The organism is Thioalkalivibrio thiocyanoxidans ARh2 (assembly GCF_000385215.1).
In the GTDB taxonomy this organism is placed as follows: Bacteria; Pseudomonadota; Gammaproteobacteria; order Ectothiorhodospirales; family Ectothiorhodospiraceae; genus Thioalkalivibrio; species Thioalkalivibrio thiocyanoxidans.
The window spans coordinates 1-55828 of sequence record NZ_ARQK01000054.1 but is presented as its reverse complement, the minus strand read 5'-3'; the positions used below and the strand labels follow the sequence as shown (position 1 = coordinate 55828).

Sequence of the window (55828 nt, the reverse complement as noted above, 5' to 3'; positions counted from 1 at the left end):
ACCAGCTCCTGGCCGTTGACGAAGTAGTTGCCGTCGGCATCCACCACGATATCCAGCCAGGCCCGCTCGACCGCCTCCGCCTCACGGTCGGCCGAGGGCAGGGTCAGTTCGATGTCCGCGTGCTGATCGAAGGTGGTCGAGACCATGAAGAAGATCAGCAGCAGGAAGACGACATCGATCAGCGGCGTCAGATTGACGCCGGGCTCTTCCTGGCGGGTCTTCCTGCGGAAGTTCACGCCGTGGCCTCGATTTCGGTGCTGCCCGTTCCGCGCTCGCCGTGGATCACCTCGACCAGCTTGGTCGCTTCCTGCTCCATCTCCAGCACCAGTTCGTCGATACGGCCCCGGAAATAGCGGTGGAAGGCCAGCGCCGGGATCGCCACGCCGATGCCGGTGGCGGTGGTGATCAGGGCCTGGGAAATGCCCCCGGCCAGATCGCGCGGGCTGCCGACACCGATCTCGGTGATTACGGTGAAGACCTCGATCATCCCGACCACGGTCCCCAGCAGGCCCAGCAGCGGAGTGATCATCGCGATGGTGCCCAGTGTATTCATGTAGCGCTCGAGTTCGTGCGCCACCCGGCGGCCGGCCTCCTCGATGCTCTCCTGGGTGATCTGGCGCGCGCGGTCATGGGTCGCCAGGCCGGCAGCCAGCACGGCGCCCAGAGGCGAGCCCCCCCGGATGCGCTGGATGTCCTCCAGAGTCAGCCCCTGCATGCGCATCTGCTCCCAGATCGTGCCGAGCAGGCGCGGCGGGACCACGCGCGAGCGCCGCAGCGTCCACAGGCGTTCCAGCACAATGGCCACTGCGAGTACGGAACACAGCAGGATCGGCAGCATCAGCCAGCCGCCCGCCTGTACGATCTCCAGCATTCGGTCTCTCCCTCTTGGCTCGTCGGGCCGGCGCGTCAGTCGCGCCGGAACACGGCCATGGATTCCACATGGGCGGTATGCGGGAACATGTCCATGATCCCGGCCCGCTCCAGGCGATAGCCATGATGATGCACCAGGCGCTCGGCGTCACGGGCGAGCGTGGCCGGGTTGCAGGAAACATAGACCATGCGCTCGATGCGCTGCGGCGCCAGCGCCTCGATCACCGCGGCCGCGCCGGTGCGCGGCGGGTCCAGCAGCACGCGGTCATGGCGCTCGCCCAGCCAGCCGGCATCTTTAAGCGCGTCCACGTCGTCCAGGTCGGCGCGTTCGTAGCGGGTGTTGGCAATGCCCTGGTCGCGGGCATTGGCGCGCGCCCGTGCCAGCATCGCGTCGTCCACCTCAACGCCCACCACTTCGCCGGCCACCTCGCCGTTCGTCACGCTGCGTGCCAGCGGCAGGGTGAAATTGCCCAGCCCGCAGAACAGATCCAGCACCCGCTGGCCGGGCTGCAGGTCCAGCGCGGCCAGCGCCTGCGGGACCATCTTGCGGTTGATCCCGGCATGCACCTGGATGAAGTCCGTGGGCATGAACGGGACCGACACGCCGTAGTCCGGATGGCGATAGACCAGCGGCTCGATCGGCCCGGCCAGCGGTTCCACCGTCTCCGGGCCGCCAGGCTGCAGATACACCTGAATGCCCTCGGCCTCCGCCCAGTCGGACAGCCGGGCGCTGTCCGCCTCCGACAGCGGATCCAGGTTGCGGAAGATCAGCGCCACACGCTCGTCATCATCCACCGCCACCTCGATCTGCGGCAGGCGGTCGCGCGCCTCGAGGCCACCGATCAGCTCGCGCAGGTCCCGGATGCGCTGCCCCACGGCCGGGTGCAGCACCTCGCAGTGGGTCATCTCGGCCAGATACGGGCTGCCGCGCTCGCGAAAGCCGACCAGTACCCCGCCCTTCTTGGGCACGTACTTCGCCCCCAGCCGCGCGGTGCGCCGGTAGCCGAGGGTGGTGTCGGTCAGCGGCTCGAAACGGGCCTCGGGGGTCACGTGGCCGATGCGCTCGAGGGCATCGAACAGGGCCTGCTCCTTGATCGCGCGCTGGGTCTCGATCGACGCGTGCTGTAGCTTGCAGCCGCCACACAGGCCGAAGAACTCGCAGGGCGGCTCCACCCGACCCGGCGCGGCCTCCAGCACCTCGACCACCTCGGCACTGTCGAAGCGCCGCTTGCGCCCGGTCTGCACGGCCATTACCCGCTCGCCCTTCAGCGCCCCATGGATGAAGCAGGCCTTGCCATCGCGGCGGATCACGCCCTGGCCATCCAGCGTGACCTCCTCGATGGTGGCCTCGAACGGGGTCTTGTCAATGCGTGCCATCAGTCCGTGCGGCCGGCCGACTGCCAGGCGTCGAGGAATTCCCGGTGGTGGGCGGCACCGCTGGCCTCCAGGTATTCGGCCAGCTGCTGCTGGCGGCTGGCCAGGGCTGTGTCGGTCAGGTTGCCGCGCATGTACTCGAAGCGCAGCCAGACCAGATAGGTGTTCAGCACGTCGTGCTCCACATAGTCGTGGATCTCGGCCTGCCGGCCATCACGCCAGGCCGGCCAGACCTGCGAGCCGTCCATGCCCAGCTTGCCGGGGAAGCCGAGCAGGCTCGCCATCATGTCGAGGCTGGTGACCGCGCGCCCCTGGAACCCGGCCAGCACGTCCATCAGGTCCACATGGCGCCAGTGGAAGCGCGACAGGTAGTTGTTGTAGCGAAACTCGCGGTCGTCGTCGCCCTGCTCCCAGTAGCGCGGGGCCTGTACGCCGTTGACCAGTGCGCGGTAGTGCAGCACCGGCAGGTCGAAGCCGCCGCCGTTCCAGCTGACCAGCTGCGGCGTGCGCTTGTCGATCACGTCGAAGAACTGGCGCAGCAGCTCGGCCTCGGTCGGCGCCTGGCCGTCCTCGCCCTCGCGCCCGAAGGCGGAGAGTTTCAGCGCGTCGCCCCCCTGGTAGAGCACGCCGATGGAGACGATGCGGTGCAGCGGGTGCTTCAGGAATTCCGTGCCGGCCTGCGCGCGGCGCAGGGCGAACAGCGCCTCGGCCACCTCGTGATCGCTCAGGCCGTCGAAGTCGTGCAGGCGCCGGGCGCCGTCGATGTCGGGGACGGTCTCGAGATCGAAGATCAGGAGCGGGGCACTCATGCGGGAAACACGCCGGTGGAAATGTAGCGGTCGCCGCGGTCACAGATGATCGCGACGAAGGTGCCGCCCTCGGTCGCAGCCGCCAGCTTCAGGGCCGCGGCCACGGAACCACCGGACGACACCCCGGCGAAGATGCCCTCCTCGGCGGCCAGCCGGCGCATGGTGTCCTCGGCCTCCGTCTGGGTCACGTCCACGGTCTGATCGACCCGCGAGGCCTCGAAGATGGTCGGCAGGTACGCCTCCGGCCAGCGCCGGATGCCGGGGATGGACGATCCCTCGGTGGGCTGCACGCCGACGATCTGCACACTGGGGTCGCGCTCCTTCAGATAGCGCGACACGCCCATGATGGTGCCGGTGGTCCCCATGGCCGAGACGAAGTGGGTTACCGTGCCCTCGGTGTCGCGCCAGATCTCCGGGCCGGTGCCGATGTAGTGGGCGTCCGGGTTGTCCGGGTTGCCGAACTGGTTCAGCACCCGGCCCTTGCCCTCGGCCTCCATGCGGTCGGCCAGATCGCGCGCGCCTTCCATGCTCTCCTCGCGCGAGACCAGCACCAGCTCGGCGCCAAAGGCCTTCATCGAGGCGCGGCGCTCGGCGGACATGTTGTCCGGCATCACCAGGATCATGCGATAGCCCTTCATCGCCGCGACCATCGCCAGCGCGATACCGGTATTGCCGCTGGTCGCCTCGATCAGGGTGTCGCCGGGCTGGATGTCCCCACGGCGCTCGGCCGCCTGGATCATGTTCAGCGCGGGCCGGTCCTTGACCGAACCGGCGGGATTGTTGCCCTCGAGCTTCACCAGCACCGTGGACGGCAGGTCCGCCGCCATGCGCTGCAGGCGCACCAGCGGCGTGTTGCCGACAAAGTGCTCGAGGGTCGGGAAGGATTCCGGGTGCAGACGTTTCTTCATGCGCGCAGAGTATAACGACCGGGCCCCGTCCCTGCCCACGCATGCGACGGTCCGGTGCCGGGGCTTCCCATGGCGATTGCTTCGTCGCGTTGCTCCTCGCAATGACGCGAAGGGGGCATCGTCCTCGCGAGACCCCGCCGGGGGGCCCGGCAACTTCCGTCCGGAACCACCGGAACCGAATTTCGGGCGCCCCGCAAGCTTCAGGCGATTGCTTCGTCGCTTGGCTCCTCGCAATGACACCAAGAGGGCACCGTCATCGCGAGGAGCGGAGCGACGTGGCGATCTCCACGCGGACTCCGGCGTGAGTCCGGGTGAACGCCGGAGTTGCGCCCTGAGATTACTCGCCGCGCTCGGCCTGCGGTCGTTCAACGCGCTTCGCGCTTTTGTGTCGCGACCCCTCCGGGCCTCGCAATGACGTCGGAAAAGAATACTGTCATCGCGAGGCGCGCAGTGCCGTGGCGATCGGTGTGACCAGGCCACCTGCGCAAGCCCGTCTCGCAACCTCCCGGCTTCCGGCCTAAGATCCAGTCATGCTCGTATTGCTGGAATACCTGGTCGTCACCTTCCTGGCGGTGTTCGTGATCGTGAACCCGCTGACGACGGCATTCATCTTCACGGCAATGCTGCCACGCGCCTCGGAGGAGAAGCGCCGGGCGATCGCGATGCGCTCGGTGAAGGTAGCCACCTCCTTGCTGTTCGCGTTTGCCCTGCTGGGCGGGGTGATCTTCCAGCTGTTCGGCATCACCCTGGCCGCGTTTCGCATCGCGGGCGGCATCATCCTGTTCGGCATCGCGATCGGCATGATCCGGCAGAAGGGGGCGACCGAAAAGGAGACCGCCGAGGAGGTCAAGGCCGACAAGGGGCAGGTGACCGAGGACATCTCGGTGATCCCGCTGGCGATCCCGTTCATGAGCGGCCCGGGCGCGATCGCCACGGTAATGATCCTGACCAGCGAGGCCCCGACGGTCTACCACACGGGGCTCGTGTTCCTCGGCGTGCTGGCCTGCATGGTCGCCTGCTACTACGCGATGATCTATTCGCGCTACATCGTCCAGTACCTGGGCGACACCGGGAAGGACATCCTGACCAAGGTCTTCGGCCTGATCCTCGCAGTACTGGCCGTGCAGTTCGTGATCAACGGCATCAGCGATGCCGCGATCGGCTTCATGCTGGACACCGAGTTGCTGGACGAAACCGAGGTGGAGGACCCGCGCATCCCGGCGCGTGACCAAGACTAGTCGGCCACTCGTACCGGCCCACTCAAGCCGTCCGGGTTGCCCGAGCGCGCTGCGGGAGACGCACCGGGATCGAGGCCAGCAGCGCGGCCACGAACAGGAACAGACAGAACAGGATTGCGTTGGCCAGGCCCAGCCAGGCCTGCAGCAGGCCGATCCCGGCGAGGCCAAAGATCGCGGCCGCGCGCGCCGACAGGGCCCAGAACCCGAACCAGCGCCCGGCCTCGCGCACCGGGACCATCATGCCCACCAGCGCGCGCCCGGCCGACTGCGCGGACCCCAGACAAAGACCGGCAAGGATGCCGACCCCGAGAAACACCATCTGCGCCTCCACCGGATGGCCAAGCAGCGCGCTCAACCACTGCGCGATGGTCGTGGTACCGAAGATTGCCAGCACCGCCAGCGCCCACAGCGCCAGGGTGATGCGGTAGATACGCACCGGGCCAACCCGGTCCATCAGGAAGCCAAAACCGATCGCACCGATGATCGCCGTGATCTGAGTGATCACGAACATCGCGATGCGCACGGGCTCGTCCCACTCGATCACCTGCGCGCCGTAAATGAACGTGAAGGAAATGATGATGAAGATCCCGGCCATCATGAAGAAGATGGACACATACAGCGCGCGCAGCTCGCGGCGCTGACCCAGCGTAACCAGCGACTCGCGCACCCGGCGCCAGCCAAGCCCCAGCTGCAGCCGTCGGCGCATGCGCCGGCGTGTGCCGCGCTCCTTCAGGAACAGGAAGGTCGGGATCGCCGAGAGCAGGAAGAAGGCCGCGGCGAACGGCCCCACCCAGCGGATGCGCTCGAAGTTCCCCTCGCTGACCTCGCCCAGGAGCCCCAGGGCGAAGGCGGTGGCGACCAGCCCGCCGAGATACCCCATGCCCCAGCCAAGCCCCGAGATCCAGCCAAGCTTCTCCGGCGGCCCGAGGCTGGGCAGGAAGCTGGCGATAAAGGACTCGCCGATCGCGTAGCCGAAGTTGGAGGCGATGATCAGCGCCATACCGAAGATCACCAGCCCCGGCTCGACGAAGTACAGCAGGCCAGTGGTCACCACGGTCAGCATCCAGGAGGCCATCAGGAAGCGCTTGCGCGAGGCTGTGGCGTCCATCACCGCACCGGCAAACGGTGCGGCGATCACCACCATCGCGTAGCTGGTCGCCAGTGCAAAACTCCACAGGAAATTGCCCAGGCGGTAGTCGGGCCCGTCGCCGACGATAATGCGAGTAAACAGATCGCCGAAGATCACGGTGATGATCAGCAGCGTGTAGGCCTGGTTGGCGAAGTCGAACATCGCCCAGCCGAAGATCTCGCGGCGCGGGGCGGGGGCATCGACGGGGTGACGCCGGATCAGCGGCATAGGGGACCAGAGGTCATGGTTTGGCGCATCCTAACGCGAATCCATTCGACAGTTTTTGAGCTTACGGCCGGATGGTGTAGGCCCCGCCGTCGAACTCGACCTCGAAGGCGTCCAGGAACGCCTGGCCCAGCCGCGACCGCGGCAGGTCGTCGTCCGCAAGGACGATCACCGGCACGTCATCGCGGGCCAGATGCCCCAGCTGCAGGCGATCAACGCGCAATGAGTACCCCGTCACTATCCCGCGTGCGCGTTCGACCCGGACCGACTCCCCACGGTCGGGATCCAGGCCCGAGCGCCGGGCATCGCGCTCGCGCAGCAGTACCGACTCGCCCTCGGGATCGATCACGAACGTCACCGCCTGGCCATTGACCCCGCCGGTAACCGCGTGCTCGCCCGCCGAATCCCGATGTACGGTGACCCCGGCGCCACGCCGATCGGACTGGGGGGCACCGGCGCCGCGGGGGCGCCGTTCTACCTGCAGTTCGCGGCGATCGCCGTCGCGCTCGACCACCGCCCCACTGCCGGAGATGCGCAGCACCCGCACCCCGCCCGGCCCGATCTCCCCCTCGCCGACCAGGGCGCGCTCGCCGTCGATCGACAGCACGACCTGATTGCCGAACACGGCATGCAGCTGCCAGTCCTCCGCCGCGACCGGCGCGGCGAGCAGACAAAGCACAATGATGACGGCGATGTGTGGCATGCCCCGGTTATACCCTGACCGCCTGAATCGCACCAGAACGGCTTCTTCCTGCATCACGCGATGCCGACGCTTGCTACCATCGGGAGACATTCTTTGCGGAGCCCCGCATGTCCGCCACTGTCCCCACCGCCACGGCGCCCACCCGGGCGCCGGCCACCGCCGCCCGCCAGCTGTTCACGCTGGTGCTCCTGCTGATCGGCCTGTGGCTTTTGCACCTGAACCTGCGCGTGGCGCCCGAGGCGGTGATCCTGGCCCTGTGGATCGGGGCGACCCTGCTGATCGGCTACGGCGGCTTTCGCCGCCACCGGCTGCGCCGAGCCGCCTTTCTGCGCGGCTACCTGGATGCGGGCAGCCCGTGGAGCGAACGCCTGCGCGGGGGCCCGTTGATGGCGCTGCGTCACCTGCTTGTGGGTGCCCTGCTGGGCGGGCTTCTGGTGCTGGCGCTGGCCCGCATCCAGACCCCGGCGGTGTGGGCGGTCCTGGTCGCGGGCGCGCTGGCACTGGTCGTACTGGAGGCCGCCTTGGCCCGTCTGGTCGCCGGTCATGCGCATCCGCGGCTGGCCCCGGAGCTGGCCCGGCGCGGCGCCTTGTGGATCACCGGCGTCGGGATGACGCTGGCTTTGCTGGTGCTGGCCCTGCGTGGCTGGTATCCGGATCTGTCCGGCACCTCACTGGAACAGGTGATCTGGTTCATGGTGGAACACGAGGGGGCCCGCAGCGCCGTACTGGAAGTGGGGCTGCAGCTGGCCGCGGCCCAGGACGGGCTGCGCCTGTGGCTCGGCCAGCAGTGGCTGCCGCCCGGCGCCCAGCCACTGCCGGTGCTGGTGGCCTGGTCGCTTCTGCTGATCGAACAGGCATTCCTGGCGGTCGGTTTCCTGCTGCTGGCCAATGGTCTGTTCCCGCCCCGCGATCCCGGCGATGAGCCCGCGCAACCGTAGGCTCCTGCGGACTCTGGTCTGGTTCGCGCTGACCGCCCTCGCGGCGGCCGCATTCCTGGCCCAGGTCGATCTCCACGAAGCACGCCAGTGGGATGACCAGGCGCATGTCGAACTAGAGTTCGAGGGCGAGCGCTATCGGCTCGACCGCGACCGACTGAGCCGCCTGGAGCGCTTCTCGCTGGAGTGGCTGGAGGCCGGAGACGAGCAGGTCCGAAGCCAGTGGCAGACCCGAATCGATCACCAACTGGACCGGCACTTCCAGACCCTGCACGACCGCGTGCCCGAGGTCGCGGACTGGTACTTCTCGCTGGGCGCGGAATATCAGCGCCTGTTGCTCCGCGGTGCCCAGTGGCTGGGCACGGCCGAAGACGACGCGGCCACACGGGCCCTGCGCGACCGGCTCCTGCCGGAAGACCTCTGGGACGGCCCCCTGCAGGCGCTGGCCGAACGGGCGCAATGGGGCCTGGACGAGGATCAGCGCAAGGTCCGGGATGCCTGGCGCATCGCCCTGACGCGCGAGATGGCCGACGCCCGCGTACCCGCCACGCCGGCCGCCCTGCAGTCCCCGATCGAACAGCACGCGCGCATCGAACGGGCCCAGCAACTGGCCCGCGCTATGGATGCGGATCTCGCCCGACTGGAACAGCGCGCGGGCCTGGCGGCCACGGCCGCCGCCGGGACCGGGCTGGCCACCCCGCTGATCGCCCGTGCGGTGCAGGCCCGGCTGGCGGCCCAGGCCGCGCGCAGTGGCGCCGCGGCACTGACCCGGGCCGGGCGCGCGGGGGCCCTGGGCGCGGGGGTCTGTGCCTGGAGCGGCCCGGTCTCGCTCGGCTGCGGGATCGCGGCCGCCGGCGCGGCCTGGGTCGGGACCGACTGGGTGCTGCTACGCATCGACGAGGCGCGCCACCGCGAGGATCTCGAGGCCGCCCTGCACGAGGCCCTGCACGCCCTGCACACCGAGACCCGCCTAACCTGGCAGCAGTCCATCGCCGAGCATGTCGAGGCACGCCACGCGGCCAGCCGCGAATCGATCGACAAGACCTTCCAGCCGTGGAAGGCGGCCCTGAATCCGTGAACCCGGGCACCCGTTGCACCCCCGGCAACCCCGTCGCGCCTGCGGCGTCTCGGCAGCGGGCGGGGCCTGCGTTACACTCCGCGCACCGAATTGACGCGCCCGCACCCTCGACATGAACACGACCCCCGCCCGCCGCAAGACCGTCCCCGTTCGCATCGGCCACGTCACCGTCGGTGGCGATTCCCCGGTGATGGTGCAGTCGATGACCAACACCGACACCGCCGATGCCCTGCGCACCGCCGTGCAGGTGGCGGAGCTGGCGCGCGCCGGCTCCGAGGTCGTGCGCATCACGGTGAATTCCGAGGACGCGGCGAAGGCGGTGCCGGAGATCCGCGAGCGGCTGGAGGCCATGGGGCTGGACGTGCCGCTGGTCGGGGACTTCCACTTCAATGGGCACAAGCTGCTGACCAAGTACCCGGAGTGCGCCGAGGCACTGGCCAAGCTGCGCATCAATCCCGGCAATGTCGGCCGCGGCTCCAAGCGGGACGCCCAGTACGCCGCGATGATCGAGACCGCGATCCGCTACGACAAGCCGGTGCGCATCGGCGTGAACTGGGGCAGCCTGGACCAGGCCCTGCTCGCGCGGATGATGGACGAGAACAGCCAGCGCGCCGAGCCGGCCGCACCCGAGGCCGTGATGCAGGAGGCGCTGATCGCCTCGGCACTGGAGAGCGCGGCCGCGGCCGAGCGCATCGGCCTGCCGCATGACCGCATCATCCTCTCGGCCAAGGTCAGCGGCGTGCAGCCGCTGATCAGCGTCTACCAGGACCTGGCCGCGCGCTGCGACTACCCGCTGCACCTCGGGCTGACCGAGGCCGGCATGGGCGCGAAGGGCATCGTCGCCTCCACCGCCGCGCTGGCCGTGCTGCTGCAGCAGGGGATCGGCGACACCATCCGTATCTCGCTGACCCCGGAACCCGGCGGCGACCGTACCCAGGAGGTCCTGGTGGCCCAGGAGATCCTGCAGAGCATGGGGCTGCGCAGCTTTCTGCCGTCGGTGGTCGCCTGCCCCGGCTGCGGGCGTACCTCCAGCGAGTACTTCCAGCACCTGGCGCAGGACATCCAGTCCTACATCCGCCAGCAGATGCCCAGCTGGAAGCAGCAGTACCCGGGTGTGGAAGAGATGACCGTCGCGGTGATGGGCTGCGTGGTCAACGGCCCCGGCGAGAGCAAGCACGCCAACATCGGCATCTCCCTGCCCGGCACCGGCGAGCAGCCGGTGGCCCCGGTCTACGAGGACGGCGAGAAGACCGTGACGCTCAAGGGCGAACGCATCGCCGAGGAATTCCAGGCCCGCGTCGAGGCCTATATCGAACGCCGCTACGGCCAGACCGCCTGACGCGGCACCCGTACGGCCTCATCCCGGCCGCAGCGAAGCGAAGGGCCGGGATCCCCGGCGTTTAACCTAGACCACAGATCCCGGATCACCGCTGCGCGGCGGCGTCCGGGCTGGCCCTGCAGACGCAACGCACGTCAGGGCATCAGAAGTGAACGCTGTAACCGCCCACCAGCAGGTGCTGCGCACCGCTCTCGTCGCGAGAGGCGTAGGTCAGCGAGAAAGTGCCGAAGTCGGTCGCGTGCGCCGCGCCCAGCTCCCAGAACTTCGCACCGTTGTCGTCAGCCGGATCGTCATAGCCCACCCCGCCGAAGAGCTCGGTGCGTGGAGCGACCTCGTGCCCGGCGCCGGCGAACCACACGCGGCTGCCCTCGGCGTCACGGTCATCAGCGTGCGCGACATACGCCACCTCGGCGAACAGCGGCCCCCAGTCGGCGCCCAGGAACAGCTCGCCCTCGTCTTCGTCCTTCAGACTGGAGTGGTGGGAGTACTCGTAGCCGAACTCGATGCCGATCGGCCCGGCATCGAAGCCATAGCCGACGAACGGGACGATCTCGGTGCCACGGCCACTGCCAAGGCTGGAGGCCTGCACACCGGTGAACACGCCGGTGGGGAAGCCCAGCTCGAAGCCCCCCTGCACCACCGGGTCGTTGTCGGATTTGGAGGCACCGTCGTCGATGTAGTCGGTGAACACGCCGATGTTGAATTCGGCCTCGGTGGCTTGAGTGGCCGGCACACCGAAGGCGAAGACTCCGGCCACGGTGGCGGCCAGCACGCCGCGATGGAAGTTGCGATGGTTCATGTCGATTCCTCTTTGCTCAATCGTTCTTTGCAGGCGTGTTGCCGGATTCTGTCTCCGGCAACATGACTCGGGTTCCCCGGCATTCAGGCCGGCATGTGCGCACTCAGCAGCCAGGCAGCCATGCCGAAGTACACAGCCAGACCGGTAAAATCCTTGATAGTGGTGATGAACGGATCCGCGCCCGGTGCATGGTCCACTCCGATCTTCAGCAGTACCCAGGGCAGCAGGAAGCCCAGGATCGAGGCGGTGAACACCGAGAAAAACAGCGCCGTGCCGACCACGAATCCCAGCTGCGGGATATCATTCGGCGCACCCTGCCAAAAGTAGGCGATGGTCCCGGCGAGCACGGCCATGATCACCCCCATCGCCAGGCCCACGCCCCCCTCGCGCACCAGGTGGTGGCGAAAGAAACGCCCCAGATTGATATGCCCCAGGGCAAGCCCGCGGGCGAAGATCGTGGTCGACTGCGTACCCACGTTGCCGCCCATATCCATCACCAGAGGGATGAAGATGGCCAGCGCGACCACCGCCGCCAGCGTGTCCTCGAAGAAGTCGATCACCCCGCCCACGGCCAGACCGCCGGCCAGCGTCACCATCAGGAAGGCCATGCGTACCTTGACCGCATAGCCGATCCCGCCGGAGGTCAGCTTCTCCGAGCGCACGACATCCTTCTGGTGCAGCAGGTCGCCGATCCCGGCCTTCTTGTAGAAGTCCTCCGAGGTGTCTTCCTCGAGCACGTCCATCGCGTCGTCGATGCGCAGCACCCCCACCAGCACGCCGTCGGCATCCACCACCGGCAGATACGGCAGATCCGTGCGCTGCAGCAGGCGGGCGGCCTCGACCTTGTCGCCGTCGGGCGTGGTGTAGAAGTCCTCCAATTCGATCAGATCCCCAACCGTCTGGCCGGACTCCGCGCGGAACATCCGGCCCAGGCGCACCAGCCCCTGGTAGTGGTGGTCGCGATCGGTAATCAGCAGCGCCGCCCCGATATCGTCCGGCATATTGCGATCGTCGCGCAGGCGGGCAGTGACCTCGCCGACGGTCTCTTCCGGGGTCACCCAGAACACCGGGCGACGCATCACACGGGCCACGGTGTCTTCGTCCTGACGCCACAGGGCGCGCACCTTGTCGCGCTTCGCTCCGGGGAGGGCATCCAGGAGATCGTCCGCCAGGGACTTGCCAACCAGCGTCAGAGACCGCGCCAGGGTGTAGGCCGGCAGGGCCTGCACCAGCTCGCGGGCCTCCGGCTCGGGCATATGCTCGAACAGGATCGCCTGTTCTTCGTCGTCCATCGCCAGGAAGATGGCGCGACGCTCATTGGTGTCCACACCCTCGAGGATTACCAAGCGGGAACGCGGGTCCAGTTCCGACAGGCGGTTGGCGGTGATGGCCGGGACCGGATGGATCACCTCGTCGCGGGCAGCACCCACGTCACCGGCATGAATCATTTCCAGAATCTTGTCGTTCATTGCAATGCTCCTTGTGCTTAAAAAAATAAAAAACGCACGCGGGGCATTACAAAAGACAAAAGAATCCCGTGACCGCTGGTGGCGGTCTTTTACAAAACCCCCATCAGCGAGACGAACACACTTTTCCTTTTCTCACTGCCCCGCAGTGATATTCCGGATCTAGACCCGGGGTCGTCGTCTTCAGGCGCTGGCATGGCGACCTCCTGCTGGTTGCTGGTTCAGGCTTCTTCCGTTACGCGCACAGAAATACACGCATCGGCCCTGGCTAGGGAGACGCTGATTTAATCACACGTCTCCCTAAGGGCAGAGGCGGAACATCATCGAACGGCATGGGGCAGCGCGCCACGCGCAAGGGCGGGCGCAGCACGGGCTTGGGGGCTGGGGAAACGCCCGCGAGGGACGCTAGGGGGAAGGCGTTCTGTCACCCCCCGGAGTCACGCATATCGCTGACACCGGGGGACACCACCGCATTACCGGGTGGCGGGACCCCGCTGGCAACGATATGCACGCTCGTACCGGCCACCGGCCCGACGCTCATGCATCCATCGACAACAGTCCATTGACAGACCTCTGCTACTCAAGATGGGGGCGATTGTAGTGGCGTACATTCACCTTCGCAACCCCGTAAATAAAATTTCTACACGGCCTTTTGTTCAAAACGCTGGATCAGGGCTTTTAATTCGGCGGCCTCGGTCTGCATGCGCGCGCTGGCGTCGCGTGCGTGCACCGAGACCGAGCCGGTTTCGCTGGCGACATCGCGGATGGAGGTCACATTGCGGTTGATCTCCTCGGAGACCGCGCTTTGTTCCTCGACCGCCGTGGCGATCTGGGTATTCATCTCGGTGATCTGGGCGACGGCCTCGCGGATGGTGGTCAGCGAGTCGCCGGCCGCCTGGGCCTTTTCCACCCCGTCGGCCGCCCGCTCCTGACTGGCGCGCATCGCCGACATCGCCTCGCGCGCGCCAGCCTGCAGGCTCTCGATCATGTTGCGGATGGTCACCGTGGACTCGTCGGTGCGCTGCGACAGCGAGCGCACCTCGTCGGCTACCACCGCGAACCCCCGCCCGTGCTCGCCCGCACGGGCGGCCTCGATCGCGGCATTCAGCGCCAGCAGGTTGGTCTGCTCGGCAATCTCGCGGATCACGCTCAGGATCTTGTCGATCTCCTCGGTGCTGGCCTCCAGCTTGCCCAGCTTCTCCGCGGTGGATTCGACCTCGGCCGCCATGCGGTTGATCACGGCGACCGTGTCGTTTACGACCTCCTGCCCGGCCCCGGTCTCCTTCTCGGCGTGAGTGGCCGCCTCGGCCGCGCGCGCGGAATTGCCCGCCATCTCCTGGATGGTCGAGCTCATCTCGTTCATCGCGGTGGCGACCTGATCGATCTCGTTTTGCTGACGTTCCACACCCGAGGCGGTCTGGTCGACGCTGCTGGCCATCGCCTGGGCGTCACCGGCCACGGCATCGGCCTTGTCCTCGATCCGCCCCAGTACCGTGCGCAGTTTCGCCTCGTTGAAGTGCTGGATCAGCTCCAGGGAGGCACTGTCGTCTCGCCGCCCGGTATAGATCGCCTCCATCACCGGGTTGTCGAACTGCTCGCGGGCGCGATGGACCGCCTGCCGAATACCAGAGGTGAAGACCAGCGACGCCACGCCGCCGGCGACAAAGATCAGCACCAGCAGGCCGGCCAGGACTTGCGGCGAAGGGGCGAGGAATACGGCAGCCAGAGCCAGCAGGAAGCCGATAATCCACGTCCCCGCGAGACGACAGGTGAGGCCGTGGTACCAGCGCCGCGCAAAGGTCCGCCCCCGGTTGATCGCGGCATAGACCTTCTCCGCGCGGGCGACATGCTCGCGTTCCGGGATGGCCCGCACCGACTCGTAACCGGTCTTGTGGCCATGCTCGTAGGCGGGCGTTACAAAAGCGTCCACCCAGTAGTGGTCACCGTTCTTGCGCCGATTCTTGACGATACCCATCCAGGGCTGGTCCGCCTTCAGGGTCTCCCACATATTCGCGTAGGCGGCCTCCGGCATGTCCGGGTGGCGCACGATGTTGTGGGCCGATCCTTCCAGCTCCTCACAGTCGAAACCACTGACCGTCACGAAGTCATCGTTGGCATAGCGGATCCGGCCCTTCTCGTCGGTGGCCGAGATCAGGTCTCCGTGGGCCTCCAGGGAATACTCGGTCTGAGTAACGGGAAGGTTCTTGCGCATAACGGACGTTGTCCTTTTTTCCGGTGTCGGGATGGAGCGGATGTGGCGGACAGGTCGCCGCGCCATTTCGCGCGCGAACACATACGCTACATCCGATGTAACGGCCACGACCGACGAGGCTTGAGGCACCGGGAGGTACGGCCATGAAGCCGCGAAACACCTGGACCAGCGCGCCTCCGCTGGAAAGGCTAGCCGGCGATCGAGACGGCCTGCACGACTCGGCAGAAACCCTGGAACGCGCGGTCATCGAGTGCATTCTGGCGACTGCGGCGATCGGCATACACCATCCCGATCACCTGCCCCTGATCCCGCACCGGCGCATAGAAGGCATCGACCCCTCCGGTCAGGGTCTGGATCGCCTCCGGCAGCGCCACGCCCGCATAGTGGCGCCCCCACCAGGTGGGCGCGTCATCCTCCAGCACGGCCTCCAGCGGACCCAGGGCGGAGCGCTGAATCACGAAGTGACTGAATTCGGGTTCGTGCAGCGTGCCCACCATGTGTTCGGCCCGTAGCGATTCGCCGTCGCGCGCCAGCACCGCGAAGACCACTCGATTCAGGCCAAGGCCGAACTGCATCACCCGCAGCATGCGCCGCAGCCGCGACACACGGTTGGCGTCCTGCCCCAGACGAGCCACCCCCTCCTCCAGCACATCGGCGCGCGGGCAAAGCGCCAGCGGCGTACGGTGCCGGGGCCGCAGCCAGACCGACCCGGGTATCGCGGGGTCCAGGCGCTCGATGTGATACACGTCGGCGTCTTCATTGAAGCGCTCGATGATCTCCGACAGCCGGTCAGCGACGACCTTTTCGTTGACCCCGGTCAGGCCCGCCAGCAGACGCAGATCGCGATCGCCCCGTACCGTGTCCATGCCGCGCATGATCTGCCAGGCCACCGCGCTGGCGACCATGACCTCGAAGGCGCGCGGATGCGCGGCGTTGACCGCGCGCTGCGTTCCCACAACCAGTTCGGGCAGCGCCATCGCCTCGGTCATTGCACGCGACAGGTCGTCGGTCGCATAGCCCAGCGCGGTATAGCTGGCCTCGTCCGGGAGCGCATTGAGTTCCAGCATGGCGAGCAGCCGGCCCAGGCGTGGCTCGCCCGCCAGCAGCAGGCCGAGCAAACCGAGCTGGTTCAGCAAGGCTGCCAGCCCCACCTCTGCCGGCTCGGCGTCGCGCCGACGCTGTGCAACGTCCGCCGCGATCATCGCGGCCAGCCGTGACTGGGCCGCCGCCTGCCGATAGCGCTGCGGTTCGCTCACCACCTCGCCAACCGGGGGAGCCGTGCGGACTTCCTCGCAGACTTTCTGCAGGCCCAGCATGGCGATGGCATCGGGAACCGAGTGCACCTCCTGACGCAGGCCACGACGCGAGCCGTTCGCGATCAGGACGAGTCGCAATGCGAGACCGGGGTCCCGCTCTGCCCACTGACCCAGTTCCCGCAAAGGGCGCTGCACCAGGGCATCGGGTTGCGAGAAGGCTGCGTCACTGGCCTCCAGAATCGGCCAGTCGAGTCCAGCCAGGCGGCGTGCCTGGCCGCTGTAGGGCGCGTCCTCATCCTGGGACATGCTGTACCTCGCGCGGGGGAGTCGTTATCGTTATGCCCGTCACTATATCAATTGCGAAAGCGTGACCCGCATCACCTTCGCGCCATCGACAATCTCGGGGTTCCCGTTTCGTGAAGTATTTTCTTGGCATCGTCGTCGTATTCTCGTCGGTCTTCGGGGGATACTACTTTCATGGCGGCGACCTTCGGGTCATGTGGCAGCCATACGAATACTGGATCATCGGGGGTGCAGCGCTGGGGGCATTCCTGATCGCCAACCCGCCTCGGGTCGTCATCACGGTCTTCAAGTCCATCCCCAGCCTGATGAAGGGCAGCAAGTACAAGTCCGACGACTATCTCGACCTGCTGGCCCTGATGTACAAGCTCTTCACCAAGGCCCGCAAGGAAGGGCTGATGGGGGTGGAGAACGACATCGAGGAGCCGGAGAACAGCGAGCTCTTCCAGGCCCACCCTCGCGTGCTGGCCGACCACCACGCGATGGAGTTCATTACCGACTACATGCGCCTGATCATCTCCGGCAGCATGAACCCTCACGAGCTTGATGCCCTGATGGATCTGGACCTCGAGACCCACCACGAGGAGTCGCACAAGCCGGCCAACGCCGTACACCGCGTCGCGGAGGCCCTGCCCGGCTTCGGGATCGTCGCCGCGGTGCTGGGGATCGTGATGACCATGGGAAGGCTCGACGGCTCCATCGAGGAGATCGGCTCGAGCGTTGCGGCCGCGCTGGTCGGCTCATTCCTCGGGATTCTGCTGGCCTACGGCTTTGCCGGCCCCACCTCGACGGCGCTCGAGGCCCGTGCACAGGAGGAAGCCAAATTCCTGCAGTGCATCAAGGCCTGCATCCTGGCCAATGTCCAGGGCTACAGCCCGCAGGTCGCGGTCGAGTTTGGCCGCAAGACGATGGAAGGGGCCATGCGTCCGAGCTTTACCGAGCTTGAGGAGCACGTGAAGGGGGCCTGACCGCCCCCTGATCACCCCGATGGGCGTCGAGGACAAGACCCAGCCGATCATCGTCAAGAAGAAGGTGGTCAAGGGCGGCCACCATACTGGTGCGTGGAAGATCGCGTTCGCTGATTTTACCCTCGCGATGATGGGGTTCTTCCTGGTGATGTGGCTGCTCGTCGCCCTCGACGACGAGCAGCGCGCCGGCATCTCTGAATACTTCCAGAACCCCTCCGTATTCGCCGGCGACGCTGCTGCACCCGGACAGGCCCCCGGCGACGGAACCGGAGTGGATCCCTCGCTGATCGACTTCGAGGGCTTGCCCGAACTGATCCAGGACCCCGAGGCCATGGAGGCACCGATGGGGGTGGATGAAGAAACCCTGGACGAGCTGGCCGAGGCGCGGGACCGGGAGGCCCTGGAGGCGCTCCAGGAGGCGCTGGAGGAGGCCCTTGAACAGAGTCAGGCGCTTGAGCCCTACAAGGACCAGTTGCTCCTGGATATCACCCCGGAGGGGCTGCGCATCCAGATCATCGATCGCGAAAACCGGCCGATGTTCGACACGGCCAGCTCCACCCCGCAGGAGCACGCCGACGCGATCCTGCGCGAGCTGGCGAGCCTGATCAACAAGGTCCCGAATCGCATCTCGATCACCGGCCACACCGACGCCCGCCCCCTGCTGCGCCCGGACTATTCCAACTGGGAGCTCTCGGCCGACCGTGCCAATGCCGCACGCCGCGCCCTGATCGCGGGGGGCGCCGAGGCGGAACAGGTCGCGCGGGTCGTCGGGCTGGCCGACAGCGTGCCGTTCGACCGCGACGACCCGGAGGCGGCCATCAACCGGCGCATCTCGATCATCGTCCTCAACCAGGAGGCCGAGGAGGCCATGCGCCAGAGCCTCGAGGGCGAGGCCTACGCGCCGGACTCCGGCGCCCTCCCGGACAGCGAGAGCCAGAACGGGGACTACCCTCAGCCCATCGACGGTACCGAATCTAGCGACACCTGAGCGCTGTCAGAGCCGCCGTCACGGCGTTCGCCCCACTCTCGCCCTGTCCTGTGCTGCCCATAGCGACGACGCTCCGTCCGCGCACCGGACTCAAACCGCGCCACGCCCCCCCGAGAAGCCCTCTGTCCCTCACACCACGAATCCGCCCCGCGCCGGGACACTGGACGGGGCTGAGGCGTGGGCTTGGCTGGGAACAGGCAAAGAAAAAGGCGCCCGAAGGCGCCTTTCTCAGAGATGGCGGAGCGGACGGGACTCGAACCCGCGACCCCCGGCGTGACAGGCCGGTATTCTAACCAACTGAACTACCGCTCCAGATTTTGTTCATGCAGCCAGCTTGCGCTGCATGGTGGGTGCTGACGGGTTCGAACCGCCGACATTCGCCTTGTAAGGGCGACGCTCTACCAGCTGAGCTAAGCACCCGATAAAGCGCGCTAGTTTACGCGATCCTTGAGCGCTTTACCAGCCTTGAACGAAGGCGTTTTGGAGGCGGCAATCTGGATGGACTGGCCGGTACGCGGATTGCGGCCGGTGCGGGCCTCGCGCTCGCGGACGAGGAAGGTGCCAAAGCCCACCAGGGAGACCTGGTCACCCTTGGCCAGCGTATCGCCCACCACAGTCACCATGGCGTCCAGCATGCGGCCGGCCTGGGCCTTCGGGACATCGGCTTCTGCGGCGATCGCGTCGATCAGTTCGGATTTATTCATGAAGCGCTTCCTTATCTCAGTGGTGACTCAGCCTTGCGGCCCGATGAAGGCCAAGCTTACACCAGCGCGGGGAGGGTTCTCCATCCTGTCGCGGGCTCGCCCAGCCGGGAATCAAATAGTGCGATTGGGGTTATATCAAGGGGCTCGAAAAAGTGTCAAACAAGCGTTACACACCCACCCACGGCTCGCTGTGCGCGGAGACGCAAAAAAACCGCGGCCAGCGGCCGCGGTTGTGATTGTAAATCCGGTGCTTAGTGGTGCCGCACTCGACGGCGACTCGATTCCTTGGACGGTTTCACGGTCTCCTCGACCTTGGTCGGTGCATCGCCGCCCTTGGCCTCCGGCAGATGGGCAAGCGCGACCTCGAGCACCTCGTCGATCCAGCGCACCGGACGGATATCCAGCTTGTTCTTGATGTTCTTCGGGATATCCACCAGGTCCTTTTCGTTCTCCTCGGGGATCAGCACCGTGCGGATACCCCCCCGGTGGGCCGCCAGCAGCTTCTCCTTCAGCCCGCCGATCGGCAGAACCTGGCCGCGAAGGGTGATCTCGCCGGTCATGGCCACGTCGGCCCGCACCGGGATGCCGGTCAGTGCGGACACGATGGCCGTGCACATCGCAATACCGGCGGAGGGGCCATCCTTGGGCGTGGCGCCTTCGGGCACGTGGATATGGAGGTCCTTGTTCTCGTGGAAATTCTCCTCCAGTCCCAGGGAGTCGGAGCGCGAACGAACCACGGTCAGCGCCGCGTGAATCGACTCCTGCATCACGTCACCGAGCTTGCCAGTCTGCTGGGTCTTGCCCTTGCCGGGGACAACCGTCGACTCGATGGTCAGGAGCTCGCCGCCGACCTCGGTCCAGGCCAGACCGGTTACCTGGCCGATCTGGTCGTTTTCCTCGGCCAGACCGAAGCGGAAACGCCGCACGCCCAGGTACTTGTCCAGCGTCTTCGGGGTGACCGACGTGGTGCGGTCACGCTCCTTGCCCTTGGCCAGCAGGCGCTGCTTGACCACCTTGCGGCAAATCTTGGCAATCTCGCGCTCCAGGGCACGCACACCCGCCTCGCGGGTGTAGTAGCGCACGATGTCACGCACCGCGGCGTCGGAGATATTGATCTCGTCAGGCTTCAGGCCGTTGGTCTTGATCTGCTTCGGCACCAGGTAGGTGTGCGCGATGTTGACCTTCTCGTCCTCGGTGTAGCCGGACAGACGGATGACTTCCATGCGATCCAGCAGCGGTCCGGGGATGTTCATCGAGTTGGCCGTGGCCACGAACATCACGTCGGACAGGTCGTAGTCGACCTCCAGGTAGTGGTCGCTGAAGGTGTGGTTCTGTTCCGGATCCAGCACCTCGAGCATCGCCGAGGCCGGGTCGCCGCGGAAGTCCATCGCCATCTTGTCGATCTCGTCGAGCAGAAACAGCGGGTTGCGCACGCCGACCTTGGCCAGGTTCTGCACGATCTTGCCCGGCAGCGAGCCGATATAGGTCCGTCGGTGGCCGCGGATCTCCGCCTCGTCACGCACACCGCCCAGCGCCATGCGCGAGAACTTGCGATTGGTCGCACGCGCGATGGATTCTCCCAGCGAGGTCTTGCCGACCCCCGGAGGGCCGACCAGGCACAGGATCGGGCCCTTGAGCTTGCGCACGCGCGACTGCACGGCGAGGTATTCAAGGATGCGCTCCTTGACCTCCTCGAGGCCGTAGTGATCCTCGTTGAGGATCTTCTCGGCACGCGCAAGATCCTTGCTGACCCGCGTCTTCTTCTTCCACGGGACACTGACCAGCCAGTCGATGTAGCTGCGCACGACGGTGGCCTCGGCCGACATCGGCGACATCATCTTCAGCTTGTTCAGCTCGGCGGTGGCCTTCTTCTTGGCCTCCGCCGGCATGCCGGCCTGCTCGATCTTCTCGGCCAGGTCTTCCTGTTCGTTCGGGGCATCCTCGAGATCCCCCAGCTCCTTCTGAATGGCCTTCATCTGCTCATTCAGGTAGTACTCGCGCTGGGATTTCTCCATCTGCTGCTTCACGCGACCGCGGATCTTCTTCTCGATCTGCAGCACGTCCATCTCGCCCTCGATCTTGGCGACCAGGTGCTCCAGGCGCGCGCGCACATTGGCGATCTCGAGGACCTGCTGCTTCTCCTCGAGCTTCAGCGACATGTGCGCAGCAATGGTATCGGCCAGACGCGAGGTGTCGTCGATCCCGGCCAGCGAGGTCAGGATCTCCGGCGGGACCTTCTTGTTCAGCTTGATGTACTGCTCGAACTGATTGAGCGCGGAGCGACCGAGGACCTCGAGTTCCTTCTCCTCGGTGTCGTACTCCTCCTCGATCATGCGGATATCGGCGGTGAAGTAGTCCTCTTCCTTCTCCGCATCGCCGGCGGTGGAGACGTCCATCACGCGCGCGCGCTGGGCGCCCTCGACCAGCACCTTGATGGTGCCGTCGGGCAGGCGCAGCAGCTGCAGGATATTGCCAAGGGTGCCGATCTCGTGCAGGTCGGCGGCCTCGGGCTCGTCCACCTCGGCGCTCTTTTGCGCGACCAGCAGGACCTGCTTGTTCTGGGCCATGGCCGAGTCCAGCGCGCGGATCGACTTCTCGCGACCCACAAACAGCGGGATGACCATGTGCGGATATACCACGACGTCACGCAGCGGCAGGACCGCGACGCGCTTGACGGGGGAGTCCACCTCGTTCTGGGAGGAATGTTGATCGGTCATGTGGCCCCCTCAGGGCTAGACGAATGTAAGGGAGAGGTGGGGGTGCCCTGACCGTTTTTCAAGACGGGGCCAGCCCCTTGCCGCCCCCCTGCGAAAGACCGCGCGGCCTCAGGAATCCGCGGCGGCCTGCTTGGAGAACGAAGCGTTCTCGTAGATCAGGTACGGCTCGGCGTCCCCGCGGATCACGGCCTCGTCGATCACCACCTTGCTGACCCCCTCCATCGAGGGTAGCTCGTACATGGTGTCGAGCAGGATGTTCTCCATGATCGTGCGCAGGCCCCGGGCGCCGGTCTTGCGTTCCATTGCCTTGTGGGCGATCGCGGAGAGGGCGTCGTCCCGGAACTCGAGCTCCACGCCTTCCATGTCGAACAGGCGCGCGTACTGCTTGACCAAGGCGTTCTTTGGCTGGGTGAGAATCGTCACCAGCGCATCCTCGTCCAGCTCGTCCAGTGTCGCCTGGACCGGCAGACGGCCGACGAATTCGGGTATGAGGCCGTAGCGGACCAGGTCGTCGGACTCCAGCTGCTTCAGCCACTGGCCGCCGCTCTTGCTCTCGTCCTTGGAACTGACCTCGGCGGAGAAGCCGATGCCGCCCTTCTCCGCGCGCTGCTGGATGATCTTCTCCAGACCGGAGAAGGCACCACCACAGATGAACAGGATGTTGCGGGTGTCCACCTGCAGGAATTCCTGCTGCGGATGCTTGCGCCCGCCCTGCGGCGGCACGGAGGCCGTGGTGCCTTCGATCAGCTTCAGCAGCGCCTGTTGCACGCCCTCGCCGGAGACATCGCGGGTGATCGAGGGGTTGTCCGACTTGCGCGAGACCTTGTCGATCTCGTCGATGTAGACGATGCCGTTCTCGGCCTTCTCCACATCGTAGTCGCACTTCTGCAACAGCTTCTGGATAATGTTCTCGACATCCTCGCCCACGTAACCGGCCTCGGTCAGCGTGGTCGCGTCCGCGATGGTGAACGGGACATTCAGCACCCGCGCCAGCGTCTCGGCCAGCAGCGTCTTGCCGGAGCCCGTCGGGCCAATCAGCATGATGTTGGACTTGGACAGCTCGACGTCGTCCTTGCCGGCCTTGGCCTCGAGGCGCTTGTAGTGGTTGTACACCGCAACCGAGAGGATCTTCTTCGCCGAGTTCTGTCCGATCACGTAGTCGTCCAGGATCTCGCGGATCTCGCGCGGCTTGGGCAGCGAATCGCGTTCGGCGTGCCCCGCCTCCTGCATCTCCTCGCGAATGATGTCGTTGCAAAGCTCGACACACTCGTCGCAGATGAACACGGAGGGACCCGCGATCAGCTTGCGCACCTCGTGCTGGCTCTTTCCGCAGAAAGAGCAGTACAGAAGCTTGCCGTCGGCGGAGGGGGTCTTTTCGTCGCTCATCCGTATGCCTCGGTTGCGCTGTCAGGGTTTCTCAGAACATGCCCCGTTTGCCGGCACGTTGCAAACGGACCGGGCACGAGTCCGGTATATCCAGCCCGCCATCCAGTCTCGCTGCGATCAGGCCTTGTCCTTCTTGCGGGTGTCCGGTTCGCCACCAGCGGCGGGCGCACTGCGGCTGGAAAGGACATTATCCACCAGACCGTACTCCTGGGCCTCGGCGGCGGTCATGAAGCGGTCTCGATCGGTGTCCTGCTCCACCTGTTCCACGGTCTGCCCGGTGTGATGGGCCAGCACGCGGTTGAGCTCCTCGCGGATCTTCAGGATCTCGCGCGCATGGATGTCGATATCCGACGCCTGCCCCTGGAAGCCCCCCAGCGGCTGATGGATCATGACCCGCGAGTGCGGCAGGGAGTAACGCTTGCCCGGTGCACCACCGGCCAGCAGCACCGCGCCCATGCTCGCGGCCTGGCCGACACACAGGGTGCTCACCTGGGGCTTGATGAACTGCATGGTGTCGTAGATCGCCATACCCGCGGTCACGGCCCCACCCGGGGAATTGATGTACAGGCTGATCTCCTTGTCCGGGTTTTCCGATTCGAGGAACAGCAACTGGGCCACGATCACGTTGGCCATGTAGTCCTCGACCGGGCCCACACAGAAGATGACCCGGTCCTTCAGCAACCGGGAGTAGATGTCATAGGCGCGCTCGCCGCGGGCGGTCTGCTCGACCACCATCGGGACCAGATTCAGCCCCTGGGCATGCTGCGCCCCCTGACCGGCCATGTCGTGGCTCATTCGGTCGACTCCTTGTTCGGATTCATTACGTCCTGGAAGCTGGTCTTCTTCTCGGTGACCTTGGCCTGATCGACGATCCAGTCGACCACCTGGTCCTCGAGCACCAGCGACTCCAGATTGCTCTTCGCCTGCGGGTTGGAACGGTAGTACTGCTTGACCTCTTCCGGATCCTCGTAGGTCGCGGCCATCTCTTCCAGGTCACGCTCGACCCGGTCCGCGTCCACCTCGAAGCCCTTCTGGTCGATGATGGCCCGCAGGGCCAGACCCAGGCGCACGCGACGCTTGGCCTCTTCCTCGAACAGGCTGTCGGGGAGCGGCTGGGTCTGCTGGGCGCCACCGAACCGCTTCTCGGCTTCCTCGCGCAGGCGATTGATCTCGGACTTCACCAGGGCATCCGGCAGGTCGAAGCCGTGGCGCTCGATAATCAGCTCCATGACCTGATTCTTGACCTTGCCCTTCAGTGCCTGGTTCAGCTCGCGCTCCATATTGGACCGCACGTCGGCGCGAAGTTTCTCCACCGAGCCGTCTTCGATGCCGAATTTCTTCGCAAATTCCTCGTCCACCTCGGGCAGCTTGGGCCCCTCGACCTTCTTGATGGTCAGCGCGAACTGCGCGGTCTGACCTTTCAGGTTCTCGGCCGGATAGTCATCGGGGAAGGTGACATCGATGGTCGGCTCCTCGCCGGCCTTCACGCCCTTGAGCTGCTTCTCGAAGTCCTCGATCAGACGGCCGGCGCCCACTTCAACCTGGAAGTCCTCGGCCTTGCCGCCCTCGAATTCCTCGCCGTCAATGCTGCCCACGAAGTCCAGCGTGACGCGGTCGCCTTTCTTGGCCTTGCGCTTGACCTCGGCCCACTCCTTGTTCTGCTCGCGCAGGGAGTCGATCACGCGATCGATGTCCTCGTCGCCGATCTCGGCGACCGGACGCTCGATCTCGGCATCGGAGAAGTCGGCCACCTCCACCTCGGGGAACACCTGGAAGCTCGCGGTGAATTCAATCGGCTGGCCGCTTTCGACGCTCCGCGGCTCGATACTCGGGTTGCCGGCCGGCTCCAGACCCTCCTGCTGCACGGCCTCGCGGTAGCTCTCCTGCAGGACCTCGCTCAGCACCTCCTGGTAGACCCCGGCGCCGTAGCGCTGGCGCACGACCTTCAGCGGGACCTTGCCCGGACGAAAGCCGTCGAGCCGGACGCGCTTGGCCAGCGATTTCAGACGGTTGTCGACTTCGGATTCGACGCGCTCGGGGGGGACCTGGATGGTCATCTTGCGTTCCAGGTTGCCGGTGGCTTCAACGGAAACTTGCATGAAGGGCCTCGCAATGGTTCAAAAATCGGTCATCCCTGCCGACCGCAGCACTCACCGGCTGCCTGCCTGGGCGTTCACGGGACAATGGTGCGAAAGGAGAGACTCGAACTCTCACGGGTTTTACCCCACTGGGACCTAAACCCAGCGCGTCTACCAGTTCCGCCACTTTCGCGTGTCTCAATAAAGGCGCGCATTCTAGCCTGTTCGCGCCCCATAAACACAAAAAGCCCGCGAAGGCGGGCCCTTGTGCCGGCCGCGCTAGCGCGCCCGGGAGTAATGGTGGGTCGTGTAGGATTCGAACCTACGACCAATTGGTTAAAAGCCAACTGCTCTACCAACTGAGCTAACGACCCGTATCTGCGGCCCGCATGACACCCCCGCAGGGGCCCACTGGCCTGGTGTCGTGTGGTGACCGAAGTCGCTCCTCGATCACCGCGCCGCGTAGTTTACGGCCCGCCGGGGAAAACGCAAGGCTCCCCGGCGGTCGACGATCAGATGGCTTCGAGCCTGCGCAGGCCACCCGGCAGCAGCTTCATGTCCACCAGCGAGGTGACCAGGGCCTTGCCGAAGGTCGCCTCGTCCTCGTAGACCATCTTGTAGTACTGGATCTTCATGGTCAGCGCGGAACCGAACACGATGAAGGCGAAGGTGAAGAAGCCACCCAGCGCCAGCGTGGAAACGCCCGTGACCGCCTGACCGATGGTGCAACCCAGTGCCAGGATGCCGCCGACACCCATCAGAATGCCGCCGATGAAGTGGTTGAAGAAGTCACGGAAGGACGAGAACCACTCGATGCGGAAGCTGCGCGAGACCAGGGCCCAGAAGAACGAACCCAGGATCACGCCGGCCAGCGCCATCACGCCGAAGAACAGCAGAGTACGGTCAAAGCCACCGGACACGTAGCCCACGCTCTGGCCCATCGGGTTGATGAAGGTGAACGACTGGTTGGCCCAGGGGCCGGACAGGGCCGGACGCTCACCGTCATCGGCATCCGCGACGAAGTCCCATTCCTGGATGTATTCCTGGGCGGTGTACACGCCACCCATGCCATCGTCGATCTGGATGTTGCTGGTCAGCCACCAGGCACCGATCACCACCAGGCCGACCACGAGGCCACCCAGGATGTTGTCGAAGCTCTTGCGGAAGTCGGCGGCCTTGAAGATCAGCGCCAGCAGCAGCACGCCGATCACAAGGCCCATCACCAGGCGTGCGCCCATGGCATTCTCGCCAGCGATGATGGAGCCGAGATCCTGACCACCTTCCATCTGGATCGCCACCGCGTCCATCCAGCCGAACAGCAACTGGAACAGGGTCTGGCCGGTGCCGAACACGGTGGCGCGGCTGGTCAGCCAGAAGGCGATCACACCGATGATGATCATCACCATCACCGACTTGATGTTGCCGCCACCGACGCGCACCAGCGTCTTGTTACCGCAACCGGACGCATAGGTCATGCCGATCCCGAAGAGGAAACCACCCAGGACATGTCCCAGCCAGTTGAAGCCTTCAGCACGGTAGGGAGGGAAGGAGCCCTCGGCGCTCAGCACTCCGAAGAATTCGAGCACCGCCACACCCAGCATGGCCACGGCAATCGCCAGCAGCCAGGAGCGCATGCGCCCGGTATCGCCCATGTTCACCCAGTCGGAGACGGCGCCCATGGTGCAGAAGTTGGTCTTGTTCGCGACCGCACCCATGATGAAGGCGAGGACGAACGTCCCGCCCAGGAACATCATGGCGGCGGTTGAAAAGCTGGAGAATTCCATCAACGTATCCTCTCACTGATCGGTTTTCGGGCACGCCTGCACCCATGGGGTGCGCAGCATACATCGGACGCTAGACGAGATCGAGCCCTCATTCATTCCAGCGTCAGGGCCACATGAGGGCCGCAATACCCGGGGCGTCAACCGTTCACATACGGGGTCGGGTCGGGGACCCCGGCCGCCGCAAAGCCCTCGCGACGGATACGGCAGCTGTCACAGTGCCCACAGGCCCGCCCCTCGATATCCGCCTGATAGCAACTCACGGTCTGGGCGTAATCGACGTCGAGTGCCGTCCCGGCGCGGATGATCTCGGCCTTGCTCATGTGCATCAAGGGTGCACGCACTTCCCAGCGTACGCCTTCGATCCCGGCACGGGTAGCGACCTGAGCAAGACTCCGGAAAGCGTCGATAAAGGCCGGGCGACAGTCCGGGTACCCGGAATAGTCGACGGCATTCGCGCCGACATAGAGCAGGCGCGCGCCGAGGGTCTCGGCAAACCCCAGCGCCAGCGACAGAAACACCGTGTTGCGGGCAGGCACATAGGTGACCGGGATGCCCTCGCTCTCCTCGGTCGGCACGGCAATGGCGTCATCGGTCAGCGCAGAGCCGCCGATCGCGGTCAGATCGACCCGGACCACGCGGTGGTCCTGCACGCCCTGGGAGGCGGCCACGCGGCGAGCGGCCTCGAGCTCGGTGCGATGGCGCTGGCCATAGTCGATGGACAGGGCGTGGCAATCGAGCCCATCCGCGCGCGCCATCGCCAGGCAGGTCGCCGAATCCAGCCCGCCCGAGAGCAGGACCACCGCCTGTTCCGGTTGCGTCATCGACTAGCGTCCGGGCTGATCGCCCCACAGGAGCTTGTGGAGCTGAAGCTGAAAGCGCACGGGCAGCCGATCGGCCACGATCCAGTCGGCCAGCTCGCGCGGGGCGAGCTCCCCGAAGACCGGCGAGAACAGGACCTCGACCCCGGGTGCAAGGTCCAGGCGGTCGAGTTCGGCGCGGGCCCAGTCGAAATCCGCCCGGTTGGCGAGTACGAACTTCAACTGATCGCCGGCCGCGAGGTGAGAGATATTGGCCTCGAGGTTGCGGTGCTGCTCGTCGGACCCCGGGGCCTTCCAGTCCATCACGACCGAGACACGCGAATCGAGCCCGCCAATGTCGAGTGCACCGCTGGTTTCCAGCGACACCCGATAGCCTGCGTCGCAAAGCCGCACCAGCAGGTCGCGACAACCGGGCTGGGCCAGCGGCTCCCCGCCCGTGACACAGACATGGCGCACGCCCGCCCGGGCCACCCACGCGAGAATCGAGTCCAGGGTGCGCGCCTCGCCCCCCTCGAATGCGTAGGCGCTGTCGCACCAGCGGCAACGTAGCGGACACCCGGTCAGCCGCACGAAAGCGGTCGGCCAGCCGGCATCCACCGCCTCGCCCTGCAGCGAGACGAACATCTCGGTGATACGGACCCGGGCCGGGCTGACCGAATCGCCCGCGGTCGGCGTGCGCGCCGCGCGCACGGGGATCTCGGTCATTGCCCGTCGAGCCGGCGCAGACGCTCGCGTGCCAGACGGTCCAGCGTCGTGCCGCCGTAGTCGGCGCGCACCGCCTCAAGGGCCTCGCGCGCTTCGTCTTCATTGCCCAGCTCGTAGTGGGCATAGCCAATCTTGAGCAACGCGTCCCCGGACTTGTCGCTGTCCGGATAGTCTTCGCGCAGGCGCTCGAAGTCCTCCAGAGCCGCCTCGAAATCGCCACTGGCGTACTTGGCCTCGGCCAGCCAGTACCACGCATTGGCCGAATAGTCGCTGTCGGGGTAGTCCTCGATAAATCGCTCGAGGCTGCTCATTGCGGCGCTGTAGTCACCCGCCATCAACTGGTCGAAGGCCTCTTGGTAGGCCGCCTGCTCGTCCGCTTCCGGGAGGTCGAATTCGATCACCTCTTCGGTCGGGGCGGCGGTATCCGCGGGCAAGGCCTCGCCGGTCTCGAACGCGGCAACACGCTCGTCCAGATTGCGGAACTGGTCGCGCTGGCGGGCGCCAAGACGTTCCACCTCGTGTCGCAGCGTCTCCGCCTCGCCGCGCAGCTCGCGGATCTCCCGGTTCATGGATTCAGCGCCCCGCAGGAGCTCCTGCATGGCACTGGAGTCCAGCATTCGCTCGATGCGATCCAGACGCTGGGAAAGTTCGCGGATCTGCGACTGGGTTGCGTACACCTCGTCCTGGGCAACTGCGGTGCTGGCGAGCGGCCCCCACGACGTCAGGACGAGCACGCCGGCGGCAACCGCCACGCCTACCCGCGGAAACAGAGCCCCCCTCAGAGGGGCGGCCCGAGCGTGCGATGCGCCGACCGCCGCGCCCCGGGCTTGAAAATGAAATGCCCCCGAGGGGGCATTTCGGCTACTGCTGCCTGTCAAACGCCGCATGGCGGCCTCCCGTCGTAACTAGCGCCGGGATTCGTAGACCAGTTCGACCCGGCGATTCTTGGCCCAGGCCTCCTCGTTCTGCTCAAAGGCGACCGGCATCTCTTCACCATAACTGATGACCTCGACCTGGTCATCCGAGGCACCGTTCAGGGTCAGGATACGACGCACCGACTGCGCCCGGCGTTCGCCCAGGCCCAGGTTGTACTCGCGGGTACCGCGCTCGTCGGTATGCCCTTCCAGCCGCAGGCTGGCGCCGGAGTTCTGCGCCAGATAGGCCGCATGTGCCTCGAGCATGTCCACGTACTGCGACTGCACCTCGTCCCGGTCGAATTCAAAATAGACCAGGCGCTCGGCCAGCGGGCTGTCCGGATCGTCCAGCGCGTCGGCATCGAACTGCCGGTCACGCCCCAGCGCGCGGGCCTCGGCCTCGCGGGCCTCGCGCTCGGCGCGTTCACGTTCCGCCTCCTCGGCCGCGGCCCGTTCGGCCTCGCGCTCGGCGTCCTCGGCATCACGTGTCGGTGTCGCACACGCCGAAAGCGCCCCAATGACCATGGCCACAAAAACCCAACGAAAGATCGTGCTCATCACGTCATTTTCCTCGAAATGCTGAAGTTGTCGATAAAGGTCAGTTCAGGGGTGACCAGGCGGGTTCGCGAACCTCGCCCTCCCTGGCGGCAAGACGCTGATGGACCTGTCCATCCTGGCTCACCGAGCCGAGTACGCCGCGCCCGCCATCTGTCATGGCATAGATAATCATGCTGCCATTCGGCGCAAAGCTCGGCGATTCCGCATCCCGCCCATCCGTGATACGGGTCACACGACGGTCGTTCAAATCGAGACGTGCCAGCTGAAATCCGCCATCGCCACCGTGCACATACACGATATAGCGCCCGTCCGGCGAGACGGTCGCGGCAGCCGCATAGCCACTCTCGAAGGTCAGACGCCGAGGACTTCCACCCTCGCGCGGCAGTGCATAGATCTGTGGAGCCCCCGCACGGTCGGAGGTGAAGTACAGGGTCTCGCCATCCGGCGACCAGACCGGCTCCGTCTCGATCGAGCTGGACTGCGTCATCTGCTGCATCTCGCCCGTTTCCAGCTCCATCAAGTAGATATTCGGCGCACCATCGCGCGACAGGCTCAACGCAAGGTAGCGGCCATCCGGTGACCATGCCGGTGCACTGTTGATGCCGGTGAAGCTTGCCACCCGCTCGCGGCTGCCGGTTTCGACATTCTGGCGATAGACCTCGGAACGGCGATTCTCGAACGAGACGTACACCAGTTCGCGCCCGTCCGGCGACCAGTTCGGCGACATGATCGGCTTCGACGAGCGAAACAGGGTGCTCGGGTTGGCACCATCGGAATCCGCGACCTCAAGGGCAAAGCGACGATCGTCTCCGTTGCGTTCGACGCTGACAAACGCGATGCGCGCACTGAATGCGCCCGGGTCGCCGGTGATCTGCTCGTAGACGATATCGGAGATCCGATGCGCGCCCCGCCGGAGCATATCCATGGGGACCGGGATCCGCCACCCGCCCAGACGCTCCTCGGACAGCACGTCGAACACGTGAAACTCCACCAGCAGGTCGTCACCCTCCCGCCGCTGATTGCCCACGACCAGGTACTCCACACCGACATCGGCCCAGGGCTCGGCGAGAAAGTCGGCCGGTCCGGACGGGGCCGAAGGCAGACCGTCCTGCTCGACGTTGAACAATCCACTACGGGCGAGGTTGGCGGCCACGATCTCCGAGATGTCCTCGTCGAGCGCGTCTTCCCCCTCGTAGGCAAACGGTGCGACGGCCACCGGTATCGCCCCGGTCACCCCCTCGGTGACCGTGACCTCCAGTACGGCCTGGGCCTGCGCCGCCCACAGCAACAGCATCGTCGGCAGCATCCAGTGAATCAGTCGTCGCATGAGCTCCTCGTCAGGCGGGCCTGGCCCGCGAATCAGTCCGGTTCGAACCGGATCCGCACCCCGCCGCGCACCGCACTCGCATCCGGCGGGCGTGGCAGCGAGCTCAGACGGTCCATGGTCTGGCGCACGGAGTCGCAGAACCGGCTGTCGCCGGAACAGCTTTCGATATCGAAGTCGATGATACGCCCGGTCTCGTTCACACGCACGAGAACAATGGCACGATCCGAGGAGTCAAGGCCCGACGGCTGACGCCAGCGCCGCTGAACCACCGACTGCACCTGGGCACGCCACTCATCCACTTCGCGATCCATCTGCGCCTGGCGCTCGGCGGCCTCGCGTCGTTCGCGCGCCTCCGCCAGGCGCTCCTGCTCGCGCTCCATCGCCTCGCGCCGGCGCTGCTCCTCAAGCTCGCGCTCCTGCTCGGCTCGCCGCTCGGCCTCCTCGCGTTCGCGACGCTCGGCCTCTTCCTGCTCGCGACGTTCCTGCTCCTCACGGGCCTGGCGTTCGGCCTCTTCGCGCTCGCGCTGTTCCGCTTCCTCGCGTTCGCGGCGTTCTTCCGCCTCGCGCCGGGCCTCTTCCGCCGCCTCGCGCTCGGCGCGGATCCGTTCACGCTCGGCCTCGGCCTCTTCCTGCGCGCGCTGGCGCTCTTCTTCGGCTTCGCGCCGCGCCTGCTCGGCCTCCTCGATCGCCTGCTGCCGCGCACGCTCTTCCTCCTCGCGGCGGCGCTGCTCCTCGGCCTGGCGGCGTTCCTCTTCGCGCCGGGCTTCCTCCTCGGCGCGTCGCTGCTCCTCTTCCTCACGCAGTTGCTCGGCCACTTCTTCCTGGCGCGCAACCTCGCGCTCGTGCTCGACCTGATCGAATGCTTCGGCGTCCACCGCGACGGCATCGATCACTTCGATGTCCTCCTGCACCGCGATCTCGACCGCAGACTGCGAGGAGGCGGGGGACGTCAGGCTGAAATTGACCAACAACGCGGCAAACAGCGCCCCGTGCAACAGGAGCACGATAAGCAGGCTGACAGGATGGCGGCGGGCAAGCTCAAACACGGTGTGGAAATCAGTCGCTGTTTTCGCGTGGTGGCTCGGTGATCAGGCCGACACGCCCGCCGCCGGCACGCTGCAGGGCGATCATGGCGTCGATCACGCGCCCGTAGTCCACATTACGGTCGCCACGCACGAACGTCTGGGTCCCCGGATGCTCCGCCAGGAACTCGCGAACGATCTCGGTCATCTCCTGCGGCGCCAGCGGCTCGTCAATGACCGGCCCCTGGTTCAGGCTCATGGCCCCCCTCGCGTCCACGGTCACCACCAGCGGCTCGGCCGCCTGTTCGTCCCGGTCCAGGGCCTCGGCATCCGCCTCCGGCAGGTCGACCTCCACCCCCTGCTGCAGCATGGGCGCGGTGATCATGAAGATGATCAAAAGCACCAGCATCACGTCGATAAACGGCACGACGTTGATCTGGGACATGGGCCGCCGCAGGCGGCGGCTGTTGCGGCGCGACTCGGACATGGTTCAGGCCGTGGCCTCGGGGGCCGCCTCCGCACCCCTGGCATGGGTTTGCCGGTTGAGCAAGGCCACGAACTCGTCGTTGAAGTTCTCCAGCCGTACAGCCACGCGATCGACATCCCCCGCAAAGCGGTTGTAGGCGATTACGGCCGGAATCGCGGCAAACAGACCCAGGGCGGTCGCGATCAATGCCTCGGCAATACCGGGCGCAACCATCGCGAGTGTTGCCTGCTGCACGCCGGAAAGACCAAGGAAGGCGTGCATGATCCCCCATACCGTACCGAACAGACCGATGTATGGGCTGGTCGAGCCCACGGTCGCGAGAAACTGCAGGTAGCGCTCCATATCATCGATCTCGCGCGCGATCGCCACGCGCATGGCGCGCTGCGCGGGCTCGCCCGCCGGCAGCCCGTGTTGCCGGGCACGCAGGAACTCCTTGAAGCCGGAGGAGAACACATGCTCCATCCCGGACATCTCCTGTTTGCGTCGCACGCCCTCATAGAGGTGGGAGAGATCGGCGCCCGACCAGAAGCGCTCCTCGAAGTCGTCACAGGCGCGATGCGCCGCATTCAGGGACCTGGCCTTGACGACAATGGCCAACCAGGAGAATACCGAGGCGAGCACCAGAATTACCATCACCAGCTGGACCACCAGGGTCGCCTCCATCACCAGCTGGTACATCGAAAAGTCGACTGCCACTTGTCCGTCTCCCGTTACAGCGTTACTTGGCTCCGGCCGCGTGGGCAGCCGGTCCATGATCATGGTGTTGGCGCAGGGCCTCCAGCACCGGACCGGGGATCGCGGCGGGCGCCTGACGCGCCACCTCGACACAGGCAATCCCCACCTCGCCACTGGCCAGGGTTTCGCCGTCGCGCTCCACGTCCTGGTGGAACTCCAGGCTCGCCCGGCGCAGCGAGTGCAGCCGGCAGGTGACCGTCAGGGCCTCGTTGAATCGTGCCGGGCGCCGCATGTCCAGACAGCAGCGCCGCACCGCGAATACGATCCCGTATTCCTCGCGCAACGCATCCTGCTCGAACCCCAGTGCACGCAGCCACTCGGTGCGTGCACGCTCCATGAATTTCAGGTAATTCGCGTGATAGACCACGCCACCGGCGTCGGTATCTTCGTAGTACACCCGCACAGCCCACTCGAACGGGGCCTCACCACCCGTCACAGGCGGCCTCCGCCCTGGCTGTCGACCGGCGCAAGGAGATCCGGTTCCATCGCCGCCAGGCCGAACATCGCCAGCGTCCGCCGTGTGGCCTGACGCCCGCGCGGCGTGCGCTGGAGATAACCCTGCTGAATCAGAAACGGCTCGACCACATCCTCCAGTGTGCCGCGATCCTCGTTCAGCGCCGTGGCCAGGCTCTCCACCCCGACCGGCCCGCCGTCGAATTTCTCGACCAGCACCTCCAGCAACCGGCGGTCCTGGGCATCCAGGCCCGAGGCATCGATCGCCAGCAAGTCCAGCGCCTGGGCCGCGACCTCGGACGTAATCACCCCGGAGGCACGGACCTGGGCATAGTCGCGAACCCGCCGCAACAGGCGATTGGCCAGACGCGGCGTGCCTCGCCCGCGACGCGCAATCTCCGCCGCCCCGTCAGGCTCGATCCCCACGCCCAGCAAGCCGGCAGCGCGACCGACAATATGGGCGAGGTCCGTGACAGTGTAATGATCGAGGCGCTGAACGATGCCGAACCGGTCACGCAACGGCGCCGAAAGCAGGCCGGCACGGGTGGTCGCGCCCACGAGTGTGAACGGGGGCAAGTCCACCTTAATCGAACGCGCCGCCGGCCCCTCGCCTATGACGATGTCGAGCTGCCCGTCCTCCAGCGCCGGATAGAGGATCTCCTCGACCACGGTCGGCAGGCGATGAATCTCGTCAACGAACAGGACGTCCTGGGGCTCCAGCGCGGTCAGGATCGCGGCCAGGTCGCCGGCGCGTTCCAGCACCGGACCCGAGGTCTGGCGCAGCCCGACCCCGAGCTCGTTCGCCACGATATGGGCCAGGGTCGTCTTGCCCAGCCCCGGGGGGCCGGCCACCAGCGTATGGTCCAGGGCCTCCCCGCGTCCGCGCGCCGCCTCGATGAACAGGCCCAGTTGCTCGACCACCCGGGGCTGCCCGGTGTAGTCGTCCAGCCGCCTGGGACGCAGGCTGACCTCCACCCGGGTCTCCTCCGACTGACTCTGCATATCAACCAGGCGTGATTCCATGACCCCGCAGTATGCATCCGTCGCGATGGCGTTTATAGACCCCCTTACAGTTTTAACGGAAGCATTGCAGGGCCCGCCGATTCACCGTGTCTCGAAGCTTCCGGGCAGCGGATCGGGCGGGCTGACCGCCTGCGCCTCCAGCCCCTCCACGCGGGCCATGCGCGGGCCCTCGCCAAGCCATGCCTCCAGCCGATCCAGGGCATCCGGGGTGCCGACCGCCAGGACCTCCACCCGGCCGTCCGGCAGATTGCGCGCGTATCCCTTCAGCCCCAGCGCCTGCGCCTGTTCCCGGGTCGAGGCGCGGAAGAACACGCCCTGCACGCGCCCCCTGACATGCCAGCAGCGCGCATGGGTATCATGGGCCTTTGCCATCGATGACCTCCGGAGTCGATTCATGTCCGATGCCCCTACGCTGTATCACAACCCGCGCTGCAGCAAGTCGCGCGCGACCCTTGCCCTGCTCCGGGAGCAGGGCGTGGAGCCCGAGATCGTGGAGTATCTGAAGACGCCACCGGATGCCGCGACACTGAAGGGCGTGATCGAGAAGCTGGGCATCCGCCCCCGCGACCTGCTGCGCACCGGCGAGGCGGAGTACCGCGAGCTGGGCCTGAAGGACGCCGACATGGATGACGACGCGCTGATCCAGACCATGGTCCAGCACCCGAAACTGATCGAACGCCCGATCCTGGTTGCCGGGGGCGAGGCCCGCATCGGGCGCCCACCGGAACAGGTGCTGGAGATCCTGCCGTGAGCACGACAACGGAGATCCTGGTGCTGTACTACAGCCGCTACGGGGCGACCGCCGAGCTGGCCCGCCAGGTCGCGACCGGCGTCGAGAAGGCCGGCGCGACCGCCCGAGTGCGCACCGTGGCCCCGGTCTCCACGAATATCGGCGAGGACCGTCCGGCGGTGCCCGAGGACGGGCCACCCTATGCCGAACTGCGCGATCTCGAGGAATGCACGGGGCTGGTCATGGGTTCGCCGACCCGCTTCGGCAACATGGCCGCGCCGCTGAAGTATTTCCTCGACGGCACCAGCGGGCTGTGGGCCAGCGGCGGGCTGGTGGACCGGCCCTTCGGCGTCTTCACCAGCACTGCCACCCAGCATGGCGGGCAGGAGACCACCCTGCTCAGCATGGCCCTGCCGCTGATCCATCAGGGCATGCTGTGGGTCGGCGTGCCCTACACCGTGCCGGAGCTGAACAGCACCACCAGCGGCGGGACGCCCTACGGCGCCAGCCACGTGGCCGGCACCCAGGGTGAACAGGCGGTCACGCGCGACGAACAGCGCATCGCGGCAGCCCTTGGGGAACGCGTCGCGCGCATCGCCCTGCGCCTCCAGGCTTCTGGCGCGCCGGCATGATCGCGCTGTCCCGCGCCCTGGCCCTGGCCGGCTTTCTGGGATTGCTGCTGCTGATCCTGGTCTGGACCACCTGGATTGCCCCGCCGGAGGTCGTCCCGGTATGGCTGGCGCTGATCGTACTGGTCATGCCGCTGCTGTTTCCGCTACGCGGGATGCTGCACGGAAGGCGCTATACCCACGCCTGGTCCAGCCTGCTGGCGCTCGCCTACATCACGCTCGGGATTACCATCGGCGCGGCCGCCGAAGACCGGCTCTACGGCCTCCTGATGACCGGGGCCAGCCTCGCCTGGTTCGCCGGCTGCCTGCTGTTCGTCAAACTGGACGCCCGACGGGTCCGCGCCGCGCACCCGGCCGATTAGCCGCAAACCCGGTTCAGCCCATGCGGGCCAGCTGCTCGCGTACGAACGGGATGGTCAGTCGCCGCTGCTGGGCCAGCGCTGCCAGATCCAGGCGATCCAGCAGCGCCAGCAAGGTGGACAGGTCACGCGAGCAGCGACGCAGCAGGTAGTCCGCCACCGTTTCCGGCAGCTCCAGCCCGCGCAGGGCGGCACGCTGCGCCAGGATCTCCTTGCAGGCCGCATCGTCCGGCCGCTGCATGCGGAACACCGGGCCCCAGGTCAGGCGCGAGGCCAGATCCGGCAACTGGACCGGGAGCCCCTCGGGCGGTGCCGCAGCCGCCAGCAGCACGCGGCTGCCGGCATCGCGCAGCCGGTTGATCAGCCCGAACAGGGCCTCGTCCCAGTCCTCGCGCCCCACCACGGCCTCAAGGTCGTCCAGCGCCACCAGACACGAGCGCTCCAGGCCATCGAGTACGGCCATCGGCGTTGCGTCGGCCACTTCGCCAAGCGGCAGATAGCTGACCGGCTCCCCGCGCTCGTGGCCCGCGTGGCAGGCGGCCTGCAACAGGTGCGTCTTGCCGGAGCCGGGCGGCCCGTGCAGCAGGATCTGCGGTTCCTGGACCCCCGTCCCGGCGCTCAGGGCCTGCACGGCATCCCGCGCCAGGGCGTTGCCCGTCGCGCAAAAACCGGAAAAACGCGAGGCGTCGCGCAGGCGCAGGTCCAGCGGCATCTGGCGCTCCAGCGGGCTGCTGCCTTCGGGTCTCACGGGACATCGGCCTCGGCTGCGTTCATGTCCCGATAGCGCGCCATTGCCTGACGCACCGCCACCGCCAGCACGGCCGCCACCGGCAGCGCAAGCAGGACCCCGAAGAACCCGAACAGCTGGCCACCGGCGAGTACGGCAAAGATGACCGCGACCGGATGCAGCCCGGTCCGGTCCCCCACCAGCCACGGGGTCAGCACCACCGACTCCAGCACCTGGGCCACCGCGAAGATCACCAGCACCACCAGCAACAGCGTCCAGCCATCGCCCTGGAACAGCACGGCCGCCGTGGCCAGCACGATGCCCACGATCACGCCGACATAGGGGATGAAGCTGACCAGACCCGCGATCAGGCCAATGGCCAGGCCCATCTGCACGCCCGCCACGCTGAGCGTGATCGCGTAGAACAGCCCCAGCGCCAGCATCACCAGCAGCTGGCCGCGCAGGAATGCCCCCAGGGTATGGTCCGATTCCACCGCGAAACGGCTGACCGGGTCGCGCCAGGCGCGCGGCAGCAGGTCATGCAGCCCCGCGACCAGCCGCGGCCAGTCCCGCAGCAGATAGAAGCTGACCACCGGGATCAGCACCAGATTGAGCACGCCGAGCACCAGGGCGCCGGTCGAGCTGCCCAGCCAGTGCAGCAATCCGCCCGCCAATCCACCGGCCTCGCGCCAGTGCTCGGCCAGCAGCTCCTGCAGTGCCGCCGGCTCCAGGGCCGGCAGGCGATCGCCCGCCTGCTGCTCGATCCAGGGACGGACCTGTTCGTCGAACCACGCGATCACCTCGGGCAACAGCAGCATCAACCGCTCGAACTGGGCCATGGCCAGCGGGATCAGGACCAGCACCAGCCCCGCCAGCCCCAGCATCACCAGCACGAAGATCACCAGCGTGGCCAGGGTACGCGAGCCGCCCGTGCGCATCGCCAGACGTGTCACCAGGGGGTTGAACAGGTAGCCGATCAGCAGCGCGATCAGAAACGGGGTGAGGATCGGCGCCAGCAGATAGAGCGCCACGCCCAGGACCACCAGCCCGACCAGGGCCGCCAGCGTGGCGGCGGAGAACGGTGCCATCGGGATCACTCGCGGCGCAGCCACGCCTTCGCCTCGGAATCGCCATGCGGATCCTCCGCCGCGCGATAGCCACTGGCGTGCAGCAGGTCCACCAGGTCTTCCGACTCCAGCCCGGTGCGCACCTCGAGGGTCACCGCATTGCCCCCCAGCGAGTCCAGGCGCGCACTCTCGATGGCCTCGATCTGCGCCAGCTCGCGTCGAAGTGATTCAAAGGCGGCAAAACCCTCGACCCCGACGAAGCCCAGCTTCACCCACTCCGGCTCGGCGGCCACACGCGCCAGGGGCGCCACGACCTGGTCGAGGCCATCCTCGACCGCCGCCCGAGCGGCGGCGGCCGGGGACTCGCCACGCGCCTCGCTGCGATACTCGCGCCCGCCATGGACGGTGATGGCGCGCGCCTCGGCACCACCCCCGACCAGGCGTACATGCAGCGCCACGATACCCGTCGGCCCGTAGCGCCCGGCTGCTTCCTGCAACGGCTCGGTCACGCCACCGACCACATCCCCCGCCTGCGCGGCCCGGCGGTCTTCCAGATCGCCCAGCGGCAGTACAAAAGGCATCCCGCGGTCACGCCCCAACGCATCGATCCCGGCCAGCACGCCGGCCGCGTCCTGGGTGGAGCCCAGCAGGTTGCGGCGCCCGCCCTCCTCGTACACCGCCCAGACGAGCAGCTGCGGGCGCGCGCCCAGCACTACGGGCACGTCGGCCGCACGCAGGGCGCTGCGCAGGCGATCGCGATCGAACTCCAGGCGGAACTCGCCGTCGTCGACCTCCTGGCGCCGACGCAGGGCATCGATCAGCCCCTCGTCATCCAGCTCCAGCAACAGGACCTGCGCCAGCTCGCGCAACTCCGACGAACGCTGCCCGGCCACGCGCACCAGCGCCTGTTCCAGGCCCTGCGCCAGCGCGGCCGTTTCATCCTCCGCATGGACATTCACCACCACGGCGTCATCCGCCAGCAGGGGCGAGGGCGCCAGCAGCAGATACAGGAGAAGGGACACGGCCAGGGCACGGGAGGGACGCAAGAGGCGCAGCATAGGGTTGGACGGCATTTTCGACAGGCGCCCAAAATACCACAGCCCCCCAGGGAAACACTGATTAATGTACACGCTCGCTGCTTCGTCGCTTTTACGTCCGAACAAGGCGCGGTGACTGCCGTGCAGTCATTCTGCACAAGGGAGCCGCAACGCAGTTCCCACGCCCGTTTTTGATAACAACGGGCGGCCGAGCCCCTTCGGGGTTGGCACCTCAGGTTCCCCGATCCTGCGTTGCGGCCCGAATCCGTCAAAAACGGGCCGGTAGAACCACTACCGGCTGCGCACCGCGCCTTGTCTCGGAAAACCTGGGGTGCCAACGCGAGCGTGTACATTAATCAGTGTTTCCCTAACCTCCACTGCCCGATTTTTTGCACGCCCCCCGGCGCCTCGCTACCATGCCGGATTCCGCGAGCGCCGCCGGATACCGGATGCGGCCATCAACATCCAGGGTACCCATGTCCGAAACCCGTTCAGGCCTGACCTACCGCGAGGCCGGTGTCGACATCGAGGCCGGCGCCGAGCTGGTCGAACGCATCAAACCGCACGCCGCCCGCACGCAGCGCCCCGGCGTCATGGCCGGGCTGGGCGGATTTGGCGCCCTGTTCGAACTGCCGATGGACCGCTACAGGCAGCCCGTGCTGGTCTCCGGCACCGACGGGGTCGGCACGAAGCTGCGTCTGGCCCAGGAGACCGGGCGGCACGACAGCATCGGCGTCGACCTGGTCGCGATGTGCGTGAACGACATCGTGGTGCAGGGGGCCGAGCCGCTGTTCTTCCTCGACTACTACGCCACCGGGCACCTGGACGTCGATATCGCCGCGGATGTCGTGACCGGTATCGCCACCGGCTGCGAACAGGCCGGCTGCGCCCTGATCGGGGGCGAAACGGCCGAGATGCCGGGCATGTACCAGGGCGAGGACTACGACGTCGCGGGCTTCGCGGTCGGCATCGCCGAAAAGGAGGCCCTGATCGACGGCACCCGGGTCAGCGCGGGCGACGTCGTACTCGGACTGGCCGCCAGCGGCCCGCACTCCAATGGCTACTCCCTGATCCGGCGCGTGCTGGAACACTCCGGCGCGGCCCTGGATGCCCCGCTGCCGGGGGCCGACGGCACCACACTGGGCGATGCCCTGATGGCCCCGACCACGATCTACGTGCGCCCGCTGCTGGATCTGATGCAACAGTTTCCGGTGCACGCGGCCGCCCACATCACCGGCGGCGGCCTGACCGAGAACCTCCCGCGGGTGCTGCCGGACCGGCTGTGCGCCCGCCTCGACCCGCAGGCCTGGCAGTGGCCGCCCGTGTTCGACTGGCTGCAGCAGGCCGGCGACATTGCGCTCGAGGAGATGCTGCGCACGTTCAACTGCGGGATCGGCATGACCGTGATCCTGCCCGAAGACCGCGTCGAGGCCGCCAGCTCCGCACTGGCCCGAGCGGGCATCCCGAGCTGGCCAATCGGCGTAATCGAGGACTGCGAAGACACGGCCCCCGGGGTGGTCTACGCCGCACGATGAGCAGCAACGCCGGACCCGCAAACCCGGATTCCCTGCCGCGCCTGGTCGTCCTGATCTCCGGGCGCGGCAGCAATCTGGGCGCCCTGATCGAGGCCTGCAACAATGGCCACATCCCGGCCCGGATCGTCGGCGTCATCAGCAACCGCCCCGATGCAGGCGGGCTGGCCTATGCCGAACAGCACGCGATCCCCGCACGCGTCCTGAACCACCGCGACTACCCCTCGCGCGAGGCCTTCGATGCAGACCTGGCCGAGGCGATCGAGGCGTTTCAGCCCGATCTCGTGATCCTGGCCGGCTTCATGCGCATCCTGACACCCGGATTCGTCGAGCGTTTCACGGGACGGCTGTTGAACATTCACCCCTCCCTGTTGCCGAAGTACCGTGGGCTGGACACACATGCCCGCGCGCTGGCCGACAGGGAGGAAGAACACGGCGCCAGCGTGCATTTTGTCACCCCTGAACTGGATGGCGGCCCGGTGATCATGCAGGCCCGCGTGCCGGTCCTGCCCGATGACACGCCCGAGAGCCTCGCCACCCGCGTCCAGCGCGCCGAACACCGCCTGTATCCCGAGGTCGTGCGGCGCCTGTGTTCAGGGGAAATTCAGTGGCGCGACCGCATCGTTACCGGGGACAACACCCCGCTGACGGTCCCGCTACAGCTCGAAACCAATGAGGTAGTACCCGATGTTGAAGCTCCCGATGAACGGAGCCCTGTGCCGCGCAACGCGGACTAGCCTGCTGGCTGCCCTGTTCTTGCTGGGGCAGGCCCTGCTGTTGCCCGCCACAGCCGACGACCCCCAGGAGGGCCCCCGTCTGCCGCCGTTCACGGCCAGCTACGAGGCCCAGGCCATGGGCAACACCCTGAATGCCAGGATCACACTGAACCACGAAGACGTACAAACGCGCATGGCCATGGATGCGCATGTGTCCGGCTTCCTGCGGATCCTCGGGCGCTTCGAGCTGAGCCGCGAGGCCCTGATGAACGCCAACGACGTCGGGCTGCAGCTGGTCACCTCGCGCAGTCGCGAGGTCACGCCCCGGCGCGAGCGCAAGGTCGAAACACGCTTCGACTGGGAAGAAGACCGCGCGATCGGGCACGTGGACAACGAACGCTTCGAACTCGAAGTACCCCCGCATACCCTCGACTTTCTCGGCTCGCTGTATTTCATGATGCAGCGCCTGGAGGCGGGCGACCTGGCTGGCCCCGGCGATGGCGAAACAGTGCAGACCCTGGAACGCGACCGACTGCGCCAGTACCGCTTCGAGTACGCCGACACGGAGACGATCGAATCCCCGATGGGCCGCATCGAGACCGTACGCGTGGTACGCAAGAGTGACGACAGCGACATCGAACTCTCCGCCTGGTTCGCCCCGGACCTCAGCCATCTGCCGGTACGTTTCGACTACGAGGCCGACGGCCGCGTGTTCGAGCTGAAGCTGACCCGGCTGGAATGGCACGACCCGATCATTGACCTGACCGAGTAGACACCATGAGCGAGACCTTTGACCTGGCCATCATCGGAAGTGGCCCCGGGGGCTATCGTGCCGCCGTTCTGGGCGCCCTGCGCGGGCTCAACGTCGTCATCGTCGAAAAGGGCGACTGGGGCGGCTGCTGCCTCAACCGCGGCTGCGTGCCGAAAAAGGACTGGTACCACACCGCACGCACCGTCGCCGCGCAGCGCCACTTCGAGGGTCGCGGCATCAGTGGCAGCCTCAAGGCCGACATGGACCGCGCCTGGGACCACCAGAGGGAGGTCGTGACCACCGTGCGCGACTCCTACCTCGGCTACATGAAGCACCTCAAGATCCAGTACCGCCACGGCACTGCCCGCTTCCGCGACGCCGAGACCCTGGAGGTCGTGACCGAGGATGGCAGCGAGGCCGTCCAGGCCCGCCACACCATCATTGCCACCGGGGCCATCGCCACCGTGCCGGCCCCGTTCGCGGTCGAGCCCGGGCGCGTCCTGACCACCGACATGCTGTTCGACGCCAAGCCGCCGGCGGGCGAGCGCGTCGCGATCATCGGCTCCGGCGTGGTCGCCACCGAGTTCGCCTGGATCTTCCATCACCTCGGCAAGAAGGTGACCTGGCTGTCGCGCTCCAAGCCGCTGTCCACGCAGAAGTTCAGCCCGCAGGCGCTGGGCACGCTGAAGGAGCAGCTGGCCGCGGACGGCATCGAGCCGGTGCGGGTCAAGGGATATGACCAGGTCGAGACCTCCGATAACGGCGTGATCATCACCGACGCCGACGGCAACACCTTCGAGGTCGACTGGGTCCTGCTCGGCACCGGGCGCACCCCGCATACCGAGGGCCTGAACCTCGACGCGATCGGGGTGAAGACCGATGCCCGCGGCTTCGTGCAGCGCCGCCCCACCCTGCAGACCGATGTCGACAACATCTACGCCATCGGCGATGTCGCGAGCGAGTGGCAGACCGCCAACCACGCCCTGGCGGACGCCACCATCGCGGTGGAAAACATCCAGAATGGCAACACCCGCGAGCAGGACGAGCGCTTCGTGCCGATCGCGATCTACTCCGCGGTGGAGATGGCGCGCCTGGGGCTCGACGAGGACGAAGCCGAGGACGAGGAGCTGGAACCGGCGGTCGGCTTCGCCGCCTTCGAGACCTCCCCGCGCGCGCTGGGCCAGGACGAGCCGGAGGGCTTCGTGCGCCTGATCGGCGACATGGACACCGGCGCCCTGCTGGGTGGCGAGGTGATCGGCAGCGACGCGGGCGAGCTGATCCACATCCTTTCACTGGCCCCCGACCGCGATACCGCGCTGGCCTGGCTCGCCCGCGGCCAGTGGAACCACCCGGCCCGCGCCGAGGAGTTCCTCAACGCAACCGAGACCCTCGCCTCCAAGTGGAACCTGAAGTCCGAGATCTTCGGGCTTTAGCCGCTACAGGCGACACCGGGGCGTGCCGCCTAACCGCCCCGGCCAGTAACGCGGTCAGCGCAAGAACAGCGAGTAGGCCGGGTTGGCCGTCTCCTCGTGCCAGGGGTAGCCGACCTCCTTGAGGAAAGCGCGAAAGCGCGCGCGATCCTCGGACGGGATCTGCATCCCCACCAGCACGCGCCCGTAGGCGGCCCCGTGGTTGCGGTAGTGGAACAGGCTGATATTCCAGGTCTGGCCCATGTGGGTCAGGAAGTTCAGCAACGCTCCGGGGCGCTCGGGAAACTCGAAGCGGTACAGGCGTTCGTTGCGGACCTCGCCGCCATGACCGCCGACCATGTGCCGCAGGTGCAGCTTGGCCACCTCGTTCTCGGTCATGTCCATGACCTCGTATCCCTGCGCCTCCAGCGTCTCGCGGATCGCCTGGCGCTCGCTGTCGCCGCCTTCCAGCTTGATGCCAGCAAACACGTGCGCACGCTCGTCGTCCGCGTAGCGGTAGTTGAACTCCGTAATGCCCCGCTTGCCGATGGCCTGGCAGAACTGGCGAAAGCTCCCCGGGCGCTCGGGGATGGTCACCGCGAACAGGGCCTCGCGGTGCTCGCCGATCTCGGCGCGCTCGGCCACGTGGCGCAGGCGGTCAAAGTTGATGTTGGCACCGCTCAGAACGGCGGCGAAGTCGCCCCCCGTGATTCCCTCGCGCGCGATGTACTGCTTCATCCCGGCCACCGCCAGCGCGCCCGCCGGCTCCGCCAGTACGCGGGTGTCGTCGAACACATCCTTGATCGCGGCGCAGATCGAGTCGGTATCCACCAGCAGGACCTCGTCGACCAGCTCGCGCACCAGGCGGAAGGTCTCCTTGCCCACCTGGCGCACGGCAGCACCGTCGGCAAAGATCCCGACCTGTTTCAGCGTGACGCGACGATTCTGCTGCAACGCCTTGTACATGGACGGGGCGTCGTCCGGCTCGACCCCGATCACCTTGATCTCCGAACGCAGCCGCTTGATGTAGGCCGCCATGCCTGCGGCCAGGCCGCCCCCGCCGATGCAGACAAAGACCGCATCCAGCGGCGCGGAGTGCTGGCGCAGCAGCTCCATGGCCACGGTGCCCTGCCCGGCGATCACGTCCGGATCGTCGAACGGGTGAATGAAGGTATAGCCGTGTTTCTCCTGCAACGCTCGCGCGTGCGCCGCGGCCTCGTCAAAGGAATCGCCGTGCAGCACCGCCTTTCCGCCGAACCGGCGCACGGCGTCGATCTTGATCGACGGCGTGGTTACCGGCATTACGATCACCGCCTTGATGCCCAGGTGGCTCGCTCCCAGGGCCACGCCCTGGGCATGGTTCCCGGCGGAGGCGGCAATCACGCCTTTCTTGCGCTGCTCGGGCGTGAGCTGCGCGATCTTGTTGTAGGCCCCGCGCAGCTTGAACGAGAACACCGGCTGCAGGTCCTCGCGCTTGAGCCAGATGCTGGACCCCAGGCGCTGCGACAGCGTCGGCATCGGCTCCAGCGGCGTCTCGCGCGCGACATCATAGACACGCGCCGTGAGGATCTTCTCGAGGTAGGGGACTGTCATGGCCGGAACGATAGCACGGCGCGAATCATGCTTGTCTCGATTGCGCGCCAGTCGGTATCCTCGGCGGGTTATGCAAATCACAGGCGAGACAGCGTAATGACTCAGGACGAAATGAAGAAGGCGGTCGCCGAGGCCGCGCTCGAGCGCATCGAAAGTGGCTGGATCGTGGGGGTCGGTACCGGCTCGACCGCGAACTACTTTATTGATGCCCTGGCCGGGATCAAGAGCAAGATCGACGGCGCGGTGGCCTCCAGCGAGGCCAGTGCGGAGCGCCTGCGCGGCCACGGGATCGAGGTCCTGGATCTGAACTCGGCCGGCCCACTGCCGATCTATGTCGACGGCGCCGACGAGGCCACCCGCCACCTGCACCTGACCAAGGGCGGGGGCGGCGCGCTGACCCGCGAAAAGATCGTCGCCGCGGCCTCGAAGACCTTCGTCTGCGTCGTCGACGAGACCAAGGTCGTGGACTATCTCGGGGCCTATCCGCTGCCGGTCGAGGTGATCCCGATGGCGCGCAGCCACGTGGCCCGCGCGCTTTCGAATCTGGGCGGCAATCCGGAACTGCGCGACGGCTTGAGGACCGACAACGGCAACGTCATCCTCGACGTGCACAATCTGCGCATCATGAATCCGGTCGAGCTGGAGTCGGAACTGGACCACATTGCCGGCGTGGTGACCAACGGCCTGTTCGCACGTCGTCCCGCGGATGTGATGCTGGTCGGCTCGTCCTCCGGCGTCGAGGAGATGACTGCCGGCTAGAAGCCAGCGCTCGCCGCCATGAACGAGACCGGCAAGTGGCTGATCGTCATCGGCGGGCTGATCGTACTGATCGGCCTGCTCTGGCCCTGGCTGGGCAAGATCCCCTGGGGCCGGCTGCCGGGCGACATCGTGATCGAACGCGAGAGCGCGCGCTTCTACTTCCCGATCACCACGATGATCATTATCAGTGTGGTGATCTCGGTTATTGTCGCGATATTTCGGCGCTAGCGACGTAACAAAAAGGCCGGGGGGTTCCCGGCCTTTTTCGTTCTGCCAACACCCCCGACAAGGGTCCGTGCATCGATCGCTAGCGCGCCATGACCTCGTCATAGAAGCGCTGCAGGCCACCTTCGAGGAAGTAGTAGTTGTCCATCCCGAGCTCTTCCAGGTGGTACTGCAACCAGCGGACCTGCTGGCCGTACTGGTCGAAGATCAACAGGGTCTGCTCGTTGTCCCGCGCCTCTTCCACGATGCGATCCAGGGCGGAGATATCCGACAGGGGCGCCCCAACCTCGCGCCCCCCGAACAGCGAGATCTCGTCGCGCTCGCCGCCGCTGCGGATATCCACGACGACAACGTCGTCGTCGCCGTGGCGGGCCTGGCGGGAAAACTCGTCGGCCGCCAGCAGGCGCGCCTCGAAGTCTTCGTCGCTAATCAACTCGTCTTCGACCTCGTTGGCCGGTTCGCCGCGGAAACGGGCCAGCCCCGGGTAACGCTCGACCCAGTCCTGCATCCCGGCGTCATAGGCCTGGGCGGAGGCCACGCCAAGTTCGTCGGCCCGTGCTGCGGCGCGATAGCCGGCGTAGCTCTGGCGACCGTTGCAGTAGAACACCAGCGGGCTGCCGTGTTCCTCTTCCAGTGCGCGGATCTGCCGATCGAAATCTTCGCTGTCGATGTCGACGTGATGGGCGTCCTCGATATGCAGGATGTCGTATTCCAGCCTGGGGCGAACGTCGACCACGGTGGAGCCCGACAGCTGCCCGCGCAGGTCGAACAGGTCCACGGCCTCGACGCCGAAGCGTTCGTAAAGCGGACGACCGGGGAATTCCACAAAGGGTTGCTGGGCCGAAACCACGATGGGCGCACCGGCCAGACTCAGGCACAAGGCCACCAGGGCCACCCGGGGGCGAGCGAAACGAACGGTCATGCGAACTCCCTTGGTTGACGATGGGCGTCCGCGAACCGCGGCCCACGAATCGCCCCTTTAGCCCTCCGGGTCCCGACCCGGAACGCACATCCCGCGATGCACGCCCTGGCAGGGTACCCGGTTGCCCCGATTGTAGCCAACCACAGGCGGCTTTCCAGGCGCGGGCCGAGCCGCCCGCCCTGGTGCCGCAGCGCTCCATCTACAGAAGAACCTTCTCGATGCCGCCCTCGCGCGCGCGGTCGATAAAGTCCTTCTGCCATCCCTCGCCCATCAGGCGGTTGGCCATCTCGACCACGATGTAGTCGGTATCCAGGCCCGTGTCCTCGCGGTAGCGGGACAGCCCCTGCTGGCAGGCCGGGCAGGAGGTCAGGAGCTTCACGTTGCCGTTCTCGGCCTTTTCCTCGCCGGTGAGCTGGCGGATACCCTTGTGCAGCTCCTCCTGTTTGCGGAAGCGCACCTGGGTCGCGATATCCGGCCGGCTGACCGCGAACGTACCGGCCTCCCCACAGCACCGATCGGACTGCAGCACCTCCTGGCCCAGCAGCTTGCCGGCCACGTCGGTCGGCTTGTGCGACTTCATCGGCGAGTGGCAGGGGTCGTGGTACATGTACTGCACCCCCTTGAGCCCCTCCAGCTTCACGCCCTTCTCCATCAGGTACTCGTGGATGTCGAGCAGGCGGCAGCCCGGGAAGATGCGCTCGAACTCGTACTTGAGCAGCTGATCCATGCAGGTCCCGCAGGAGACCACCACGGTCTTGATGTCCAGGTAGTTCAGCGTGGTCGCCACGCGGTGGAACAGCACCCGGTTCTCGGTGGTGATCTGCGAGCCCTTGTCGAAGTCGCCATTGGAGTTCTGCGGATAGCCGCAGCACAGGTAGCCCGGCGGCAGCACGGTCTGCGCACCGACGTCATAGAGCATGGCCAGTGTTGCCAGCCCGACCTGACTGAACAGGCGTTCGGAGCCACAGCCGGGGAAGTAGAACACCGCATCCGAGTCGAGGTCGGTCTTCACCGGGTCGCGCAGGATCGGCACATAGCGCGAATCCTCCAGGCCCAGCATCTGCCGCGTGGTCTGGCTCGGCAGTCCGGCCGGCATCGGCTTTTTCACGAAGTGCACGACCTGCTCGTGCATCGGGGCCTTGCCGGTCGTGGAGCGCGGGCGCTTGCCCTCGCCGGTCAGGTTGAGCTTCTTGAATGCATAGTGGCCGAGGCGCTGGGCGGCATAGCCCATCTGGATCGCCCCCTTGCGGATGCCCTTGATCTTGGCCGGGTCCTTGGTGTTCAGAAAGGCCATGGACATCATCGTGGCCGGGGTCGCCTTGCGCTTGCCCTTCTTTTTCAGGATCGAGCGCATATGCATGGTCACGTCGCCGAAGTCGATGTCGACCGGGCACGGGTTCAGGCACTTATGGCAGATCGTGCAGTGGTCGGCCACATCGTTCATCTCGTCGAAGTGGTGCAGCGACAGCCCGCGCCGGGTCTGCTCCTCGTAGAGGAAGGCCTCGACGATCAGGCCGGTGGCCAGGATCTTGTTGCGCGGCGAGTAGAGCAGGTTGGCGCGCGGGACATGCGTGTTGCACTCCGGCTTGCACTTGCCGCATCGCAGGCAGTCCTTGATCTCGTCGTTCAGGTCGCCCAGCTCGCTCTGTTCCAGGATCAGCGCCTCCTGCTTCACCAGGCGCAGGGACGGCGTGTAGGCATTGGACAGCCCGGAGCCCTCGAGCAGCTTGCCGGCGTTGAACACACCGTTCGGGTCGACCTGCTTCTTGTACTTCGCGAACGACTCGATGCGCTCGGGCTCGAGATACTGCATCTTGGTCAGCCCGATCCCGTGCTCGCCGGAGATCACACCGTTCAGCTCGCGCGCCAGGCGCATCACGTCGTCCACCAGGCGTTCGGCCTGGTGCATCATCTGATAGTCGTTGGAGTTGACCGGGATATTGGTGTGCACGTTGCCATCCCCGGCATGCATGTGCAGGGCGATGAACAACCGGCTGGTCAGCACGCGGTCGTGGATCGCGGCCAGGCGCTTGCGCACCGACTCCATCTGGTGACCGTCAAAGATCTCGAACAGCGGCCGCTCCACCTCCGCGCGATAGGAGACGCGCAGACTGCGGCGCAGCAGCAGGTTGATCAGCTTGTCGTGGTCACGGCGATCGGCGCGGGCGGGTTCGTCCAGCAGCTCGTCGCACTCGGAGGCCAGCGTAAAGAAGTTGTCCGCGATCGCCTTCCAGCGCTTTTGCACCGCCTCGAGCTTTTCCACCGCGCGTTCGCGCTTGGCCTCGAACCACTGCTGCCCTTCGCCGCCGGTATCCTCCAGCAGTTCACGCAGTTCCGGATGGTCGCCGCGCATGCACTCCAGCACCTCGTCGATCATCGCCAGCTTGTTCTTCAGCGACTCGCGCACGTTCAGGGTCTCGATCCCCTCGGTGTACTCGGCGAGCCGCTCCAGCGGGATCACCACGTCCTCGTTGATCTTGAACGCATTGGTGTGGTGCGCGATCGCGGCGGTGCGCGCGCGATCCGCCCAGAAGCGCTTGCGCGCCTCCGGGCTTACGGCGACAAAGCCCTCGCCGTTGCGGGCGTTGGCCGCGCGCACCATCCTGGCGGCAAGCTGCCCCAGGGCATCCTCGTTGTCGGAGACGATATCGGCGATCAGCACCATTTTCGGCTGCTCGCCACGCGCACCCTTCGGGGTGTACTTGACCGCGCGCACGTAGCGCTCGTCCAGGTGCTCCAGCCCCGCCAGCAGGACCTCGTCCTCGGCGTCCACCGCGTCCTTGATCTCGACGATCGCCGGCACGGCCTGATGCAGATCGGTCCCGTAGAACTCCAGGCAGACGGTGCGGATGTTGTCCGGCATCCGGTGCAGGATGAACTCGGCCGAGGTGATCAGGCCGTCGCAGCCCTCCTTCTGGATGCCCGGTACGCCCATCAGGGCCTTGTCGGTCACGTCCTTGCCCAGGCCGACCTTGCGAAAGCGCGCACCGGGCATCTCCAGCACCTCCGGTTCGCCATTCGGCGTACGGCCGTCGGGCCCGTAGCGGGTGATGCGGAAACGTACAGTCTCGGCGTCGTGGATCTTGCCGAGGTTGTGATCCAGACGTTCGATGTACATCCAGTTCGCCTCGGGCGTGACCATGGTCCAGGACGCGAGGTTGTCCAGCGCGGTCCCCCAGAGCACGGCCTTCTTGCCCCCGGCGTTCATCGCCACGTTGCCGCCGATGGTGGACGCATCCTGCGAGGTCGGGTCCACCGCGAACACGAGTCCATTCTCGGCGGCCAGCTCGGAGACCCGCTTGGTAACCACGCCGGCCTCCACGCGCACGACGGCCACGTCCTGATCGACACCCGGGAGCGGACGACGCTCGACCGCGCCGATGCCTTCAAGCTTCTCGGTATTGATTACAGCGGAACGCTTGGACAGCGGCACAGCACTCCCGGTATAGCCGGTCCCACCACCGCGCGGGATCACGGTCAGGCCGAGTTCGATACAGGCGGCGACCAGCGGCCCCATCTCTTCTTCGGAGTCCGGGGTCAGCACGACGAACGGCAGTTCCACGCGCCAGTCGGTGGCGTCGGTGACATGCGAGACGCGGGCCAGGCCGCCGAACTGGATGTTGTCCTTGTGGGTCAAGCCTTTCATGCGCTTGCGCACGCGCTCGCGCAGCTCCAGCGTCTGCTGGAACTCGTCGGCAAATGCGGTGACCGCGGCCTGGGCGCGGCGCGCCAGCGTCAGCGCCTTCTCGTTGCCGTCGGCACGCTTGCGAATCTGGTCCAGGCGATGCTGCATCGCATCGATCAGCGACTTGCGGCGCTTCTTGTCGTCCAGCAGGTCGTCCTGGATATACGGGTTGCGGGCGACCACCCACATGTCGCCGAGCACCTCGAACAGCATGCGCGCAGAGACACCCGTCTGGCGTTCCCCACGCAGTTCGTTGAGGAGGTCCCAGGTATCGGAACCCAGGAAGCGGATGACAATTTCGCGGTCGGAGAATGAAGTGTAGTTATAGGGTATTTCTCGAACGCGTTCGGCGGTCATTGAGGCTTGGCCCCCCGATCAGAATGAGCGCAAAGAGTAACGGCTCCGTGCGGGAGGCGCACGAAGTCGCACTCTTCGTCCATGCTTTTGGGCGCCAAAGTATTCGCCGATCCCCGCGCCGATCGGTGCCCGGCTTCTGGCTACCCGGCGTTACAGGTAGGCCAGCAAGCCCACCGCACCGATCACGATCAGGTAGATCGCCACGATGTAGTTCAGCAGCCGGGGCCAGATCAGAATCAGGATGCCGGCACCCAGCGAGAGGATGGCCGTCAACAGGCCGGGATCAATATGCAGCGTCATGCGGATGCTCCTTTGCCGGGCTCGACGGCCCGGCATACCGCGAGTGATCGAGATCAGAAGAGTTTTTCTTCCATCTCCAGGTAAACAGCGTTGGCGTTACTCCGGTTGGTCTCCTCGAAGGCCGGCAGGTCCTCGTAGTCCGACCAGTCCATCGCCGCATAGGCCTCGTCGAAGGAATCCATATTCTCGACTGCCGCGCCCATGTGTTCACGCAGATAGGCGATATAGTCACGGGTGAACTTCACCGCGCGTGCTGCCTCGTCGGTTGCGTCGCCATGCCCCGGGACCAGGAACTTCAGGTCCATGTCCATCAGTTCTTCCAGACGATTGACCCAGTTTTCCGAGTCCAGTGCGTCATCCCCCATGAACGGGATGCGGCCGTCGAACACGATGTCGCCGGCAAAGACCACCCCGGTCTCCTCCACCACCATGATGATGTCATCCGGTGAATGGGCCGGGCCGGCGTGTACGCAACGAAACGTCTTGCCGCCCAGCTCGATCACGTACTCGTCATCAAAGAACTCGTCCGGCGGGATGATCTGGGTGTCCTCGTCGACCCAGGGTGTCAGCACGCCTCGGCGCTGCTCGAGCCGTGCGGCGGCCCCGGGGCTGTCGAGATAGTCCTTCGCGCGCGACTGCCCGATAATCTTCGCGTCGGTATGGTCGGCGAAGGCCTGCAGGCCATAGATATGATCTGCGTGATAATGCCCCGCGATCACGTACTTGATCGGCTGGTCGGTGACCTCCTTGATCCGCCTAATCATCTCGAACCCGAGCGGCGGCGTCCCCAGGGCGTCGTAGACCACCACACCCTCGTCCGTCACCACGAAACCCGCGTTCGAGGTATGCCCCTCGTTGTCCGGGTCCGGGATTCCGGATATCCCGATCATGTACCAGGTATCCGCGCCCTCGACCTCGTGGGCAGTGGTATCGACGCTGACCGGCTCGTAGGGGTTTTCAGGTACCGACATGGACTCTCTCCTCTCCTGTTTTTTGATCTTGTCTGGCGCGTATCGAGTCGACGTTCGCGCCATTCCTGAAGGCTTCGACGCAGAGGGACCACAAGAATTCCCGCTGGATGCGGGTGGCGGTGCGTCGACAGGCGGAGTGTAGCGAGTTTGGGAAGTAGGGAGGGAAAGCAGCGGCATTGATGGCCGCATCGCCAGGCTCGCCCCGCGACGGCCCATCGAAGGCTCTTACGGGGAATGGCTGGGGGGACCAGGACGATTCGGCGGCTACGCCGCCTCACCCCTGCGGGGCTGCACGCGCGCTGCGCGTGCAGTGCTTCGCTGCGCCTCGCCGAACCTTCCAGGTTCGAACCCTGGGCTCGCTCAAATATCCATGGAAAAGGGCCCCACGAGGGGGCCCTTCTCTAAAGTCGTGACCAATCCAAAGCAAATGGCCGTGAGCCCCTTCGAGGGGCACACAGCCATGGCTGGGGGGGACCAGGATGATTCGGCGGCTACGCCGCCTCACCCCTGCGGGGCTGCACGCGCGCTGCGCGTGCAGTGCTTCGCTGCGCTCCGCCGAACCTTCCAGGTTCGAACCCTGGACTCGCTCAAATATCCATAGAAAAGGGCCCCACGAGGGGGCCCTTTTCTATGGATGGCTGGGGGACCAGGATTCGAACCTGGGTTGACGGAGTCAGAGTCCGTAGTCCTACCGCTAGACGATCCCCCAGTAAACCGGGTGCCGTACGCTCCGGCACTCGAGCGCGGTTTAGCGCTTCGAGTACTGGGTCGCGCGGCGGGCCTTGCGCAGGCCGACCTTCTTGCGCTCCACCTCGCGGGCGTCACGGGTCAGATGACCACCGCGACGCAGCGGCGAACGCATCTCTTCGTTGTATTGCACCAGCGCGCGGGCAATGCCCAGACGAATGGCACCGGCCTGGCCGTTGCCGCCGCCGCCTTCCACAGTCGCGATCACGTCGAAGTTCTCGGTGGACTCGGTGGCCTCCAGCGGCTGACGCACGACCATGCGCGAGGTCTGGCGGCCGAAGAACTCGTCCAGCGGCTTGTCGTTGACCGTGATGTTGCCCGTGCCCGGGCGCAGGAACACGCGGGCCGAGGAGGTCTTGCGACGGCCGGTGCCGTAGTATTGATTGGTAGCCATACGGATCGATTTCCCTTGCTGTTTAGCCGTCAGATGTCGAGCGGCTGCGGCTGCTGCGCGGTGTGGCGATGCTCGGTACCGGAGTACACCTTGAGCTTCTTGAACATGGCGCGGCCCAGCGGGTTGCGCGGCAGCATGCCCTTCACTGCGAGCTCGAGCACCTTCTCCGGATGACGGTCAATCATCTGGTTGAAATTGGCTTCCTTGATACCACCCGGGTAGCCGGTATGGCGGAAGTACTTTTTGTCGCTGGCCTTGTTGCCGGACACGCGAATCTTTTCCGCGTTGATCACGACGATGTAATCGCCAGTGTCCACGTGCGGCGTATAGACGGGCTTGTGCTTCCCGCGCAGGCGACGCGCGATTTCCGTGGCGAGGCGGCCGAGGGTCTTGTCCGCGGCGTCGACCAGGAACCAGTCGCGTTCGACTTCAGCCGGCTTGGCGCTGATGGTGCTCATGTCTTGATGCTCCGATGTCGGGGCGATTCAGAAAGCGCGCAAGAATAGCGCTTCCTGCCGCCCGGTTCAAGAGACGCGGGGGGATTATTGCCCACGCCCATCGATACCCTGCCAGAGAATGCCCCTTCGGGATCTTGCGCGTTTCCCGGCCGGGAAACAGCCGCCCCGAAAGAAGCCAATAAAAAGGCCGGCACGAAGGCCGGCCCTTTCTGGACCCGGGCGCGAGGCCCGGGGTCCGAAGCGCAGACGGATTACATCTCCGCTTCGGCGCGCTCCTGGACTTCCTGCATCAATTCGGGATCGTTCTGCAGGGCCATGGCCACCTCGTTGTACTCCTCGACGGTCATGCCGGCGTCTTCAACAGCGCTGACCATTTCGTCCTGGGCCTCCTGCTGCATGGACTGGGCCTCGGTTTCATCCTCGGCTTCCTGCAGGCGGTTGGCGAAGTCTTCGCGCACTTCCTGGACGGCCACAAAGGCGCCCACGAACGTGTCGATATCTTCTTCGCTCAGGTCCACTTCAGGGGCTTCCTGAGCGGGCGGGGCACCGGCGGCACCACCTTCCGGCGGAGCACCACCTTCAGGCGGCTGACCACCCTGGGCACCACCTTCCGGCGGCTGGCCACCCTGCGGCGGGGCACCACCTTCGGCACCACCCTGCGGCGGGGCCCCTTCGGCGCCACCCTGTGCACCACCCATGTCGCCGGTCTGCGCGGTCGCCACGCCACCGATCGCGAACATGGAAGTCAAAGCAAATGCGAGTGCGGTCTTGCGAAAGCTCATCTTCTCTACCTCTTCCTCTGGGTTAAAAAAATTCCTGAGGCTCCTGCCTCAGGAATGGGGGCCGGGCAGACGGATACTGCCCGGCTTGCCCGTTAGCCCCTTACCAGTCGGGGCTGTCGTCGTCATCGTCATCGTCGTTATCATCGCCAGCCGGGGCTTCACCGCCAGCCTGGGCCATTTGCGGAGGCATGCCGCCATTGCCCTCGTCGTCGTCATCTTCGTCCGCAGGGCCCGCAGCATCACCGGCCTGGACCATCTGCGGGGGCATACCGCCATTGCCTTCGTCGTCGTCATCTTCTTCGGCCGGAGGCGCACCAGCTTCACCCGCCTGGGTCAGCTGCGGGGGCATACCGCCACCATTGCCCTCGTC

54 protein-coding genes, 5 tRNA genes and 1 pseudogene (1 of these 60 cut by a window edge) are annotated in these 55828 nt (G+C 66.3%); 15 read left to right on the top strand and 45 right to left on the bottom strand.

Going from position 1 to position 55828, the window contains the following annotated elements:
* The 5 genes in view from G372_RS0108935 to cysM are tightly spaced (at most 35 nt apart) and all read right to left on the bottom strand, a layout consistent with a single transcriptional unit that may run on beyond the window.
* Positions 1–236 carry the 5' portion of an ExbD/TolR family protein gene (locus G372_RS0108935; RefSeq protein ID WP_018864871.1) on the bottom strand. The gene continues 193 nt to the left of window position 1, outside the view, so the window shows 236 of its 429 coding nt (coding positions 1–236); its start codon is at positions 234–236; its stop codon lies off the left edge, out of view.
* On the bottom strand, positions 233–871 hold the full coding sequence (locus tag G372_RS0108930; protein ID WP_018864870.1) for a MotA/TolQ/ExbB proton channel family protein: 639 nt from the start codon (positions 869–871) through the stop codon (positions 233–235). Before G372_RS0108930 ends, G372_RS0108935 begins: the two co-directional genes overlap by 4 nt.
* A 35-nt stretch (positions 872–906) precedes the next feature.
* Complete coding sequence (gene rlmD / locus G372_RS0108925) at positions 907–2247, bottom strand: 23S rRNA (uracil(1939)-C(5))-methyltransferase RlmD (RefSeq protein WP_018864869.1); 1341 nt, start codon at positions 2245–2247, stop codon at positions 907–909.
* Positions 2247–3053, bottom strand: coding sequence for a 3'-5' exonuclease (locus tag G372_RS0108920; protein WP_018864868.1), 807 nt, complete (start codon positions 3051–3053; stop codon positions 2247–2249). The genes rlmD and G372_RS0108920 overlap by 1 nt, the downstream gene beginning before the upstream one ends.
* Positions 3050–3961 carry a cysteine synthase CysM gene (cysM, locus tag G372_RS0108915; protein ID WP_018864867.1) on the bottom strand — a complete coding sequence of 304 codons (912 nt, stop codon included), beginning with the start codon at positions 3959–3961 and terminating at the stop codon, positions 3050–3052. The genes G372_RS0108920 and cysM overlap by 4 nt, the downstream gene beginning before the upstream one ends.
* A gap of 530 nt (positions 3962–4491) precedes the next feature.
* Between cysM and G372_RS0108910 the strand changes: the two genes are divergently transcribed.
* Complete coding sequence (locus tag G372_RS0108910) at positions 4492–5199, top strand: MarC family protein (protein WP_018864866.1); 708 nt, start codon at positions 4492–4494, stop codon at positions 5197–5199.
* Between the two features lie 22 nt (positions 5200–5221).
* Here G372_RS0108910 and G372_RS0108905 read toward each other — a convergent pair whose 3' ends face one another.
* Both G372_RS0108905 and G372_RS0108900 read right to left on the bottom strand, forming a co-directional pair.
* Positions 5222–6556, bottom strand: a complete 1335-nt coding sequence (locus G372_RS0108905; protein ID WP_018864865.1) for an MFS transporter — start codon at positions 6554–6556, stop codon at positions 5222–5224.
* A 61-nt stretch (positions 6557–6617) separates the two neighbouring features.
* Positions 6618–7256 carry a retropepsin-like aspartic protease family protein gene (locus G372_RS0108900; protein ID WP_018864864.1) on the bottom strand — a complete coding sequence of 213 codons (639 nt, stop codon included), beginning with the start codon at positions 7254–7256 and terminating at the stop codon, positions 6618–6620.
* Between the two features lie 107 nt (positions 7257–7363).
* On the opposite strand from G372_RS0108900, the gene G372_RS0108895 reads away from it, so the two are divergent.
* The 3 genes from G372_RS0108895 (at position 7364) to ispG (ending at position 10608) form a co-directional block, all read left to right on the top strand.
* On the top strand, positions 7364–8194 hold the full coding sequence (locus G372_RS0108895; RefSeq protein ID WP_018864863.1) for a hypothetical protein: 831 nt from the start codon (positions 7364–7366) through the stop codon (positions 8192–8194).
* Positions 8175–9269, top strand: a complete 1095-nt coding sequence (locus G372_RS0108890; RefSeq protein ID WP_019623658.1) for a hypothetical protein — start codon at positions 8175–8177, stop codon at positions 9267–9269. The genes G372_RS0108895 and G372_RS0108890 overlap by 20 nt, the downstream gene beginning before the upstream one ends.
* Positions 9270–9381: 112 nt before the next feature.
* Positions 9382–10608 (top strand): flavodoxin-dependent (E)-4-hydroxy-3-methylbut-2-enyl-diphosphate synthase, encoded by a 1227-nt coding sequence (gene ispG, locus G372_RS0108885; RefSeq protein ID WP_018864861.1) that lies wholly within the window; start codon positions 9382–9384, stop codon positions 10606–10608.
* 142 nt (positions 10609–10750) lie between these two features.
* Here ispG and G372_RS0108880 read toward each other — a convergent pair whose 3' ends face one another.
* The 4 genes from G372_RS0108880 to G372_RS0108865 all read right to left on the bottom strand — a co-directional run bounded on the left by G372_RS0108880 (position 10751) and on the right by G372_RS0108865 (position 16647).
* Positions 10751–11407, bottom strand: coding sequence for a TorF family putative porin (locus G372_RS0108880; RefSeq protein WP_018864860.1), 657 nt, complete (start codon positions 11405–11407; stop codon positions 10751–10753).
* A gap of 83 nt (positions 11408–11490) precedes the next feature.
* A complete protein-coding gene (gene mgtE, locus G372_RS0108875) occupies positions 11491–12876 on the bottom strand; it encodes a magnesium transporter (protein WP_018864859.1) in 1386 nt (461 codons plus the stop codon).
* Positions 12877–13513: 637 nt separating this feature from the next.
* Positions 13514–15085, bottom strand: a complete 1572-nt coding sequence (locus G372_RS0108870; protein ID WP_018864858.1) for a methyl-accepting chemotaxis protein — start codon at positions 15083–15085, stop codon at positions 13514–13516.
* A gap of 188 nt (positions 15086–15273) precedes the next feature.
* A complete protein-coding gene (locus tag G372_RS0108865) occupies positions 15274–16647 on the bottom strand; it encodes an HDOD domain-containing protein (RefSeq protein WP_018864857.1) in 1374 nt (457 codons plus the stop codon).
* 110 nt (positions 16648–16757) lie between these two features.
* On the opposite strand from G372_RS0108865, the gene motA reads away from it, so the two are divergent.
* The gene (gene motA, locus G372_RS0108860) at positions 16758–17609 is read left to right on the top strand and encodes a flagellar motor stator protein MotA (RefSeq protein WP_018864856.1); all 852 of its coding nucleotides are present in this window, start codon (positions 16758–16760) and stop codon (positions 17607–17609) included.
* 19 nt (positions 17610–17628) lie between these two features.
* Entirely contained in the window at positions 17629–18597 is a 969-nt protein-coding gene (motB, locus tag G372_RS0108855) for a flagellar motor protein MotB (protein WP_018864855.1), read from the top strand.
* Positions 18598–18832: 235 nt separating this feature from the next.
* On the opposite strand, the gene G372_RS0108850 is transcribed toward motB, so the two are convergent.
* From G372_RS0108850 to G372_RS0108750, 21 genes are all read right to left on the bottom strand, one after another.
* A tRNA-Asp gene (locus G372_RS0108850) sits at positions 18833–18909 on the bottom strand.
* Positions 18910–18941: 32 nt separating this feature from the next.
* Positions 18942–19017, bottom strand: a tRNA-Val gene (locus G372_RS0108845).
* An 11-nt stretch (positions 19018–19028) separates the two neighbouring features.
* Positions 19029–19301 carry an HU family DNA-binding protein gene (locus tag G372_RS0108840; RefSeq protein WP_012981989.1) on the bottom strand — a complete coding sequence of 91 codons (273 nt, stop codon included), beginning with the start codon at positions 19299–19301 and terminating at the stop codon, positions 19029–19031.
* 251 nt (positions 19302–19552) lie between these two features.
* Entirely contained in the window at positions 19553–22018 is a 2466-nt protein-coding gene (lon, locus tag G372_RS0108835; protein ID WP_018864854.1) for an endopeptidase La, read from the bottom strand.
* Positions 22019–22126: 108 nt separating this feature from the next.
* Positions 22127–23404, bottom strand: a complete 1278-nt coding sequence (gene clpX, locus G372_RS0108830; protein WP_018864853.1) for an ATP-dependent Clp protease ATP-binding subunit ClpX — start codon at positions 23402–23404, stop codon at positions 22127–22129.
* 117 nt (positions 23405–23521) lie between these two features.
* Positions 23522–24199: an ATP-dependent Clp endopeptidase proteolytic subunit ClpP gene (clpP, locus tag G372_RS0108825; RefSeq protein ID WP_018864852.1), complete on the bottom strand. Its 678-nt coding sequence runs from the start codon at positions 24197–24199 to the stop codon at positions 23522–23524.
* Complete coding sequence (gene tig, locus G372_RS0108820; protein ID WP_018864851.1) at positions 24196–25503, bottom strand: trigger factor; 1308 nt, start codon at positions 25501–25503, stop codon at positions 24196–24198. The genes clpP and tig overlap by 4 nt, the downstream gene beginning before the upstream one ends.
* Before the next feature lie 85 nt (positions 25504–25588).
* Positions 25589–25675, bottom strand: a tRNA-Leu gene (locus tag G372_RS0108815).
* A 105-nt stretch (positions 25676–25780) separates the two neighbouring features.
* Positions 25781–25856: transfer RNA gene (locus G372_RS0108810), tRNA-Lys, on the bottom strand.
* Positions 25857–25994: 138 nt separating this feature from the next.
* A complete protein-coding gene (locus G372_RS0108805) occupies positions 25995–27266 on the bottom strand; it encodes a YeeE/YedE family protein (protein ID WP_018864850.1) in 1272 nt (423 codons plus the stop codon).
* A gap of 137 nt (positions 27267–27403) precedes the next feature.
* Positions 27404–28087, bottom strand: coding sequence for a 7-cyano-7-deazaguanine synthase QueC (gene queC / locus G372_RS0108800; RefSeq protein ID WP_019623659.1), 684 nt, complete (start codon positions 28085–28087; stop codon positions 27404–27406).
* Between the two features lie 3 nt (positions 28088–28090).
* Positions 28091–28789 (bottom strand): 7-carboxy-7-deazaguanine synthase QueE, encoded by a 699-nt coding sequence (queE, locus tag G372_RS0108795; RefSeq protein ID WP_019623660.1) that lies wholly within the window; start codon positions 28787–28789, stop codon positions 28091–28093.
* The gene (gene ybgF / locus G372_RS0108790) at positions 28786–29541 is read right to left on the bottom strand and encodes a tol-pal system protein YbgF (RefSeq protein WP_018864847.1); all 756 of its coding nucleotides are present in this window, start codon (positions 29539–29541) and stop codon (positions 28786–28788) included. Before ybgF ends, queE begins: the two co-directional genes overlap by 4 nt.
* A gap of 153 nt (positions 29542–29694) precedes the next feature.
* Entirely contained in the window at positions 29695–30261 is a 567-nt protein-coding gene (pal, locus tag G372_RS0108785) for a peptidoglycan-associated lipoprotein Pal (RefSeq protein WP_018864846.1), read from the bottom strand.
* A 40-nt stretch (positions 30262–30301) separates the two neighbouring features.
* A complete protein-coding gene (gene tolB / locus G372_RS0108780) occupies positions 30302–31588 on the bottom strand; it encodes a Tol-Pal system beta propeller repeat protein TolB (RefSeq protein ID WP_018864845.1) in 1287 nt (428 codons plus the stop codon).
* 32 nt (positions 31589–31620) lie between these two features.
* Positions 31621–32634, bottom strand: a complete 1014-nt coding sequence (gene tolA / locus G372_RS0108775; protein ID WP_018864844.1) for a cell envelope integrity protein TolA — start codon at positions 32632–32634, stop codon at positions 31621–31623.
* A gap of 10 nt (positions 32635–32644) precedes the next feature.
* Positions 32645–33097 (bottom strand): protein TolR, encoded by a 453-nt coding sequence (gene tolR / locus G372_RS0108770; protein ID WP_018864843.1) that lies wholly within the window; start codon positions 33095–33097, stop codon positions 32645–32647.
* 3 nt (positions 33098–33100) lie between these two features.
* Complete coding sequence (gene tolQ, locus G372_RS0108765; protein ID WP_019623661.1) at positions 33101–33775, bottom strand: protein TolQ; 675 nt, start codon at positions 33773–33775, stop codon at positions 33101–33103.
* Positions 33776–33815: 40 nt separating this feature from the next.
* Positions 33816–34268: a tol-pal system-associated acyl-CoA thioesterase gene (ybgC, locus tag G372_RS0108760; RefSeq protein WP_019623662.1), complete on the bottom strand. Its 453-nt coding sequence runs from the start codon at positions 34266–34268 to the stop codon at positions 33816–33818.
* Positions 34265–35308 (bottom strand): Holliday junction branch migration DNA helicase RuvB, encoded by a 1044-nt coding sequence (gene ruvB, locus G372_RS0108755; protein ID WP_018864840.1) that lies wholly within the window; start codon positions 35306–35308, stop codon positions 34265–34267. Before ruvB ends, ybgC begins: the two co-directional genes overlap by 4 nt.
* An 81-nt stretch (positions 35309–35389) precedes the next feature.
* Positions 35390–35680, bottom strand: a complete 291-nt coding sequence (locus G372_RS0108750) for an acylphosphatase (protein WP_019623663.1) — start codon at positions 35678–35680, stop codon at positions 35390–35392.
* A 22-nt stretch (positions 35681–35702) separates the two neighbouring features.
* On the opposite strand from G372_RS0108750, the gene arsC reads away from it, so the two are divergent.
* The 3 genes from arsC to G372_RS0108735 are packed head-to-tail and all read left to right on the top strand — an operon-like array spanning position 35703 to position 37029.
* The gene (gene arsC / locus G372_RS0108745; protein WP_019623664.1) at positions 35703–36059 is read left to right on the top strand and encodes an arsenate reductase (glutaredoxin); all 357 of its coding nucleotides are present in this window, start codon (positions 35703–35705) and stop codon (positions 36057–36059) included.
* Positions 36056–36670, top strand: coding sequence for an NAD(P)H:quinone oxidoreductase (wrbA, locus tag G372_RS0108740; protein ID WP_019623665.1), 615 nt, complete (start codon positions 36056–36058; stop codon positions 36668–36670). Before arsC ends, wrbA begins: the two co-directional genes overlap by 4 nt.
* Complete coding sequence (locus G372_RS0108735) at positions 36667–37029, top strand: DUF2069 domain-containing protein (RefSeq protein WP_019623666.1); 363 nt, start codon at positions 36667–36669, stop codon at positions 37027–37029. The genes wrbA and G372_RS0108735 overlap by 4 nt, the downstream gene beginning before the upstream one ends.
* Positions 37030–37042: 13 nt before the next feature.
* On the opposite strand, the gene hda is transcribed toward G372_RS0108735, so the two are convergent.
* From hda to G372_RS0108720, 3 genes are read right to left on the bottom strand one after another with little or no spacing between them, the layout of a single operon-like run.
* Positions 37043–37738, bottom strand: coding sequence for a DnaA regulatory inactivator Hda (hda, locus tag G372_RS0108730; protein ID WP_019623667.1), 696 nt, complete (start codon positions 37736–37738; stop codon positions 37043–37045).
* A gap of 32 nt (positions 37739–37770) precedes the next feature.
* A complete protein-coding gene (locus G372_RS0108725) occupies positions 37771–38841 on the bottom strand; it encodes an AI-2E family transporter (RefSeq protein ID WP_038070435.1) in 1071 nt (356 codons plus the stop codon).
* 5 nt (positions 38842–38846) lie between these two features.
* Positions 38847–39878 (bottom strand): DUF2066 domain-containing protein, encoded by a 1032-nt coding sequence (locus tag G372_RS0108720; protein ID WP_019623669.1) that lies wholly within the window; start codon positions 39876–39878, stop codon positions 38847–38849.
* Between the two features lie 455 nt (positions 39879–40333).
* On the opposite strand from G372_RS0108720, the gene purM reads away from it, so the two are divergent.
* The 4 genes from purM to G372_RS0108700 are packed head-to-tail and all read left to right on the top strand — an operon-like array spanning position 40334 to position 44289.
* Entirely contained in the window at positions 40334–41392 is a 1059-nt protein-coding gene (purM, locus tag G372_RS0108715; protein WP_018864832.1) for a phosphoribosylformylglycinamidine cyclo-ligase, read from the top strand.
* Positions 41389–42126 (top strand): phosphoribosylglycinamide formyltransferase, encoded by a 738-nt coding sequence (gene purN / locus G372_RS0108710; RefSeq protein WP_018864831.1) that lies wholly within the window; start codon positions 41389–41391, stop codon positions 42124–42126. Before purM ends, purN begins: the two co-directional genes overlap by 4 nt.
* Positions 42077–42877, top strand: coding sequence for a DUF3108 domain-containing protein (locus G372_RS0108705; protein ID WP_026340320.1), 801 nt, complete (start codon positions 42077–42079; stop codon positions 42875–42877). The genes purN and G372_RS0108705 overlap by 50 nt, the downstream gene beginning before the upstream one ends.
* Positions 42878–42882: 5 nt before the next feature.
* Positions 42883–44289 (top strand): dihydrolipoyl dehydrogenase family protein, encoded by a 1407-nt coding sequence (locus tag G372_RS0108700; protein WP_019623671.1) that lies wholly within the window; start codon positions 42883–42885, stop codon positions 44287–44289.
* 54 nt (positions 44290–44343) lie between these two features.
* Here the strand turns inward: G372_RS0108700 and ilvA are convergent, their stop codons facing one another.
* The gene (gene ilvA, locus G372_RS0108695) at positions 44344–45858 is read right to left on the bottom strand and encodes a threonine ammonia-lyase, biosynthetic (protein ID WP_019623672.1); all 1515 of its coding nucleotides are present in this window, start codon (positions 45856–45858) and stop codon (positions 44344–44346) included.
* A 96-nt stretch (positions 45859–45954) separates the two neighbouring features.
* Here ilvA and rpiA point away from each other — a divergent pair, with 96 nt between their 5' ends.
* Together rpiA and G372_RS0108685 are read left to right on the top strand one after the other, a co-directional pair.
* Positions 45955–46617, top strand: a complete 663-nt coding sequence (gene rpiA / locus G372_RS0108690; protein WP_019623673.1) for a ribose-5-phosphate isomerase RpiA — start codon at positions 45955–45957, stop codon at positions 46615–46617.
* 18 nt (positions 46618–46635) lie between these two features.
* On the top strand, positions 46636–46845 hold the full coding sequence (locus tag G372_RS0108685; RefSeq protein ID WP_019623674.1) for a DUF2905 domain-containing protein: 210 nt from the start codon (positions 46636–46638) through the stop codon (positions 46843–46845).
* 79 nt (positions 46846–46924) lie between these two features.
* On the opposite strand, the gene G372_RS0108680 is transcribed toward G372_RS0108685, so the two are convergent.
* The 9 genes and pseudogenes from G372_RS0108680 to G372_RS13990 form a co-directional block, all read right to left on the bottom strand.
* Positions 46925–47764: a rhodanese-like domain-containing protein gene (locus G372_RS0108680; protein WP_019623675.1), complete on the bottom strand. Its 840-nt coding sequence runs from the start codon at positions 47762–47764 to the stop codon at positions 46925–46927.
* A 199-nt stretch (positions 47765–47963) separates the two neighbouring features.
* Entirely contained in the window at positions 47964–51806 is a 3843-nt protein-coding gene (locus G372_RS0108675; protein ID WP_019623676.1) for a DUF3683 domain-containing protein, read from the bottom strand.
* 150 nt (positions 51807–51956) lie between these two features.
* Positions 51957–52106 carry a DUF3096 domain-containing protein gene (locus G372_RS13995; RefSeq protein WP_012981957.1) on the bottom strand — a complete coding sequence of 50 codons (150 nt, stop codon included), beginning with the start codon at positions 52104–52106 and terminating at the stop codon, positions 51957–51959.
* A 53-nt stretch (positions 52107–52159) separates the two neighbouring features.
* On the bottom strand, positions 52160–53077 hold the full coding sequence (locus G372_RS0108665; protein ID WP_019623677.1) for an MBL fold metallo-hydrolase: 918 nt from the start codon (positions 53075–53077) through the stop codon (positions 52160–52162).
* A 635-nt stretch (positions 53078–53712) separates the two neighbouring features.
* A tRNA-Gln gene (locus tag G372_RS0108660) sits at positions 53713–53786 on the bottom strand.
* A 39-nt stretch (positions 53787–53825) separates the two neighbouring features.
* Positions 53826–54218 carry a 30S ribosomal protein S9 gene (gene rpsI / locus G372_RS0108655; protein WP_018860552.1) on the bottom strand — a complete coding sequence of 131 codons (393 nt, stop codon included), beginning with the start codon at positions 54216–54218 and terminating at the stop codon, positions 53826–53828.
* 29 nt (positions 54219–54247) lie between these two features.
* Complete coding sequence (rplM, locus tag G372_RS0108650; protein WP_012981954.1) at positions 54248–54676, bottom strand: 50S ribosomal protein L13; 429 nt, start codon at positions 54674–54676, stop codon at positions 54248–54250.
* 251 nt (positions 54677–54927) lie between these two features.
* The gene (locus G372_RS0108645; protein ID WP_018865329.1) at positions 54928–55458 is read right to left on the bottom strand and encodes a DUF4168 domain-containing protein; all 531 of its coding nucleotides are present in this window, start codon (positions 55456–55458) and stop codon (positions 54928–54930) included.
* A gap of 100 nt (positions 55459–55558) precedes the next feature.
* Positions 55559–55828: pseudogene (locus G372_RS13990) on the bottom strand (hypothetical protein); the annotation flags it as partial.

What these genes read in the sequence shown, in the direction of transcription:
- G372_RS0108930 (WP_018864870.1), bottom strand. Translation starts at nt 871, where the DNA reads ATGCTGGAGATCGTACAGGCGGGCGGCTGGCTGATGCTGCCGATCCTG.
- rlmD (WP_018864869.1), bottom strand. Translation starts at nt 2,247, where the DNA reads ATGGCACGCATTGACAAGACCCCGTTCGAGGCCACCATCGAGGAGGTC.
- G372_RS0108920 (WP_018864868.1), bottom strand. Translation starts at nt 3,053, where the DNA reads ATGAGTGCCCCGCTCCTGATCTTCGATCTCGAGACCGTCCCCGACATC.
- cysM (WP_018864867.1), bottom strand. Translation starts at nt 3,961, where the DNA reads ATGAAGAAACGTCTGCACCCGGAATCCTTCCCGACCCTCGAGCACTTT.
- G372_RS0108910 (WP_018864866.1), top strand. Translation starts at nt 4,492, where the DNA reads ATGCTCGTATTGCTGGAATACCTGGTCGTCACCTTCCTGGCGGTGTTC.
- G372_RS0108905 (WP_018864865.1), bottom strand. Translation starts at nt 6,556, where the DNA reads ATGCCGCTGATCCGGCGTCACCCCGTCGATGCCCCCGCCCCGCGCCGC.
- G372_RS0108900 (WP_018864864.1), bottom strand. Translation starts at nt 7,256, where the DNA reads ATGCCACACATCGCCGTCATCATTGTGCTTTGTCTGCTCGCCGCGCCG.
- G372_RS0108895 (WP_018864863.1), top strand. Translation starts at nt 7,364, where the DNA reads ATGTCCGCCACTGTCCCCACCGCCACGGCGCCCACCCGGGCGCCGGCC.
- G372_RS0108890 (WP_019623658.1), top strand. Translation starts at nt 8,175, where the DNA reads ATGAGCCCGCGCAACCGTAGGCTCCTGCGGACTCTGGTCTGGTTCGCG.
- ispG (WP_018864861.1), top strand. Translation starts at nt 9,382, where the DNA reads ATGAACACGACCCCCGCCCGCCGCAAGACCGTCCCCGTTCGCATCGGC.
- G372_RS0108880 (WP_018864860.1), bottom strand. Translation starts at nt 11,407, where the DNA reads ATGAACCATCGCAACTTCCATCGCGGCGTGCTGGCCGCCACCGTGGCC.
- mgtE (WP_018864859.1), bottom strand. Translation starts at nt 12,876, where the DNA reads ATGAACGACAAGATTCTGGAAATGATTCATGCCGGTGACGTGGGTGCT.
- G372_RS0108870 (WP_018864858.1), bottom strand. Translation starts at nt 15,085, where the DNA reads ATGCGCAAGAACCTTCCCGTTACTCAGACCGAGTATTCCCTGGAGGCC.
- G372_RS0108865 (WP_018864857.1), bottom strand. Translation starts at nt 16,647, where the DNA reads ATGTCCCAGGATGAGGACGCGCCCTACAGCGGCCAGGCACGCCGCCTG.
- motB (WP_018864855.1), top strand. Translation starts at nt 17,629, where the DNA reads ATGGGCGTCGAGGACAAGACCCAGCCGATCATCGTCAAGAAGAAGGTG.
- G372_RS0108840 (WP_012981989.1), bottom strand. Translation starts at nt 19,301, where the DNA reads ATGAATAAATCCGAACTGATCGACGCGATCGCCGCAGAAGCCGATGTC.
- lon (WP_018864854.1), bottom strand. Translation starts at nt 22,018, where the DNA reads ATGACCGATCAACATTCCTCCCAGAACGAGGTGGACTCCCCCGTCAAG.
- clpX (WP_018864853.1), bottom strand. Translation starts at nt 23,404, where the DNA reads ATGAGCGACGAAAAGACCCCCTCCGCCGACGGCAAGCTTCTGTACTGC.
- clpP (WP_018864852.1), bottom strand. Translation starts at nt 24,199, where the DNA reads ATGAGCCACGACATGGCCGGTCAGGGGGCGCAGCATGCCCAGGGGCTG.
- tig (WP_018864851.1), bottom strand. Translation starts at nt 25,503, where the DNA reads ATGCAAGTTTCCGTTGAAGCCACCGGCAACCTGGAACGCAAGATGACC.
- G372_RS0108805 (WP_018864850.1), bottom strand. Translation starts at nt 27,266, where the DNA reads ATGGAATTCTCCAGCTTTTCAACCGCCGCCATGATGTTCCTGGGCGGG.
- queC (WP_019623659.1), bottom strand. Translation starts at nt 28,087, where the DNA reads ATGACGCAACCGGAACAGGCGGTGGTCCTGCTCTCGGGCGGGCTGGAT.
- queE (WP_019623660.1), bottom strand. Translation starts at nt 28,789, where the DNA reads ATGACCGAGATCCCCGTGCGCGCGGCGCGCACGCCGACCGCGGGCGAT.
- pal (WP_018864846.1), bottom strand. Translation starts at nt 30,261, where the DNA reads ATGAGCACGATCTTTCGTTGGGTTTTTGTGGCCATGGTCATTGGGGCG.
- tolB (WP_018864845.1), bottom strand. Translation starts at nt 31,588, where the DNA reads ATGCGACGACTGATTCACTGGATGCTGCCGACGATGCTGTTGCTGTGG.
- tolR (WP_018864843.1), bottom strand. Translation starts at nt 33,097, where the DNA reads ATGTCCGAGTCGCGCCGCAACAGCCGCCGCCTGCGGCGGCCCATGTCC.
- tolQ (WP_019623661.1), bottom strand. Translation starts at nt 33,775, where the DNA reads ATGTACCAGCTGGTGATGGAGGCGACCCTGGTGGTCCAGCTGGTGATG.
- ruvB (WP_018864840.1), bottom strand. Translation starts at nt 35,308, where the DNA reads ATGGAATCACGCCTGGTTGATATGCAGAGTCAGTCGGAGGAGACCCGG.
- G372_RS0108750 (WP_019623663.1), bottom strand. Translation starts at nt 35,680, where the DNA reads ATGGCAAAGGCCCATGATACCCATGCGCGCTGCTGGCATGTCAGGGGG.
- arsC (WP_019623664.1), top strand. Translation starts at nt 35,703, where the DNA reads ATGTCCGATGCCCCTACGCTGTATCACAACCCGCGCTGCAGCAAGTCG.
- G372_RS0108735 (WP_019623666.1), top strand. Translation starts at nt 36,667, where the DNA reads ATGATCGCGCTGTCCCGCGCCCTGGCCCTGGCCGGCTTTCTGGGATTG.
- hda (WP_019623667.1), bottom strand. Translation starts at nt 37,738, where the DNA reads ATGCCGCTGGACCTGCGCCTGCGCGACGCCTCGCGTTTTTCCGGTTTT.
- G372_RS0108725 (WP_038070435.1), bottom strand. Translation starts at nt 38,841, where the DNA reads ATGGCACCGTTCTCCGCCGCCACGCTGGCGGCCCTGGTCGGGCTGGTG.
- G372_RS0108720 (WP_019623669.1), bottom strand. Translation starts at nt 39,878, where the DNA reads ATGCTGCGCCTCTTGCGTCCCTCCCGTGCCCTGGCCGTGTCCCTTCTC.
- purM (WP_018864832.1), top strand. Translation starts at nt 40,334, where the DNA reads ATGTCCGAAACCCGTTCAGGCCTGACCTACCGCGAGGCCGGTGTCGAC.
- purN (WP_018864831.1), top strand. Translation starts at nt 41,389, where the DNA reads ATGAGCAGCAACGCCGGACCCGCAAACCCGGATTCCCTGCCGCGCCTG.
- G372_RS0108705 (WP_026340320.1), top strand. Translation starts at nt 42,077, where the DNA reads ATGTTGAAGCTCCCGATGAACGGAGCCCTGTGCCGCGCAACGCGGACT.
- G372_RS0108700 (WP_019623671.1), top strand. Translation starts at nt 42,883, where the DNA reads ATGAGCGAGACCTTTGACCTGGCCATCATCGGAAGTGGCCCCGGGGGC.
- ilvA (WP_019623672.1), bottom strand. Translation starts at nt 45,858, where the DNA reads ATGACAGTCCCCTACCTCGAGAAGATCCTCACGGCGCGTGTCTATGAT.
- rpiA (WP_019623673.1), top strand. Translation starts at nt 45,955, where the DNA reads ATGACTCAGGACGAAATGAAGAAGGCGGTCGCCGAGGCCGCGCTCGAG.
- G372_RS0108685 (WP_019623674.1), top strand. Translation starts at nt 46,636, where the DNA reads ATGAACGAGACCGGCAAGTGGCTGATCGTCATCGGCGGGCTGATCGTA.
- G372_RS0108680 (WP_019623675.1), bottom strand. Translation starts at nt 47,764, where the DNA reads ATGACCGTTCGTTTCGCTCGCCCCCGGGTGGCCCTGGTGGCCTTGTGC.
- G372_RS0108675 (WP_019623676.1), bottom strand. Translation starts at nt 51,806, where the DNA reads ATGACCGCCGAACGCGTTCGAGAAATACCCTATAACTACACTTCATTC.
- G372_RS13995 (WP_012981957.1), bottom strand. Translation starts at nt 52,106, where the DNA reads ATGACGCTGCATATTGATCCCGGCCTGTTGACGGCCATCCTCTCGCTG.
- G372_RS0108665 (WP_019623677.1), bottom strand. Translation starts at nt 53,077, where the DNA reads ATGTCGGTACCTGAAAACCCCTACGAGCCGGTCAGCGTCGATACCACT.
- rpsI (WP_018860552.1), bottom strand. Translation starts at nt 54,218, where the DNA reads ATGGCTACCAATCAATACTACGGCACCGGCCGTCGCAAGACCTCCTCG.
- rplM (WP_012981954.1), bottom strand. Translation starts at nt 54,676, where the DNA reads ATGAGCACCATCAGCGCCAAGCCGGCTGAAGTCGAACGCGACTGGTTC.
- G372_RS0108645 (WP_018865329.1), bottom strand. Translation starts at nt 55,458, where the DNA reads ATGAGCTTTCGCAAGACCGCACTCGCATTTGCTTTGACTTCCATGTTC.